Genomic DNA, 57,671 nt, shown 5'->3' on the forward strand with positions numbered 1-57,671 from the left:
GGCTCAAGTTCAACCACCTCGACCATCACGGTCAGCCCGGCACCACCGCCCGTTGCGCCCACATTGGACGCACCCTCCGTCGTCAACATTGCCAACGTCGATGCCGTGCCCGTCTCCGGCACCGCCAGGGCCAGGCCCGCGGGCACCGTGAGTGTCACAGCGTCCGACAGCGCGGGCAATGCCGTGAGCGGAACGGCCACGGCCAGCTCGACCGGAGCCTGGTCCCTTCCGACACTCAACCTGACGAGCCTCAACGACGGCACCGTGACCCTGACCGCAACCGCAACCGATACGGCGGGCAACGTCAGCCCGGCGACGACGGCAACGGTCCCCAAGGACACCGTGCCCCCCGCCGCGCCCACGCTGGACGCACCCTCCGTCGTCAACATTGCCAACGTCGATGCCGTGCCCGTCTCCGGCACCGCCGGGGACGCGGGCACCGTGAGTGTCACAGCGTCCGACAGCGCGGGCCATGCCGTGAGCGGAACGGCCACGGCCAGCTCGACCGGAGCCTGGTCCCTTCCGACACTCAACCTGACGAGCCTCAACGACGGCACCGTGACCCTGACCGCAACCGCAACCGATACGGCGGGCAACGTCAGCCCGGCGACGACGGCAACGGTCCCCAAGGACACCGTGCCCCCCGCCGCGCCCACGCTGGACGCACCCTCCGTCGTCAACGTGGCCAACGTCGATGCAGTGCCCGTCTCCGGCACCGCCATGGCCGCGGACACCGTGAGTGTCACAGCGTCCGACAGCGCGGGCCATACCGTGAGCGGAACGGCCACGGCCAGCTCGACGGGAGCCTGGTCCCTTCCGACACTCAACCTCTCGAGCCTCAACGACGGCACCGTGACCCTGACCGCAACCGCAACCGCAACCGATACGGCGGGCAACGTCAGCCCGGCGACGACGGCAACCGTCCCCAAGGACACCGCGCCCCCCGCCGCGCCGACACTGACGGCGCCCGCCACAGTCACCGCCGCGACCGTCACGTCCGTGACGGTCAGCGGCGGCGCCGAGGCCGGCACGACCGTCACGCTCAACGTCACGGACGCCAATGCCGTTCACACCGTCACAGCGACCGCGACCGCGGACGGAATCGGGTATTGGTCCATAACGCCACTGAACCTGACGAGCCTGAGCGACGGCCAGCTCACATACACCGCAACCGCGACCGATACGGCGGGCAACGTCAGCCCGGCGACGACGGCAACCGTCCCCAAGGACACCGCGCCCCCCGCCGCGCCGACACTGACGGCCCCCGCCACAGTCACCGCCGCGACCGTCACGTCCGTGACGGTCAGCGGCAGCGCCGAGGCCGACGCGACCGTCACGCTCAACATCACGGACCCCGACGCCGTTCAAACCGTCACAGCGACCGCGACCGCGGACGGAACCGGGTACTGGTCCATAACGCCACTGAACCTGACGAGCCTGAGCGACGGCCAGCTCACATACACCGCAACCGCGACCGACACGGCCGGCAACATCAGCGCGTCCGCAGCGCAGACCGGAACGAAGAAGACGACCGCAACGGCACCGCAGTTCACGGGCGTGCCGTCCCAGATCACGGGCGACACGGTGACCGCCGTGCCATTCGCGGGGACCTCCGATCCGGGGGCAGCCGTGGCGCTCACGGCCACCGATTCGGGGAATCAAAGCCTAACGGCCACGGCAACCGCGAACGGCTCGGGAAACTGGTCCGCGACGATGAACCTAAGCACCCTCAACTCGGGCATGGTCACGTTCTCGGCCCAAGCCACCGACACTTACGGCAACATCAGCACGGTGACGACGGCGACCAGCCGCATCGGCCCGAGGGTCGTGTCCGTCACGCTCCAGAACGGCGGAACCGCCGGCAAAGCGGACACCAACGACAAGGTCGTGGTCGCGTTCAACGAGCCGATGAGCCCGAGCTCGTTCTGCAACACCTGGACGAGCACCACGGGGCCGTGGACCCAGAGTAGCAACAGCGTCAGCGTGCTGATCAGCCGCAACACCTCCGCCCCCAACGACACTCTGACCCTCTCGACGGGTTGCACGACCAACAACTTCGGCACCGTCAACCTCGGCGCCCACTACACCACCAGCACCGGCGGAAACCTCACCTTCAAGGGCACCAGCACCCTCCCACGGTCCTCCGTCTCGCTGAGTGCGGACGGCAAGACCCTCACGATCACCCTCGGAGCCCTCAAGAGCGGCACCCGGGCCACCGGCGTCCCCGCCGGCACCCCCACCTACCAGGGGACAACGAGCGGGCAATTGGGCATCGCGACGGACACGAGCGGAGTCCCGCTCGGACGCAATCCCTCCGGCTCCGGGACGGCGTCGCGCTTCTGATCCTCGAATCGCGCGGTTCGATGGTGCGGATGCACATGATGGATACCCGGCAGTACCGGGACGAGCAGCTCGCCGGGGACGGCTGGAAGAAGAACGTGGCGGAACGTCTCGCCGAGGACCGCAACCAGGCGCCCGGAGATCGACGACGTCTCCATGGACGGGTGGGACGGCTACGCCGCGTCCCGCCGCCGCATCAGCCAGGCTGGGTGGACGCGAACGTCCGTAACGCCGTGGTCCTCACCGGCGACGTGCACCGCAACTGGGCCAACGACATCAAGGTGGACTACAAGGACCCCGCCTCCCCCCGTGGTCGGCTCAGAACTGGTGTGCACGTCCATCACTCCCACCGGCAACGGCTCGGGCTCCACCAAGGACCCGACCATGGCCTGGAACCCGCACCTGAAGTTCTACAACGACAACCGCGGCTACGTGAACACCCGCATTACGAAAGAGGCGATGACCGCGGACTTCCGGGTGCTGGACTACGTCACGACGCCGGGGTCCCCCGTCAGCACGAAAGCCTCCTTCGCGATCCAGGGCGGGGTGCCTGGGTCTGGTGGGTGGTTGAGCTGTCGGGTTGGACGAAGTATTCGGCCGAATCGAGGAGTGCCGTCATGGCGTCGTCCCCGCCGAGACCTAGCCATTGAACCTACAACACCAGGTGTGTGAGTCAGCGTCCCAGACCAAGAAAGACGGCCAACGACTGCTCGACTGCGACCATGGTCTTGGCATCCACTCGCCCCATTCGCTGGCCAACGTTGGCGCGACGCACCGTGGTCAGCTTGTCCACCATGATCTGACTTACGCGCTCCAGGCCAGTGAGTTGGCCGGGTTCAACCGTCAGCCTCAGCAGTGGGGCGTCCGTCAGTTGCGATGTTAAGGGCAGGAGGGTGATCGACTTTGACGCCGCAAACAGGTCATCCTGGATGATCAGTGCTGGCCCTGGTTTTTGCGCATATGTTCCGCCTGAGACCGTCCACAGCTCGCCTCGATTCACTCCGGCCAGTCTTCCGAAATTTGCTCAACGAAATCCTGGTCGTCACCGGCGCGGTCTGCGGCGGCAACTGCCATGGCTTGCCGGCGCGCTTCACGCTTGAATTCCTCCGTGCGTGCGTCCGGCACCCACATTTGAATCTGTCGGAAGCCACGCTCGCGCATGGCGAGCCTGTGGCGTGCAACGCGATCCCGTCCGCTCTAATCAAAAGTACAACGGCCCTGACGACAGTCGCGGCTGCGTCCTTGAGCCCGTCGAAACCCGGCGGTTGGGCTGTCAATCCCCTGCCGGAGACAACGGCAGCCTCGAGCTTTAGAATGACTATTCACAAGTAGGCGCGCGCATCAAGCTCCTGCTCCGTGATTGATCATGAATGGGATGGCTACTCATGAGCAACAGCGCATCTGAGTCCGGTCGCGACCCACGACCTGTCCCGCCGCGGATGCCTGCCAACCCGCCCAGGATCGGAGCAGCGGAGGGATCTCCAACGCCCGCAAATGAACCCCTGGCCAGCCCCTCCGTTCAGTTGGCCGGCAGGGACGACGCGGTTGCGGTACCGCTCGACAACTATGGCGAGTTCATCGGCCGGTTGAAATCAGCGGCCGCCAAGCTCACTCCCCGTCGGGATGCCCTGAGCGCGGCCCTGGACGCCGCCGGACTCCTCTTAGACCAGAACAACGCAGGCGTCGAGTTTTGGGGTCAGCGACGCACTCGAGTCCGTCAGCTCCTCAACCTCCAAGCCGCAAAGCAGCAGGCCCGGACCTACCGGAGCCTCAGCGAACTCCATGAGGTTGCCCTGAAGATGGAGCAGATGTTCAGCAATCGCGCGCAGCGGCTCCAGCAGGTGTGCAGCGGGATCCGGGCGCGCCGGGACCACATCAACGCGGCGCTTGTTGAACTGGACAAGAGCACGGTCAAATTAGCGTCATCGAGAAGGATCGCCCAGGAGCGGGAGAATCTCAGCAAAATCGCCGCGGACCTGTCGGTCTCCGCCGACAATCTCAGCTTCGGCGTCCCCGACCCCGGCCTTCGTGACAGCCTCCGTGAGGCCCGGGAGGCCATTATTCTTGCCGAGGCCCTGCTGGAGGTGAAAGGGAACTGATCATGAAGAACCCACAAACTAAGCACCGGGTCGTCTGCAGTTTCACTGACAAGGAGTGGACTGGGAGGCCAGACGATGGAGCGGGTGCTTTATTCGGCAAGTTATCGGTTGTGGGACTCGCCCTGTGCTTCCTCCTGATGCTCCTGATTCCTGGCCTGAGGGACGTGTCCGCCGTGGTGTTGTTCGTGGCTATGTTTGCAACCACTTTCACGGCACTGAGCATCCTCGCAAGGAGTTCTCGAGAGCGGGCATTTCTCCAGGGGGTGACCGCGTCTGTGAACGAAGTACTCCACGAACTCTCCGTCGACAGCGCTGCCCAACTCGGGGCTGACGATTTGCGCTTGCTGCTCGTCACTGGCAAAACCAGGCCGCTGTCTGTGAACGGGGTAGCTGGTCTGGAGCTCAAAGTCATTCGGAATACTTCACCGAAGCCCTCGAAGCATGCAAAACCCATCATGAAACCGATCACCACCACATACGTCGTTCTGGCAGCCACGCCGCCCGATTACGGAGTGGAAAGCTTCGACCGTCTGCTCGAGGCAGTCACCGCAGACCCTGGCGCTTCCCCTCGGAGCTGAGCCTCACCCAACCCTGCATCACGTCATATGAGCATTACTGGCCTCGACAGGCGAACGCCTTTGACATGATCCATGATGCGGCCGGCCCGGGTGAGCCGGCCCTAGCGCTTCCGCAAGACGCGGTACGCGACCCCCGAACAATGACTACCGGACGGCCTTGTCAGCGTTCACGCGGCCATATTTCCAGTACGTTCCGGTGCCAGAAATAGCATCCGCCGTCAATTCGACCTTGTCCCGGACCACCGCACTGGTAGCGCCAGTGTTCCTGCTCCACACAAGGGCGGCAGTGGCAGCGACGATCCGTGAGGACATCGAGGTGCCGTTGCCGACGTCGTAACCCCGTGACCGGTTGTACTGGCCCTCAAGGACGAACTTGTGGTTGGGGAACGTCGAGTAGACGTTGACTCCGGGTGCTGCGATGTCCACCCAGCTGGTGCCGTAGGTGGAGAACGATGCTTTGGCGTCAAAGTTGTCGGTAGCGGCCACGGCGATGACGTTGGGGTATGCGCACGGGTAGATCTTGGTCTGGTTACCGCCGTTGCCTGCCGGCCACGTGGGTGCCGTGGCCGTAGTTGTCGTCCCCGGTTTCCCCGTTGGTGAAGTTGGCCCGCGCAACAACTTTCGTGTTGATGTCGGGGTTGTCGTTTGCCACGCCTGAGTCGAGCACGGCAACTTTGATGCCAGTCCCCGGCGTGGTGCTCCACGCTTCCACGGCGTCCACATCGGCGTCCGGCTTCCACGCGGCGATGGTCAGCGTGCCGGCGGTGTTCGTGAAGGACTGGCCAACATTGTGCAGTGCGTACTGGCGCTGGAAATACTGGTCATCCGTAGCAGGAGTAACCACCTCGTCCGGCTCGGCGTACTCAACGGCGGGGTTCCGGCTGAGCGCCTCGATGAGCTTCAGTTCCTTGCCCTCGGGAACCCTGATCAGGTGGGCGCCGGTGCTGCCGATTCCGGGGCCCTCAGTGAGACCGTGCCCGCGCAGCACACCCTCGGCCGCACCGGTGTCGCGGAACTTGACCAGGATCTGCCCCGTAATCTGGGACGGCTCCGCTGCGGCGGCGCCCGGGGCCGCCAGGGTGGTATTTTCTTCTATCGTCAGGCGGAACCTGAGCTGTGGTTGTGTCCGAAGGGGGCCACCGTCCCGGCGCACATCGGCCGGGCTGACGCCATGCACCGCCCGGAAGGCCCGGTTGAATGCTTCGGTGGAGCCATAGCCGAAGCGCACTGCAGTCCCCAAAAGGTCGCGGCCACCTATGACATCGGCCGCGGCGACGGTCATGCGGCGCCGCCGGATGTACTCGGACAACGGCATGCCAGCCAGTGACGAGAACATCCGGCGGACGTGATACTCCGTCGTGCCGAGGCCGCTTGTCAGGCCAGCGACATCGATCTCCTCAGTGAGGTGCTCCTCGACGTAACCGAGGACTTGGTTCAGAACTGCGATCACGGTTTCCCCTTCCGCATCAAGCCTCGCTCTTCGGCTCAACCTCTCACCCAACTATTGCGGTTCGATCCGATCGCGCTCCGCTTCGCCGCGGAGAACAGCCACGACAACCGTCACGACGGCGCCTCCCAGGAGAGTGGATTGCCAAACCGCCATCGTTAGATGGGCCGGTGAACTCATGACGCTGAGTGTTCAGCATGGATCAGGTGTCAGTCGCGCGGCGGCTATGTACTTCCTAGGTCCCGCGAACGTCCAGATCATGGACCGGAGGGGCAGGAATTGTCACTGCTACACTCTGCTCATGATCGGGCTTCCCTTCGCGGGAGACGGGCTGGTGCACGCCGGCCTGTTAGGGCTGGGAATCCTCGCAGCCTTGCTGTTCTACGCCTATGAAAAGCGCCGGCGCGGCCTGTCCGACCCACGGTTGTGGCCCATTGCCGGTTTCGCTGTCGCCTTCGGGGCGATCGGTTCAAGGGTCCTCACGTGGGATGTTTCCCGGCAGGTCTCCTTGGCGGACTGGTGGGGCAACGGCGACCGCAGCATCCTCGCGGGCCTTGTGGGCGCGTGGTTCGGCGTTCATTTGGGTAAACGGCTGACAGGTTACCGCGAGTCCACCGGGGATTTGCTTGCGCCCGCGGTCGCCTTGGCGCTGGTCATCGGGCGGGTGGGCTGTCTTCTCACGGAACTGCCCGGCACCCCGACTGGCGGTGCGTGGGGGATATCGCTCACGCACGGGCAGGCTGCGATGTTGGGCGGACTTCCCGGTGTAGGGCTCCATCCGTCCTTTGCCTATGAAATCGTGTTCCATGTTGCAGCATTCGCGCTCATGTGGCGTTATCGGGACCGCCTGCCTGGTCCTGGCGACCTCTTCATCTGCTACGTGACTTCCTACGCCTTGTTCCGGTTCGGAGTCGAGTTCGTCCGCGGCAACGAGGTGCTCTGGCTGGGGATGAGCCGGCCCCAATGGTTCCTCCTCATGATTCTCCCCCTGCTGTCCTGGCGGATGCTGCGGGTTTTCGGGAAACCACTCCGCCCGAAGTTGGAAAGAGTGGCATGAGCAAGGACACCCCACTGCCCCAAAAAGAAGAGGAGGAGCCCCCTGAACCAGCGCTCGGCCCCATGGGGTTCGGAATCCTGTTGGGGACTACTGCCCTTTATGCCCTCTATCTCGGGGTACCGATAGTTTTCGGTGGACCGTACAACATGCGTTTACTGACCGGGCCGTCCGCCTTCGTTCCCATCGCCGGCTATCTGGCGATAGCGATTATATTGGCGGTCTGGCCGCCCACATCCCGGTGGGGTGCGGGGCTGCTGATTGGTCTGGGGATCTTCACCCTGCTCGGCGGCGGGGTCTGCGTCGGAGCCCTCGCACAGATGGGAGGCTGAGATGAACCCGTCGCCGTTCTCTTCCCGGCAGGCGCTGCCCGGCCCCGGCCAGCCGCTGCGCGGGGACCGGATCCACCAGTACGTCACAGCGTTCTGTCCCCGCTGCCACGAGACGAACCCGCCGCTCGCGCAGGTGCGGCGCCTCTCCGGCGTACTGCTGGTCCGTGATGACCGCGTCTGGCTTGAACGCGGCTGCCCCGACCACGGCCTCGTCAGCACGTTATACGACGAGTCACCGGAAATTCTGCGTTACCTGGAGAAGTGGCAGGCGCCGACCAAGCAACACATCCCGGATCAGGCCGGCAACTACCGCCAGATACCGGAGGCCTACGCCTACGGGCTGCCCGCCATGCAGACCCAGCACACGTGCATCCTCCTGCAGGACATCATCGAGCACTGCAACCTGCGCTGCCCCACCTGCTTCACCGCCTCCGGCCCCCAGCTGCAGGGAGTGGCGCCGCTCAGCGAGGTACTCGAGAATATCGACACCCGGCTTGCCCGCGAAAACGGACGGCTGGACGTACTGATGCTCTCCGGCGGCGAGCCGACACTTTATCCCCAGCTCGCCGAACTCCTGGATGAACTCGTTGCTCGGCCGATCGTCCGGATCATGGTGAACAGCAACGGCATGCTCATGGCCACCGACGACGAACTGCTCGCACTGCTCGCCAGTCACCGGGACCGCGTAGAGGTGTACCTCCAATACGACGGCCCGTCCAAAGAAGCATCCATCCACCACCGAGGCGGAGACCTGACCCGGTTCAAAGACATGGCCATCGCGCGCCTGTCCGAGGCAGGTGTTTTCACCACCCTGACGATGACAGCGACACTCGGCGTCAACGACGGTGAGGTAGGCGCCGTCGTCATGAGGGCTTTGGAAACCCCGTTCGTGGGTGGGGTTGCGCTTCAGCCGGTGTTCGGTTCCGGACGCGGCCACGGCATCGACCCCACGGACAGGCTCACCCACACAGGCGTGCTGGAACGGCTCGCCGAGCAAACCGGAGGGGTGGTCTCATGGCACGACCTGACAGCACTCCCGTGCTCACATCCGCACTGCGCGTCCGTGGGCTACATGCTGAAGGACGACTCAGGGGTCTGGCGTTCGCTGACAGCCCTCATCGGGCACGATCAGCTGCTCGCCTGGCTGGAACTCAATCCTGACAGCATCGCCAACCGCATCGCCGACAGCGCCATCCCGCTCGAGCTGCGAAGCCTCATGAAGTCATCCCTGCTGGACCTGCTGAGCGAGCAGTCATCGCTGTCCCACCCGCGGACAATGGACCTTTGGAAGAACATCTGCACCCAGTGCGACCTCGGCATCGGCACGCTCACCACGCTGGCTGCCGGCAAGCTTCCAGGGCAGCAACAGCGGCTGCGCAGGCTGCTCGCCGAACGGATCACGCGCATCATGGTCAAACCCTTCATGGACATCTCCACCATGATCGAGGAACGGCTCACACAATGCTGCGTCCACGTGGGCACAAAGAGCGACGCCGGCGATCACCAGTGCGCTCCGTTCTGTGCTGTCCAGGCGTGGCCAGCCCTGGCCAGGCAACGAATAAGCACAGCAACAGGCCGGGAGCTTCTCCCAGTCCGCCAGGTCTGAGTCAGCGATAGGGAGGAATGATGAGTTCCGCTTCTGACGCCCGTCGCATCGCAGCCGGGCCATTGCCGTCGCAGCTGGTGCACTCCAAGCACGCAGGCCGGCACGGACACAGTCCTGACCCTGAAACGGATCCGCAGTCCCCTCCGGCCTTCGATCCGCTGCGGCTCTGCATCTTCGCGACCGTTGCCCTGCTCGGCTGGGCAGCCGGTCCGGTGGCACTGGCCGTGTTCGCTGCAGTCGGATTCGCAGGCTATTGGAAAGCGCGACGGAGGGGCCTGACGAAGTCGAAGTGCTACCTCCGCGATACGAGGCTGGTCTTGGCGTACCTGGGCATCCTGTTAGCGGCTGGGTTGTGGGGGATGTACTCGCTGGCAGCCCAACTGTTCGGCTTCTAAACCAGCAGCAGTGTGTTCGCCTCCCGGGCGGCACCCGACAGTGTCTCAGTTTTGTTTTATGGTTTCGAGGGCGACGCGGCCGCGGGCGACTTTTTGAGGATTGAGTCTGCGATCGCAGTCCAGAGCCTGGATGGAGGACTTCGCGTCCATGCACAGCACGATCGCGTTCTCCGGAGGGCCTCTGCGATCGGCTCCCGTGGACACCTCGTCAGGCGGAACCTACAATGAGCCATGCCCATGACCGGCCGAGCTGTCTCTGTTGTGGTACTACTCGCCGTCGAGGCAGTACTGGCACTGCTGGCTGTGCTGGTCCACAGCGGTTTCATGGCGGTGTACGGCCGTGTTGCCGATACCGCGTTCGAAGGACTCACCTGGGGGTTGACGGCAGGTCCTTCCGGAATGGCGCTCGGTCTGGTCGCGGTGGTTGCCGTGGTCGGTTTGGTCCTCTCGCCACGACTGTGGATGCGACTGACGGCCGTGGCCATCCCAGTCCTGATGCTGCTCGTGATGCTCGCTGTCACCCCCTTGGCCCTTGGGCAGAAGATCGGCAAGTACGACTCCTCTCCTCAGTGCGTGATCGAGGGTACGGATGAGCCCATGGCCAGTGCAGACCGCGAGTCCCAGCGGGCGTTCGATTCCATCGAACACATTGGCCTTTACAGCGGTGGCGGCATAAGTGGTGTGGGCGGCTGTGCCCGCTGGTTTGTGCTCTCGGGAGACGTCGATGTGTTGCAGCACTATCGTGCAGCGCTGCCAGCGGCGGGCTGGGAAGTGGTCGAGGATGACGGGCGCCACCTGCGGGCCCAGCGTGACGGCCTGGCGTTCCAGGTGATGCCCTGCCCTGGCGGCGGTGCCGTCTGGGCCGGAAACGAGGGCGACCCCGCATATGGACAAGGAACGGCTGTACAGTCGGGTACTGACATTTGTGCACACCACTTCTGAAAACGAACAGGGTGGCGCGAAGGCCGAAGGGTGCGACCGGCTACCGCCCCATCCGACCTGCCAGCCCAAGCAGTGCCATGGCAACGGACAGCGCAAGCCCTGAAGATATCAGCGGGGTGGTCTCCCGGTCCGGGTGCCGGAACGACTCCCGCGTGATCCGCTCCCACGAGATGCCCAGGATGTAGAGGGCGCCCAGCAAGCCGACCGCCCGCCTGACCCACGGCCGCGGCCTGGCGATCAGCAGGGCGGTCCCTGCAGCATGGACCGCCAGCGTGTGCCACGGCGCTGACAGCCCGCTGCCCATGCCCCACATGTCGCGCGCCACGTCTTCGGGCTTGCCCCGGCCAATGGGCGCGTCGTAAGGGATCCCGTCCCGGATGGCTTTCCGCGCTCCGATGAGCTGGAGGATAAGCTCCATCAGCGAGACTGAGGCCAGGACTTTCATGATCGATCCTTCCAGGGACACGGCCGGGACGAAGAGCGTACCGCCGCCGGCAGGAACCGGGCAATGGTTTCCCGCTGACGACGTCGGTACGCACCCAGGTGCGCGCCGCCGTCGTCCTCTCCGTTCCAGTCAGAACACCGACGCCGTACTCATCCGTGGTGTCCGGACCAGAACGCCAGCGGACGACGGCGGGCGCGTGCCCCCCGTCGTCCGCCCACTTTCCCGAAGGGTTGTTGCGCCCATGGCCAGACGGGGGTTCAGGAGTGACAGCATTCGTCGTGCCCCTCCGGTCGCCGAGGCCCCCGCGCCGGTAGCTGGCAGCCTCCCCAAATACGATGCCCTCCGTGCAGAACTCATTGCAGCACTGGAAGCGAAGATGCCGGACATCAGCTGGACCGTGGACAGGCCAGCCACCCTGGCCACGCTCCAGAACGGCAGATGCATGCACTACCTGCAGACCATGCAGAGCAGCGCCGACGTGGTGGAGCCATCCAACCGAGAAGTCCCTGCTGCTGGCGGACAGCAGCAAGTTCGAGCACCACGCGAAATACCGCGTCCTCGCCCTGGAGGAGCTTGACGTCATCATCAGCGACGCCCGCCTCGACGAGACCGCTGCCCGGAAGATTCGGGGGCTGGGCATTGAGGTTGTGCGGGCGATTCTGAAGCCTGACTGACTCCAAAGTTAAAGGTTCAACCTTATATGGCTATTGATCCCAAAACACTAGATACCAATCATGCTTGTCATATTGAGGTTGCGTCTTGTCGTAACACATAAAAAGCTTTTGCGTCTGTCATATTTGAGCCATGACTACACCAGAGTTCCCTGGGGCGGGCTCACAGCAGACTTCGCCCATCCACCCACCTGTCGCGCAGTCGGCTTACGAGGCGTCAACGCAGACCCTCCCGCCGCAGCCGACGAAGGCAAAGAAGCCTTTGAACGTCGTCGGCCTCATCGCCCTCATCACAGCAGTGCTCGGCTTCATCTTCGCTTGTATGCCCGGCGCCCTCATCGTTGGCTGGATACTGCTGCCGATCGCATTCGTTCTGGCTCTCGTCTCCCTGTTCCAAAGGGACAAGCCCAAGGGGATGGGCATCACTGCCTTGATCCTGTCTATCGTTGGAACAATTGTCGGGGTCGTCGTGTTCTTTGCCGTCGTCGGGTCGTCCATCGACAACGCTCTCGGCAGCGGCGACACCAAAGTCGTAGCACCGTCCGGCGATGCAGGTGCCACTAACGGTGCGGCAGCGGAAGCTCCCGCTGCCAAGACCGGGACCCGCGAGACCCCACACCCGCTCGGCTCGGTCATTGAATCTAAGGACTGGCGCGTTGTGGTCAACTCGGTCTCCCTCGCCGCCACGGACGCTGTTATCGCTGCCAACCAATTCAATGAACCGCCTACCGCGGGTTCGGAGTACATCCTCGTGAACTACTCCACTACCTACATCGGCGATGACCCTAACGGGCAGATGCCTGCCTTCGTGTCACTCGAATACGTGACAGCAGACGGCAGGACCGTGAACAGTTTCGCCAAGTCCGTCATTGAACCGGAGCCCATCGACACCACAAGCACGCTCTACAAGAACGCCACAGCAACAGGCAATGAGGCTTTCGAAGTGCCGTCGGCGACGGCTGGCCAAGGCGTTCTCGCCGTCAGGCCGGGCATGCTCGGTGACAAGGTATTCGTAGCAGTCAAATAACACTCAGGGAAAGTCCGCGAAGCCCCCGGCAGATATGCCGGGGGCTTCGCTGTGCCGTGCGCCGGAGCCGTGGCGGTGCAACTCCTCCGCATTACCTCAACCACACAGCACCCCTACGGATGCACCAGCACCTTCACCGCCGTCTCCTTGTGGTTGATCAGAGTGTCGAAGCCCTGCTCAACCAGGTTCTCCAGCGCGATCCTGCCGGTGATGAACGGCTTGCGGTCCACCTTGCCCTCCTGCACCAGTTTGATGGCCGCAGCATGGTCCCGGACGTAGGCGATGGTGCCGCGCAGGTCGATCTCCTTCAGCACCAGCTTCTGCATGTCCACCGTGGCCGGCGCGCCCCAGATGGACACATTGACCACCACGCCCGCCGGCCGGACGGCGTCGAGCATGGTGTCCAGCACTGCGTTCACGCCCGCGCATTCGAAGGCGACGTCCGCCCCGGTACCGCCGGTGAGTTCCAGTACCCGCGCCGGGACATCCTCCATGCTGGGGTCCAGCACATGGTCCGCCACGCCGCTGGAAACCGCCTTCTCCTTACGGGCCAGCGTCAGCTCGCTGACGATCGTGGTCACCCCCATGCCTTTGAGGACGGCCGCGGTGAGCAGCCCGATCGGACCCGAGCCGCCCACCAAGGCCACGTCGCCCGCCTTCACGCCGCTGCGCGCCACCGCATGGTGCGTCACGGACAGCGGCTCGATCAGGGCCGCCTCATCCAGCGGGATGTCCCCGATGGGATGTACCCACCGGGCGTCCACCACGATCTTCTCGCTCAGGCCTCCCCCGCCGCCGGAGAGCCCGATGAACCCCATCTTGCGGCACAGGTGGTAGTTGCCCGCCTGGCAGGAATCGCATTCGTCGCAGACAAAGTAGGGTTCGACGACGACGTTGTCGCCCTTCGCGAGGCCCGTCACCCCTTCGCCGACTTCAGACACTGTCCCGGAGAACTCGTGCCCCAGAGTCACCGGAGCCTCCTCCCCCGAGAGCGGGTGGGCGTGACCCGGCGCGGGGACAAAGATGGGCCCTTCGAGGTACTCGTGCAGGTCGGTTCCGCAGATGCCGCACCAGGCGACGTCGATCTTGACGGCCCCGGCGCGGAGCTCCGGCTCCGGCACATCCTCGATCCGGATGTCCTTCCTGCCGTGAAAACGTGCTGCTTTCATGATGGTCCTCCCAATTGAAGCGGATAAGAATCAGCGTGTGTGATGGGTGGGCTGCAGTTCGTAAACCGGCGTCTCCAGTCCTTGCATCCGGGCCTTGAGCTGCAGGGCCAAGTAGGAGGAGTAGTGCCGGCTCTGGTGCAGGTTGCCGCCGTGGATCCAGAGGTTGGGCACGTTGGTGGGCTTCCACATGTTGCGCAGCTCCCCTTCCCAGGGGCCCGGGTCCTTCGGGGTGTCCGAGCCGTACCCCCAACATTTTCCTACTTTGTCAGCGATTTCGGGAGAGACCAGGTCCGCCAGCCAGCCGTTCATGGAGCCGTAGCCGGTGGCGTAGACAATCAGGTCGGCCTCCAGCTCGGTGCCATCACCAAGGACCACGGCGTTGCCAGTGATCTTCGAAACATCCCCCGAGCGAAGCTGCACCCGGCCGTCGATGATCAGCTGGGAGGCGCCGACGTCGATGTAGTAGCCGGAGCCGCGCCGCAGGTACTTCACGAACAGCCCGGACCCGTCCACGCCGAAGTCCAGGTCGAACCCGGTGGCCTCCAGCTGGGAGTAGAAATCAGCATCCCGGGCAGCCATCTCCTGATACACGGGAACCTGCGCCTCGGGCAGGATCCGCAGCGGCAGCGACGCGAACAGCAGGTCGGCCTTCTCCGTGGTCACCCCGTTCGCCAAAGCCTTCTCGGAGTACAAATCCCCCAGCGCCAAATCCATCAGCGACTCGCTCCGGGCGATGTGGGTGGAGGACCGCTGCACCATGGTGACGTGGGCGCCGTGCTCTCACAAGTCCGCACAGATATCGTGCGCGGAGTTGTTGGAGCCGATCACCACGGCCTTCTTACCGCTCCAGTCTCCGCCGCCCGGGTGCTGCGAGGAATGGCGCTGCTCCCCCAGGAAGGACCCCGCGCCGTCGAACGCTGGAATGTTCGGGTAGCCGGAGACACCCAGCGCGAACACGAGCTGCTTGGGCCGCAGGTCACCGGCGACCCGTCGCGGACTACGCTGACCACCCATTCCTGGGTGCCGTCGTCGTACTCGGCGCCCACGCACTCGGTGCCGCCCTAGTAGTTCAGCTCCATGATCCGGGTGTAGTGCTCCAGCCAGTCGCCGATCTTGTCCTTGGCGGCGAAGACGGGCCAGTCGTCCGGGAACTTCAGGTAAGGCATGTGGTCGTACCAGACGGGGTCGTGCAGGTGCAGGGACTTGTAGCGGTTCCGCCAGGAGTCGCCCGGCTTCTGGTTCTTCTCGATGACGAGGGTGGGGACGCCCAGGCGCCGCAGCCGTGCCGCGAGGCCGATGCCGCCCTGCCCGCCGCCGATGATGACCGTGTAGGGCTGCTCCTCGTAGCCGAGCCGGGCCTCGCGCTCCTCCTTCTGTTCCAGCCAGGAGCGCCGGCCCTTGATGATTTCGTGCGCCACGCTCTTCTCGCGGCGCGGGCCTTTCTTCTCCTCGAAGCCCTTCAGCTCCTGCATGGTGGTGAGCAGCGTCCAGCATTTGCCGTTCCGCAGCCGGAGGTGGCCGTAGCCGCGGGCGGCGCCGGTTTCGAAGGTGATCCAGGCTTCTGTGGTGCCGGCATCGCCCGTTGCGTCCTCGGCCAACGTCCAGTTGGCGGGCTGCACGTGGTCCAGCGTGGCCTCGAGCATCTGCCGGATGTCCGCCTTGCCTTCCAGCGTTTTCAGGTTCCAGGTGAACGCCACGAAGTCGCGCCAGTAGCTGTCGTCCTCGAAAAGCTCCAGCGCGGCGTCCACGTCGCGCCGCTGCAGGGCGGTATCCACTTCCGTCAGCCAGGCCTGCGCGGCTGCGGTGGGTGTTTCGGTCATGTCCACTCCTTTGTGTCTGATGGTCCGTGTGTCTGTTGGTCCCGGCGGCTCCGTCCGCGGGAATCCCCTGCGATATGCTGGGACGGGCGTGAGCTGCATCACTATTGGAACGCAGTGGGGGTTTCAACCGCGTTACACGGGCACTGCCGGCAAGGACGCCGCCGGTGAGGAGGACGCTGTTTTGGACTACGGCCTGAGGTTTTCGAACCCGGCGAAGTACTCGCGCGCCCTGCGCCGCGCCCACGAACTGGTCATCTCCGGCGTCCCGCGCCCGGAGATCCCTAGCAACCTGGCGGATTCGTGGCGCCGTTCCATGGCCCTGGGCATCAGCCCGGACCAGCACAGCCCGCGGCACCTGCACGACGTTTCCGACGTCCTGGAGCTCCGGCGGGAGCACCGGCTGCAGTAGGTCATGCCGGCGCTTCATGACCAACTGGCCGACGATTCCACTTCCGGCCGGCACCTGCTGGTGCCCACCGACGCCCGCGGCGAGATCCTGTGGCGGGTGGGCAGCCCGGAGGTACTCCGGCGGGCGGACCGGCTGGAGTTCTCCGAAGGGGCAGACTGGTCCGAGGCCGGGATCGGCATCAACGCCATCGGCGAAGCACTGGTCACCGGCCGGCCGGTGCAGCTGTTCTCCGCCGAGCACCTGGTCCGCACCCACCATGAGTGGGCCTGCACGGCGGCGCCCATCACGGACCCGGCCACGGGCCGGCTGCTGGGCGTGCTCGACGTCTCCGTACCGCTGGACACCCTCAGCGCGGACACCCTGCGCATGGTGGGCTGCGCGGTCAGGGTGGCGGAGGCTCTTTTGGGAACGCCCGACGGCGGGAGGCCAGCGGGTGCCCCAACGCCCGCCCGGCGGCAGGTGCAGCGCACCATTGAACGGCCGACGGCGGGGGTTGAGTCGCTCGAACTGCTCGGCGACCAGCCTGCCGCCGTCTTCCGGGACGGCACCCGGGTGCCGCTGACGCTGCGCCGCGCGGAGATCCTGGCACTGCTGGATTCACGCGTTCAGGGCTGGAGTGCCGAGGAGCTGGCCTATGAGCTGTATGGCGATGCGGGCACGCCGCAGGCCATCCGCACCGAGATGTTCCGGGTCCGCTCCATGCTGGGCGATGCCGTGGAGTCTAACCCCTACCGCTTTGCTGCAGGCCTGGCCGGACGTTCGGATTCGGGGCGGGTGCTGCTGCTGCTGCGCGAGGGGCGGGTGGCCGACGCGCTGGCCGCCTACCTCGCTCCCCTGCTCAGCCCCTCCGGGACTCTGGCGGTCCAGCTGCTCCGGGACCAACTTGGACTTCGCCGTCGGATCGGCCGTGCGAGCCAGCGCCAATGCTGGGCTTCTGGTCCGATGGCTCTCCACCAACACGGGCTCCGCGGATACTGAAGCAGTTGAGGAACTGGGACGGCTAGTGGGACGCAGGGATGCGCAGTATTTGGCGTTCCGGGCGGGCCTGAGCGACACGGGAAGGGACCTGTTGGGTTAGCCCGGCGTCGGATCAGGGGTCAAGCCGCTTGCGCAGGAGGCAGAACTCGTTGCCTTCAGGGTCAGCCAGGACGTGCCACTGCGTGCTGCCTGTTGCCCGAGGTCGGCCGGGCGGGCGCCAAGGGGAAGCAAGCGTTCCAGCTCCGCGTCCTGGTCCCGGTCGACATATCCGAGGACCCCGCTCCAGAACCCTGCGAGGAGTTCCGGATCGGAGCAGTTGAGGACCAGGTCGCTGATACGAGAGACCATGAACGCCAGTGTACGGCGAGGCCTACTCGGCGATGTCCTCTGCCCAGAGGTCCGGGTTGTCGAACTGAAATGTGCGCATCATGTCGACGGAACGCTGATCATCCAGGACCACCACCTCAACTCCGCGTGTCCGCAGGAGCTCCAGCTCTCCGTCGAAGGTGCGTGCTTCACCCACCACCACGCGGGGAATTTTGAACTGGACGATGGTTCCCGCGCACATGGCGCACGGGGCGAGGGTGGTGTAGAGCGTGGTGTCCTGGTAACTCTTCTGCCGGCCGGCGGCGCGGAGCGCCGACATTTCTCCGTGGGCAATCGGATCGGCGTTTTGGACCCGTTCGTTGTGCCCGCTGGCAATGACCACGCCGTCCCGGGCGAGCGCAGCCCCGATGGGGATGCCGCCCTCTGCCAGGCTCTTCTGGGCGGCGGTGCGGTCCAGTTCCGGCGCGGCGGATGCGTGCTGCTCGTGGGTCATGGCGCCATTGTCCCACGTACTGCTTCCAGGACCTTGTCGATCCGCCGCACTGAAGGATGGAGGGTCAACGGCGGTACTTGCCTCCCGGCGATGTCTACCGCAATTGGGCCAGCGTCAAAGGTAAGTGCGACAGTTCACAGCCCTTTACTGATGAGACCACGCATAAGGGCTGCTCCCACCTCGATTCGATCCTCTGTGTCAACTTGGCGGTCACCAACTGCAGTCTGGGCGACGGGAAGGATGCCATTGTCACTAATGCCGAACTCCAAGAGTGCTTCTTTGTAAACGGGCCCGTATTCGCCCTCCGCTGGCTCCGAGAGCCGGTATCCATCGGCGAAGCACTGAATTCCCGTGCCGCTTGCTGTGAGCGTCAAGAACCGTGGGTTCCATTCGTAGCCGATGAACCATGGATTCTCGACTTCTGTTGGCTCACCAAGGTGGCGCCAAATTGTGAGCAGGTAGGGATCGCGGTAGCGACTGTTCATCTGAGTCATTCTGCCTCGGAGATTGCAGAGAGAGTACCCAAGTTCCCCACCTTCAGCGAAATAGATCCCTGAACCTCCTGACCGCATGTCTGGATATTTCACCATGTAGTAACGCCAGTCAAATTCCATTGTCGCTTCACGCTGGACTAACCAGTCTCTCTGCATTTCTTTCAAAGTCTCGGCGAGGGGTGACGGACGGTAAGTGATGTTGTCAAGAAAATCAGCAAGCACTCGACTCGTTGGCGCAAGTCCTTTTCGTGTCGCCCCGGTGAGCAGTAGACGCCACGGGTCTCGGTATCCCCTGTCGGACGTCACGAATTGGAATGACCGCGAGTTCTGCGGGTCGCGGCCACGCGCCCGCTCATACTCACCAATGGTCAGCAACGCGCCTGCCGCGTCACTCCATAGATCGTCGGACCTGATTAGCTCGCGAAATGCTTCTGCGCGCTGTTCAAACTTCGCAGCGTCAAGCTCGAACGCGTTCAAAGATCCGCGCAGGAGTGGGTGATCCTCCAATTCGTCGAGCGCATCTTCGATCGCCGGGCTCGCTGCGCGAAACAATTGCTTGGCTCGCTCGTCATCGATCTGAGGCAAGCTGAAGCCGTTGCCTGGTTTGGGCAGCTCGCCAGCGAGGATAAGGCCTTTGGTGTCGGCGATCAGGCGAGGCATTCGCTCTGCACGCATCTCGACCGTTGATCCTTCGATGAGATTTCGAAGCACTCGCATGCGACGAGGAAAGTCCTCGGTGCCGTGGGTAATGTTAAGCAGCACCGCTAGGAGTATCAGCGTCTGACCAAAGGTGAATTGCCGACTGCCGCCACTTCTCAATCCGTAAGACTTGCAGCAGGAAGCAAAGAGGTTAACATCGGTACCGCGGAAAAAGAGTGGAACTTTGCGCTCAGACTCGTTCAGCTCGGAATTTCCCTCAAAGAGCTGATCGAAGGTCGCCGGAATGTCACGATCGACCCAGGCGTCGAATGCCGAGAATAGGAATTCGAGGTGCTCGGCACTGCTTGGGTTTGCGTCCCCGAAGATGCGTTCGGTCCTTTTTACGAGCGTCAACCCGGAGATCGACGGGAGGATGGGATCACTCCATTCGCATACCTCGGTGACGAACTCGACGTATCGGAGAAACTCGTCATCGACGAGATCGTCGTCGCCCCGGAAGTGCCAAAAGACGTCTACCCAGTCAACGTCCACCTTTTGCGCGAAATCTGACGCGCGCGGTGACGACTCGATGATCTTCTCAAAGTGAGCCTTGAAGTTCTCAAAGTCCGTGAGGGGTTTACCACGCGAGTTCATCTTGATGTAGAGGTCCTCGGCCGACCCCATGTCGGGCACGGGCAGAAGGTGGAACCACACGGCCGGTTCTGCGGTGTTGGCGAGGCGCTCCCAAGCGACGACGGCGTTCACTTCGGCAAACTGTCTGTGTATCGCATCCAGCATCACGAGCATGGCCTGGATCGTGGGGTCGTGACGCCAAACGAACAGGTACCAAGGCTGGTCGATGATCCACGCAGACAGCTTCTCGACGTCGGGTGGCGGTGTCGTAGCAACCAGACGTTCACAAAATCGTCGCGCACTCTGCCGCGTGGCGTAAGAGAAACGAGTCCACGGCTCAGTGCCATCAAGCACCCCGGCACGAGCGGCGATGTACCAGTGAAGGAGAAAAAGTGTCGTAAGTCGCTGCTGCCCGTCGAGTGGTTGGAGCGTTCCCTCGTCGATCTCACCGTAGATGAAGTCGAGGCTCACACGCTGCGGGTTCGGCCCAGCGAGAGCATCATGGAGTACGTCTAGGAACGTTTCGCGGATCTCATCCACTTTGACCCCGCGACGGCCTTGAGCGTAGTCACGCTGGATGAGCGGGATTTCGATTCTCTGAACCGGCTCTCCTGCCGCCGCGTCCGAACTAAATGCGCTGATGAATGATTCGATACGACTCACTGGTTCTCTTCCCTTCCTGGTTCAAACGACGCCGGCGGAATCGCCCAGCAGGTAGGGGCCGATTTCTCGCTCGATAGCTGTGAAATATGCCTCGCGATCCTGCAGGCTCCAGTAATGCACCTGCTGGGCGCGCTCACCGGTGTAGTACTTTAGGAACACGTTTCGCGTGCACACCGGAATGTAAGATCCCCCGCGGTCACGCTTGAGAACTTCAAGTCGTTTGACCTCGAACCAAGAGTTACTGAGTGCGCTGTTGTCACGGCTGTCGAGAAGCGCCAGGTTCGCGATCGAGTGGACATCGCTCTCCGCGGTGCCACCCCCATCCGGCAAAAAGTATGGGGCCAGCTCGAGTTCGAGTTCGAGGAACTTTTCTTCGGTGAGGTCCGGCAGCGCTTCGTCGATACGCTCCTCGAGGGCAAGCCGGACGGCCTGCTGTATGTTCGGCAAGCTCGATAGCGCATCACGGTGCAGTCGCAACCATTCGAGCCACTGCTGGACGGTTCGGAGCTCTTCTGCGTTCTGCGCGTGAATGTGTTCCAGCGACCATTGACCGGTCGCATGCGCGCGGAAGGAGTATCGCTCAGTGGAGTTCGTGAGCTTCCGGACGGTTTCTACGTTCATAAGGAGCAGCGCAGCTGAGAGCCGCTGCCGCTCATACGGCGACTCATAGGACAGCTCGCGGAGCGTCTCCCCGGATAGCCGCAGGCGACTCCGTATCTGGATATTCAGCTTGGCGTCGAATTCTGACTTCTTGGCGCCCTGGGCAAGAAGAAGGATGTCCACGAACCGACTTTCGGTCGCCACGAGGTAACCGATCTTGTGGAACAAGTTTCGATCCTCAAACCAGCCGAGAACAAGTGAGTGGAGATCCACCACTCTGTTCCAGAACTCGTCTGCATCGTCCACAATCTGTTGGCGCAATGTTTCGAACGTGTGGAATGGCGGTCGTTCGTGTCCCCTCGGACCGCCTGCGAGAGTGTCAAGCAGGAGGCTGATGTGGGTTGCCTCCGGCTGTGGGTTTCCAGTGAGGAAGGCCCACAGCTCAGGGGTTCGCAGATCGCGTTCGATGACGTCCCACTCGGCGGCCATAGCTTGGGCACGATCTGTTCGGGCTACTAGATCCTGGCTGCGGGACAGCACGAGAGCTTTTACCAATTCGGCATCCGTTAGGGGGATCTTGCCCACGTTGAGACGGGTAAAAAGGTCCGTCGAGCTTACGTAGTCGGGCGCTTCATACCAGATCACCTTTACCCGTTCGGAGAGGGCTTTGTAGAGATTGATCGCAGCAAGTGTCTTACCGGGCCCCTGCCCCTCGAACCACTCCTCGATACACTTCCAGGCCTCGAAGATGTGGAAGAAGTCGATGTTCTTCGTCGCCCCATCGGCACTTGGAGCTCGAAGAAATTCGGCGCTGCGGGGGCGAGTGTCGTATTCGAGCGTATAGAGCGCTTCAGCGGATGGCAGGGCAGTTTGCTTGATGAATTGGAGTATGAGGAAGAGGGTTGTGAGTCGCTGCTGGCCGTCAACCAGCTCCCACCGATCCTCGCCCAGTCGCTTGACCACGATCGGCTGGAGGTAATATGTTGCACCCTCGCTCGCCTGAATGTCCTCGAGCAAACGTTGAACTTCCGGTCGGCCCCAGCGGTAACCACGCTGATAGCCGGGAACTACGAAGTCCCCTGAAATCGAGCCGACTACGCGGCCCTCGAATGCCCCAGTGTGGGCCGACGTCTGTGCCATGCCCCCATACTATGGGCGACGCCGGTCACGACACGCGTCTGACGTGCCAAAAGTCCGCTGACCGACTATTCAGCGCTCAAAGTCTCCTCGGATTATTCGGTGCCCAGCACAGCCCGCGGCACCTGCACGACGCCGCCGACGTCCTGGAACTTCGGCGGGAGCACCGGCTGCAGCAGGTCATGCCGGCGCTTCATGACCTGCTGGCCGACGATTCCAGTTCCGGCCGGCACCTGCTGGTGCTCACCGACGCCCGCGGCGAAATCCTGTGGCGGGTGGGCAGCCCGGACGTGCTGCGGCAGGCGGATGGGCTGGAGTTCTCCGAAGGGCGGGCTGGTCCGAGACCGGCTTCGGCATCAACGCCATCGGCGAGGCGCTGGTCACCGGCCGGCCGGTGCAGCTGTTCTCCGCCGAGCACCTGGTCCGCCCCCACCAGGAGTGGGCCTGCATGGCGGCGCCCATCACGGACCCGGCCACGGGCCGGTTGCTGGGCGTGCTCGACGTCTCCGGACCGCTCAACACCCTCAGCGCGGACACCCTGCGCATGGTGCGCTGCGCGGTCCGGGTGGCGGAAACGCTGCTGGGAACGCCCGACGGTGGCGAGGCGGTGGGGTTCCCAATCCAGCCGGTTCACCGGGTTCCTCCGTCGAAGTAGTTACCACTCAGGACATAGCAGCCATTGTCACTCTCCGGCTCATGCGGCGAGGAGGGGGCGATGCGGGCTTCTACCCTGCGAACTCAAAGTCGATGGTGATTTGGGAATCGACGCTTGCGATGATTCCGGAGTAGAACGCCTTGGCCTGCTCCTTCAGTGCTGCTTCGTTTTGGGTGATGTACTGCTGCTTGTTGTCGTCGCTCAGAATGTTATTCATCATTCGAGTTTGAACGGCTGGCGGTGTCATCCAGCTGAGCGCATTGTTGCTCTCGAGCGCGTCCTCGAACTCGGGATCGTCAAAGCCGATGCCAATGAATTGAGGGACAGTCAGCCGAAACGACTCGGGGCCGGTGCGTTCGATCTTCACCCGTGACCCATCGATGCCTAATTTTGCGTCGAACTTGTACTGGATCAGCGTGGTCTTCTCGCTCGCGGGTACGGCCACGCCGAAAATCTCTCCATTGCTTTCATTCCTGGCGACACCTTCGATGTGAAGGCTGAGCAAGGCGACCTCTTGCACGCGCGTGACAGCCTGAACCACCTGCGAATCGCGTTCGTTCGAGCTGCTGCTGAACAGCGAACCGAGAGCGAGAGCGTTGAGTCCACCGGATGCGAATGCGGTGCCCGTTCCCGCGACAACCAGCACGATGAGCAGCAGGAAAGGCCACAGTAGAACCCGTGCTTTGAAAAAGCTCATGACGATTCAGTCTCCAGTTTTCGTTCGACGTCGAAACGCCCTCGGAATTCAGCGGTGCGGAACGGCCACAATCAGATCGTCGCGTCAAGTCCCCTCGAAACCATATACGCAAGTAGGAACTGGCCGATTATGGCGCGCCCTACCGATCCCGCAATTTGCAGCTGCGAGCCGATGCACCGACCGCAAAGAAGTCGATGTCCACCAAGACTCAACTCGCTAGCGCATTACGCCTTGTTGACTCTCCTCAACCTCCAGAATGCTCTCTGCGGGATCTTCGATCAGGTCCGGTTCCAAGCCGTTCTCGGACAAATACTTCATTGCCCTTTCGATGGTCTCAAGCTTCTTCTTAAGCTCTTTCAGACCTTGGGCAGAATCGTCGGAGAACTCATCCAGTCGTTCGTATTCCCGGCGGAACGCAATCTCGTTCGCAGACAGAATGCGCCACAATGTGTAGTCGAGTTCAAGGTTCTGGCGTTTCCGCAGGATCGCTGCAGCCAAACGGCGCTGGATCACTGCTTCGACGGTTTCGGCTGTGGTGCCCGGGCTGGCGAGGCTAAACGCAATGCCTCCACCACCGGCACCAACAAGCGTTCCGGCGGTCAGGAGCCCACCGATCATTCCGCCCGGGCCAAATCCAGCTAGGGCACTCGTGATAACTGCCGCGCCCACCACCCCTGGCGCGGCAGCGAGGGCAAGACCGCCGGTCGCCACTACCAGGGCGACGGCACCAGCACCCAGCGCGCCCCATTTTTTCCAGTTGACCATGAGTGCCCCACTGAGTACGTCTTGGGCTAACTTTGCAGCTTCAAAGACGTGGGTACCGTACTGAGTCCCTAGTCCCATCTCCGCGGTGAGTTCCTGCATGGCGCCGAGCCACCTATCGCGGTCGACATTGAGTTCAAATGGTCGGATGACATTTTCGGACGCAAGAACGGTCAGGAGGGTTACTGCGTCTTCCTTAGTCAGGTGGCGGCTCGGCAGTGGTTCAGGCACAATGGCGTCCGGGTCGGATGGGTCGAAGACCAACCTTGCAATTTGCGACGGCAGCGGCCTTCCCGCCTCCCTGTTCCGTTGGCGGATCTCGTTCACGGCAGTAGCCTGCACCTGTCGCAAGGCGCCGGCAAACCGGGCTGCCTGCTCGCCTTCAAGCCGTGACTTCAGCAAATAGGCATAGCGCAAAGCCACCAACGCCGTGACTTCAGATGCGTCCAGTTGAATGTCCACACCGTGATCCACGCTGACGATTTCGGTGGATCTCGATCCGAAGAGCGCAAACCCTACGGCTTCGGCGACGGCATCATGGGAGAGGTATGCCTCCGCATTGTGGACGTGGTGGTTGAATCCGGTGCCAATCCGGAAGTCCAGCATCCAGTTGTACACCGAAGACAGGCCCCTGTGGGCCGCTACTGGATCCAACACGTTCCAGAAGTTGGCCCACCAGTTCAAGTTAGCAGGAGGCTCCTGCATACTCTCGCGTAGTTTGTCGACGTCGAAGCTGCCGCTGGCGAGTGGACTGCCGATGGTGACCATGCCAACCACCTCAAGCCCTGCTGGCAACCGCTGAAGAAGGTCCGCTGCGATCACGGACCCCAAGCTGTGGCCGACAATCACGATCTGGCCGGATGCGGGTACCGTATTCAGGATCAGTTGGAGAACCTGTGCCCGGACATCAGGGTTGCCGAGATACTTTCGTACCTGCCCGAAGCCCGGAAGGCGGGCCGACCCGTTGACCACGAATTCAGCGCCGCCCCAACCATTGCCTTGTTGGTGTCGTCCCAGCCGGAATTCGAGTGCGGCCGTGCGTCGCTCAAAATCCCGGCGATTCTGCCGGACTTTATCCCTGGCCGGCTGCTTGACCGTTACTCGGGGAAGCGAAAAGGATTCATCGCTGCCCCTAAGTGCATGAGCGTACCGGGGTGCAATTACGCGTTCGGGGTCTACGCCTGGATATCCCAGTCGGGACAACGCTGCGCTGAGTCCGGTCAGCCAAGCGCCGTCCCTATTTCCGTCGCCGACGCCGTGCAGAAAGAGCAGGAAGGGTTCTTGGGACATTGGAGCTCCGATCGAATGTTGGTGCGCGATTGTAGGGGTGCTGCGGACCAGCGGCGGCAGGGATTATGTCTATGCGTTTTGGACAACGGAGCCAGTGGGGTGAACCAGCTTTCGCTGAAGCGCCCCACTTAGCAAACTATTGCGTGGTCTCGTAGGACCCGTCGGGCTTCCGAGTGCAGTAGCCCTTCTTTGCGGCTCTGAGCAGGCTTCGCTGGAGCGCGGTCTGGATGTCTGCGCCTCGCCTTGCCCATCCAAATACATTGCGTACCGCGACGAGCAGTTCATCTTCTGTGATGACGATCGCATCAGCCACCACGAGCCGCACTGCCTCATCGAACTCCTCCGGAGGAACTGCACCGGCCTTCCGCAAATCAGCGGTGCCGGTTGGGCGTCGGACATTGACCGCATCTGCGCCGTCGACCCGGATGAAGCCTTCCTTGTCCAGCTTTACCTTCATGCCGCTGACTTTGGCGAGAGACAAGGCACGTTCGACGTTCGCCCTAGCACGTGATCCGATTCCTCCCGTTTCCCAATGTTCACGCAGCCTGGCGTGGAATGTATCGATGTGAAGCGGAGCCTCGACGCTCACCACGTGGCCTGCGTACTGAATGAGGTCAGTAAGAGCGTCTGCATCCCCCGGCTGATACCAGTAGCGATGGGCTGGTCGAGACGCCGCCGCGTACGGAACGGTCCACGCCGGCGGCGCCGAAAGATCGATCTCCTCGTATTCCAGAGGCTCCGGCACCCCCGCGGGGCCGGAGATGGCCGGGACGACGTTCTTACCGCGAAGGGCCGCATCCAAAGCGTCTTTAAGAGCCGCCTCCTGCGCAGCGCGGTCCCGGTACCAGCTGAGGCCCCAAATTCGGTGGATTTCCCACCCCAAACCACGCAGTACAGACTCCCTGAGCCGGTCACGGTCGCGTGCGCTTTTCGCAGAGTGGTAAGCCGCCCCATCGCATTCAATGCCGAGCATGAACGCTCCTTCTTTGTCAGGATGGCGCACCCCGATATCAATTCTGTATCCCGCCGCTCCGACTTGAGAGACTGCATTGAATCCCCAGGATTGGATGACCCGCAGGACCTCTTCTTCGAACGGGCTGTCAGCGTCGCCGGCAGTTCCGTAAATATCAGAGGCCAAAGCAACACGGCCTCTGGCTGCGAAGTCGAGATAGTTCTTCAGGTGCCGGTTGCCTTCGGAAGTTCCATCAGTCATGTCCCCGGCATGGAACGAGCTGACAACCTCCACGCGACGGCGGGCACGGGTGATTGCAACGTTGAGTCGCCGTTCCCCGCCCTTTCGCGTTAGGGGACCAAAGTTCATGGTCAGCTTGCCCAGCTCGTCCGGGCCGTATCCAACGCTGAAAATAATGATGTCGCGTTCGTCGCCCTGAACGGACTCGATGTTCTTGACGAAGAATCCGCGCAGGCGATCGTGATCTTCCATAAGGCCGGCCAGCAGCGGCTCAAACTCCGCGCGGCGTTCGAGCGCTTCGGAAACGGCTTCTGCCTGTTGACTGGAGAAAGTCACGACGCCAAGGGAGAGGTCCGAGTTGAGACGCCTGTGTTCAAGGACGCGGTCAACGACGCGCTCCGCCTCAATCGGGTTCCGGCTGCCCGCACCGCGTTGATAGATGCCAGCCACGAACTCGTGGTGTACGCCAAGGTCGTGGGCTTCCTGCGTAGCTCCAGGAAAAGTGTTGAGCTTGCCTTCATAGATCCGATAGTTCGAATACGTGATGAGGTCTTCGTGCAGACTCCTGTAGTGCCAGGAAAGTGGCAGCGAAACCATAGCGCCGGATGCCTTACAGAGATCCAGGACGCTGTCAAAATTGTCGGGTTCATCCTCGTCGTCGGTTTCGACGTCCGCTGACGAGAAGAACGACGTCGGCGGAAGCTGCTTCTGGTCTCCCGCGACTATCAGCTGCTTGCCACGGTATATGCAGTTCACAGAGTCAGCAGGCATTACCTGCGACGCTTCGTCGAAGATCACGACGTCGAATTCCAGGGTGGGAGGCAAGTACTGCGAGACTGACAGAGGGCTCATCATGAAACATGGTTTGAGCGCTTGAACGATCGAACCGGTTTCTTCCAGCAAACGCCTAATCGGCTTGTGTCGTGATTTCTTGTTAGCCTCGTGAGCAATCACAGCAGCCGGGCCCGCGCTGCTACGTGGACGCCTGGCGACGCAGGCTTCCACGATCGCGGTGTGGGCGTTGCTTATCAGCCGCGAATCCAGGTCTTTGAACTGTTCAACCAAACTCTCCCTGCCAGAGGCACGGTGTTCGGAGAGTCTGCCGTCTTCTTCGATCACTCGCTCTGCCCAAGGTTCAAGCGCCGCCCTCTCCACGGCGGGTACGACGTGAAATGAGGGGGCCCGTGAGTCCCGGAGCGATGCCAAGGTTTCGGAAAGGCCGCCCGCGCTGAGCGTGGAAAAGAGCTTCTTGTATTCAAACCAAATGTCGACCTCGGAAGATATGTCTGCCCCCAGCTCCGTCAGGATCTCTTCGGCATTTTCGAGGTCCAGGTCCAGCTCTGCCTTCAGCTCGCTCGAGCGCCGAGGTTCGAAGGCGACGACAAGCCTGTCCCTGGCGTCAAGCCAATTGGTGTGATTTGCCGCAAGGTCAACTTCAGAGGCTTGGAATTCCTCTACGAATCGGACCGCTTCGTCGTCGATGGGACCTCCCACGACCTTGCGCACGTCCACTATCCATGCGTAATCTGCGCGTAGTGTCGCCCAGTCTGTGCCCCGAGCCCGGTAACGCGGGCCTAATGCCTCCGAATTGGCCGACGCAGACTCAGCCGTGGCGTCCTCCATTTGCACCAGGTCACTGATGTGGCCCAGCGCAGTGTTCGCTGCGGCAAGCGTTGCGATCTCCCCAACCACGTCTGACAAGCGAGCACGTAAGGGCTTCGCGGCAGCCAGGTTTTCAATCGCCTCACTAAGGCCTTCGTGAAGCGAACCCAACGGAATGTCACCAATGGATTCACGGAAATTCTCGTTGAAAAGAGCACCTGTTTCGGCGGCAAAGCGCTCCACTCGGTGGGCGACATCCCGCGCGAGCGGAATCAGATCCTCATCGGGAGTGCTGGAACGGCTGAGCTGACGGGCCAGCGCAGAGGGACCAACGTCGTCGCCGGCCAGTTCAATGGCGGACCTGGCAACTTCGAGGGCCTGCGCGATTCGAGTGAAGTCCGTTGCGACACCTTGGTAGTAGCTGCCAAGGCGAGGACCGTATTCCGGTTCACTGGCTGAGAGGTTTTCCTGTGCGGTCTGCCAGGCCAATGCGTCCCCGAGCATCGCAATGACGTCTTTGTTGACAACGCCAGCCACGGTGACCGCACGGAGAGTCTTCTTGTCCAAGCGGGCTTGCTTGCTCCAAGCTTTCAACCCTCGATGTTGAGTTTCGAAGCGAACCTTCAGCCCATTGATGTCCAGCGACAGGATGTCAGGACTGTACACCGACTCCATCGCCGTCTGGCGCTCACGCACGATCGTAGAGAGCTGCCCAAGAACGCGTGCACTTTCATCCAAGGCGCCTTGCACACTCGGGTTGATCCAATGAGATTCGGGCAAACTTCCGCCCTGGCTCAGCTCCGCAAGGGAGGCAAGGGCACGGCATTTGTTTTGCGTGAGAGTCGCGGGTTCCAGATCGAAGAGACGACCCAGCTCCCGGGCCTTTTCCATAAGCGTCCAAATTTGATCCGCCGCCGCCTCAGCACTGTGCTCAATGCTGTCAATCTGACCGAACGTGAGCTGGTTGAGTGGGCGACTGAAGAACTTCGAATCCCTTTGGAGGAATACCTGGAGTGCTGGCTGAAGATCTTTATCGTTCCTGTCCCACCGGTCGGCACACGCTTGGCGCACCTGATCTTCCTTAGCGTTGTACAAGTTCTCGTCTGCTTGAAGCTGTTCCATTCTGGTCAGCAGCGGACCTAATTTTGCGGTTGAGTACCAGGCGCGGGGCACGGGGCGCCGGTCCCGGAGCAAAGACGTGAGAAGTGTTCTGGCTTGAACCCCGACGACGTCCAACCTAATTGACCAAAAAGGCACCTGTGCATCAAAGAGGCGGACTGTTCGAAGTAGTCGTTCGGTGGCCTGGGACAGCTTGGTTACGGCGTTATCAAGGTCTTTTACCTGGGACTGGCTTAGTCCCTCACCAGCGAGACCGCGCCAGGCAAAGGATTCACCTTCTTCAGCCGGGCGCCAAACCTTCGACAGAGAGGCCGCGGCCATCTGAAGTTCCGCCAAATCATCAGCAGACAGCCCGCCCAGTACTTTTGGGTCGCCTGCCGGATACGCGTCAAACTCCGTCAGTTGAGAGAGCCTGCCCAGGACTTCGTGAAGGCTCCTTCCGAGCGGCCTGCGTATTTCGTTCATGGCATTGGCGTGGTCGGTCAGGCGTTTCCGGCTCTTAGCAAGCTGGGACCGGTCTGTGTCCGAGAACGAACTCTTCGCAAGCGGCTTGCGAGTCAGTTCTTCATGCAGGGTTTGAACTACTTGCTTACGGGTGGCCTTGTGGCTGTGCAGTTCGAGAAGAAAAGGGTCCAGTTGCCTATGGGTCAATCGATCACGCACTACATCTAGAGCAGCAGCCTTCTCGCTGACGAAGAGTACCGTCTTCCCCGTCGCCATGAGCTCAGCAATGATGTTGGCGATGGTCTGGCTCTTTCCGGTACCAGGGGGCCCGTCCATGATAAAGCTTTGACCCTCGCGTGCCGCCAGCACGCATTTCCTCTGGCTGCCATCCGCATCGAGAATGCTATGGAGCTTCTCAGGCGCCAGATGGGAATCGAGATCCTCATCTGCTACAGGGTCAAAGGAAAAATCCGACGCATGCGGGGCCTCCGGGCCGAGAGCCATCAACTGAACCATGCCATTGGCGACAATTTTCGCCTCATTCTGCTCAAGGTCACGGTACATAGCTTCCTTGTGAAAACTGAAGATGGACATCACGACGCGTTCATCGACTGTCCACTCCGGTTTGTCCGAGACCGCTCGGCGAACGCCAGAAAGGACTTTCGAAACGTTGAGGTCGTCAACCTCAAACTCCGGCAGCTCGACGGCAAAGTCCCTGCTGAGCTTGAGCCCGAGGGCTGTATTCAGTGCAGGCTCGTCTTCCGTTCTGCGCAGCACATACTGCTGGCCTTCCTTGACGAGCCTGACGGGCATCAGAAGCAAAGGGCTCGAGATCCTCTTGGAGTCGGCAGAATCTACCCAGTTGAGCATGCCGTAGCCCAGATACAGGGTCCAGACGCCTCGGTCGGCGTATTCCTGTTCTGAACGTTGATGAAGGCGCTTGGACGTACTGAGGATTTGGGCGGGCGTCTTGGCTGCAATCCTCAGAGTTCGAGGTCCCCTTGTGGGCAGGCCCATCCCCGCGGCGGACTCGTCTTCGTCTCGCTCGACCGGCTCACTGCTTTCGAGGATCACGTCGCCGTCGTTGACAATGGCTTCGACGTCCAAGCAACCAGGTTCAACTATTTCAAAAGTCCCACTCTTGGGATGTTGAAAGTAGACGAGCCGCTGACGCCTGTCTATTGACAGCAAGTCGTCGCGCCACCGCTGCATCTGTAACGCGAGCTTCTTGTCCAAGACGCCTTTGCCTGTCGACACCACTCCCCCTGCCTTCCGAACCGGTCGGAATGTCTGTTCATTACCTACGCTGCCGGAACCGGAACGCTTTGATCTTCAATGAAGAGTATCTGGGCCGCGGATCCATTCGGCCATTAAGTCGAGGTGGCCGCAGCTGATGAACCAAAACGAATGCTGAATCAAGTCAAGCCGTCACCGAGCTTCATTCGTGCCAGTTCTTCCAAGACGGCAGGAATCAGCTTGGCTGGCACGTTTTCGCTCAGTTGGGCGGAGAAGAACTTCGCCCAGTGAACGGCCATGGCCTGCTGCATGCCATCGAGAGCGGCCATTCCGTTCTGAAGCGACGTGTTTTCCGCGATGACCCCACTGGCAATCGTGTCCGGAGACTGAACCGGATCAGCGTCGACCGGCTCATCGGTCGGGGAACCTTCCTGCCCCACCGGCTCGGACTCCTCTGCGCCAGTTTGTGGGTCGTGGATACCAGTCGAGGCAACTGGCGATGCGACGCGCTGCTTGTCGTCGGCTTCAGGTGCGTCAGGACTTTGCTCGTCACCCCCGCCGAGTATTGTCGGCAGTGATCCCCACGGGTAAACAATGTCAAGATGGGTAGTGGTCCGCGTCAACGCGATGTACAGCATGCGCTCACCATGCGGCATTTCGAGAATGGTCGCCGGATCCACCACTATCACGGCATCAAACTCGAGTCCCTTGGCATCTTCTGGGGTAACCAAGTTTATGGCGGTCGAGAGTTCGCCCTCTGTCGATTCGCTCCACTGAAGATCGTCAGCCTGGAAAGCTTCACGAATGACTGGCCAAAGCTGGACGGGGGCTACCACCCCCACAAAGCGACCTCGACCGCTGTGGGTAAACACAGTGCGGGCTACTTCCTCCGCAAGCCCTTCGGCCGGAACACCAGCAAACCGAGGCGGATACTCCACATCTCGCAAAATTCGCGGCGGCGTCACGGACGGCGCCGCCGACTGCAAGATCGGCAGCGCCACATCAAAAACCTGCTTGGGGACGCGGTAGCCATGCTCGAGTTCTGCAAATTGCAAGGTCACGTGAACGGGTACCTCGTGCCCAAGGATGGTGGCAACGTCCTCCCAGGAGTCGCGCGAATAGGGCCCCGTCGATTGTGCGATGTCGCCAACCACAGTCATGGAGCCGTTCTTCGAACGACGGCGGACCGCTCTAAGCTGCATCTTGGATAGATCCTGCGCCTCGTCCACGACTATGTGCCCATATGTCCGGGGCGCGTCCCTCATTGCAGCATGCGCCTCGTCCAGAAGTGCCAAGTCAGCCATGGTCCATGGCTCATCCGAGACCTTCTCGGCCTGCTGGCGATAGAGCGCCCCCATCTCGTCAGGTGCCAGGAGGCCCTCGGCTGCCCTCTTCATCCTTTCCTTCGACCCAAGAAGGTCCCGGAGGAACTGTTGGGGCGTGATCTGTGGCCAGATCTTCTCAACTTCCGCGTCGAGTGCCCTGAGATCCAGAAACTGTTCCGGAGACACTTGGCGGATGTTGCCCAGCTGCGGGGCGCTCAGTTCAACCAGTCTTTGCCTAAACCTGCGGCGACCATCAGCAAACGAATCAAATTGAAGACTCTCCAACACTTCCGCAATGCTCTCAGCGGATACTGATACCGTCAGCACAGTGTTCCGTCGCTGAATTCTGATGTCGGCGGATGGCACGCGGATTCGTTGTCTCAGTGCGCGTTGGAGGACTTGACTCATTCGACCCGATCCCTTGACCGACGCCACGGCTGGATCGTCCTTGCCTGTCAGCTGGACGTCATTGGACAGCAGGTTCTGAAGCGCTTGCTGCACCACGTCGTCGTCTCCCAGATCCGGCAACACGCGGCGGATATAGCGGGTGAAGGTCGGGTTCGGGCCCACGACCAAGACGTCTTCTGGCGGCAATTCTTCCTGGTAGTTGAACAGCAACCAAGACACGCGGTGGAGAGCTACGGCGGTCTTGCCTGTTCCTGGACCGCCCTGAATGATGAGCAGCTGGTCTTTCTCGGCTCTAACCAGTTTGTCCTGGGCAGCTTGGATCGTCTTGACGATATCCGTCATTTCCGATCCGCGCTTGCGGCTCAAGGACTGGAGCAGAGCGTCGCCTGTGTAGCTGTGGTCATCAAGTTCGCTAACAGCCTCGGCCAACACTTTGTAGACGATGTCCTCGAAACTGGTGATTTTGTTCGAGGGTGCATCAAAGATTCGTTTTCTCCGGAGCCCCATTGGATCGTGCACCGATGCCTGGTTGGCTACGGCAGCAGCTGGTGCCTGCCAGTTCACGACCAGGAGATTCTTTTCCTCGTCAAAGATGGCAACCTTGCCGATATAGAGCTTGGTGTCGTCCTCGTAGTCGATCCGGGTAAGCGCTACGGGATCATCGGGAGAGGCAACCTTGCGTTTTTCCATCGCGTTCTTGTAGGCGCGACGCTCGACGGCGGTCCCGGCGGAGGCACCAGCCATGGACCAAGCGGTGTGCTGGCTGTCTCGATGCTGCTTCGCGAGATCGAAAAATGTCTGCTCACGCTGCAGTTCAGCCGTCTTCGAGAGAGTTCCGACGCCGGTGTCTACACTCACTATTGCCCCCATTTTGTTGCCGTTTCAGGCCGTATCTATCTCAGTCGTAATAATGTAGCCGGGACCACCGACATTTCCGGAATGCCCTCGCCTGATTGTCGGGATTCACCAACCGAGGAACCGGAAATCACTAGGCATTTAGGCACTAACCCCCAACAGCTCCGACGGCTTCCCGCTCCACGAGACCACGAGTTCGTCCCGTGCTCTCGTCGCAGCTACGTACAACAGTGACCGCTCCTGCAACAGGGCATCGGATTTCTCGGCGTCGCCGAGGTCCTTGAGCGCCCATGGCAGAGGCATATTCGCCTCCCCCACTCCGAAGAGAATGATCTTGGAAAACTCCATGCCCTTCGCCCGGTGCATGGTCATCACAACCGGCTCGCCAGGATGGGCCTCCTTGTCACCGGAGACTTTCTGGGCAGAGACTCCACGCTCAAGCAGTCCGCTGACGACGAAGTCCACCTGCTTGCCCGAGCGCACGAGTACGCCGATGGTTTCCGGCGCGAAGTCCGGATCGGTGGTCCATGCCTTAATCCAGCCAGCGGCGTTATCGAGCTCCTTCGAGAGCGATTCCTTGCCTTCGAGCTGGGGGTACGGTCCGCTTCTGGCGGACCGGTAGTCCGCGGATTCCTCTGCAGTGTCCTCAATGTCAGTGTACGGAATACCGGAGAGGAGCCCGACGGCGAAAGCGAGGTTTTGGGCTGTTGTCCGGTAATTGAGCGTTAGACGCCGCGAGCGCCCCACGATCTGGATGCCGAACCGGCTGAGGGGAACCTTCTGCCCATAGATCCGCTGGTGGGAGTCCTCCGCAATGAACAGGTCGTTGGCGCCCGGCGCCACCAGTGCGCGGAGCAGGAGCCAGTGGCCAGCGTGAAAATCCTGGGCTTCATCAACGATGACGTGGTCGAAGGGGCGGTCCCCTCCCCCGGCGGCCCGATGCTTAAGGACCGCAGCGGCCAGCGCCGCGAGTTCGGGGTAGCTCACGGCTCCCTTGCTCCGGCAGATCCGCCGATATGCCTCAATGACTTTCCAGACTTCGATGCGCTTCATCCGGTTCAAGGGCGTGCCGCGACCAGCTCTCGGAACGGTCAGGTATCCGTCCCTGTCTGTCACAGAATTGGCAAGGACGATGGACAGGTACTCCTGGCTAAGGAATGTCGGGTTCGCGAGCGCGGGCTCGAGCTTGTGCTCCACTTGGTCAAGTGCCTCACCCCATTCCTTGTCGTTGGACCTGCTCGTCGCCGCGGCATCGGGAGTCCCGAGCACCGTACTAAAGGCCCCGGTTTGTTCCTCAGGCGTCGCCTTTGACCAGACCTGGGCGGCGACGGAGTCGATGCCGGCAACAGTCACGGGGGCCTCGCCGAGTTTGTCGCCCTGCATCAGCCCGGGATCCAGACGCCCCACATTTTGTGCAAGGCTATCGGCCAGTGTCTTGGTAAAGGTGGTCAGAAGGATGCGCGATTCCGGGTGCTCTTCCGCCAGGTGCTTGGCGCGGTGGATCGCCACCACCGTCTTACCCGTACCCGCCCCGCCGGACAGCCGGAAGGCTCCGTTGCGGTCCTTCACGGCATACTGCTCCTGGGCCGGGTGCAGAAAGACCAGCCAATCCTGGAAGCTTTCGTTGTTGATGACGTACTCGAGGTCTTCGGACCCCTTGGCGTAGGTGAACTCGAGCTTCGAGGCAGGGTGCTTAAGCGCCTCGGCAAGCTTTTCATCCTCGGACTTCGTGGGGTCATCGAGGTAGTCGCCAATCCCCAGGCCTTCTTTGACGTCCGGGAGGGACTTTCCAGCCTCTAGGTCAATGAGGGCTAGCCCCTGCCATTCGGGGACTGTTTCGTCAGTGACCACCTGTTCAAACGCTTCCACAGAAGCTGCACCGATCGCAGCTGCGCCGGTACGTTCGGGAATGCCCAGCTCCTCGAGGAGGTACGACGGCGTGTACCCGGCTTTTTGGAGCCCGTTCTCATAGGCGGGACCTGTTGCTGCCGGGGCAACAACAGCGGCCGGTGGCGGGGTCGCTGACCCTTCTGCCGGTGCGCTGATGAGTTCAGCAATACCGCTGACCGGGTTGACGGTCAGGATGCTTGTCTGCGCCTTCTTGATTGCCTCGTCGTGGTTGAAGGTGCCCGCATAAACGTAATGCGGTTCGGTCCCGGCGTTGAGCTTGAACAGCACGGCCCGGAACTGCTGATCAACGCGGCCTGTCCTCGCCCTGGAATCCTTGTAGGTTTTCATCGGCTCGATGTGGAGGCCCGGCGCAGTGTCGTCTTCCTGAAGCTTGTAGAGGAAGTCCAGGACCTTGCCCTTGAGCGATCCGTCGACCTTGTTGGCCCCCTTCATCAGGGTTACCGATGCCATCAGTCGTTCTCCTTCAATTTCAGTGCTTCCAAAATTTGTTCCGCATCGCCCGGCACCAAAGTCCAGCCGTCATACTCGCCCGCTCCGTGGAGAACGACAGCAAGTTTGTGCTCCGGCCAGGCGATGTCCAGCGGCGTCCCGTCCTGGAGCTCATACCCGAGTTCGGGCAGGGGGAACCCCTCAATTTCTGCCAGCACTGCCAACAGTTCACGCTCGGTGTGTGTCGCAATGTCCAGGAGGTCCTGCCATTCGGGCCGGAGGTGGGTGCCCAGGGCTCCCGGTTCCACAAGGACCGGGACCGAGGGCATAGCGAGACTAACCGCGCCGATGGCCGGGGCTGTCCGCCTGAATCCGAGCAGGTTGCTGAGACGCAGCCATTCGTGCCATAGAGTCTTATACCCGGGCAGCGCCACTGCTTCGTCCCGTCCATCGAGAACCAGCACGACGTCGGCGCTCACCATGAGCGGCGATGTCAGGTTTGCAGCGCAGCGGAGAGGACCGTCCGCGTACATCCATGCGCGCCCCACTCCCAGCTCGGGCGCCGCAAGAGGGTCATCCAGGGTGGCCTGCAAGAAGTCCGGAAGTCCCACAACGGAACCCTTGAACGTGGTGCACTTGCCCAGCATGAGCATGGGGATGGCGTCGGACAGGTCCGCCCATGCGTCCCTGTTTGGCTCCCGGATCCATTGCCACAACTGGCTCATGGCGTCGGACTTGACGGCGGCAAGCAGCGCGGGCCGGAGCGGCGTCGTCCCGTTTTGCACGATGCTCGCCGCCTTGTCAGTGAACCACTGCGGGATCGACTGCCCGTCGCCGGAGAAGGCATCGATGTCCTCCCACGTGATGGCCCACGGAACCACACCAACGGCCCGAAGGGCCTCCCGCTTGGCCGCATCGTCGGCCACGCGGTTGTGCTCAGGGGACGCGTGAAAAACGTAGCCGTCGGTGTAGATCGCGATCTTAGGGATGTTCGGGTCCGCCGTCGAGAGGACGAAGTCAGGTCGCGTGCCGTAAATGTCGACCTGGGGTTCGAGCCACCAGATGTGTTTGGCGCCCGGAAGGCGGAACTCCACCTTGTCGGCGCGAAGACCGGGGGTGACCTTAACATTGGCACCGACAGCGGAAAGCCTGTCCACGAGTGCCTTGCGGAACTTGACCTCGAGGTGTGATTCCAGGGCCGGCGCCGGCGGCGGAACCTTGGTCACGGTCCAGCCGTCGAAGGTGGGATCATCGTCGTCCGGAACCCCGTCGTGCCCGGCCAGGATGCTGCGCAGGAGACGCTCCGCCGTCACGCGGGCCACCTTGTCGACGTGCCAGGGGGACGCGAAAGGAAGGAGGCAGCGGTGGCAGGCGAGGCGCTCCTCGTCGCGGCATTCGCAGTTCCGCACCACGTCCCATGCGGCCCGCAGCAGGTTCCATACCTTCTTCGGTTCGGCGAATTCGGCGAGGTAGCCCGTGCCGCCCGGGACTTTGTCGTGCAGGAGCAGAGAGACGGCGGTGCCGCCGTCGGCAGGTTCGTTGATCGGCACGGCGGCGATGTGGTCGGGGGATCCGCCAATCACTTCGCGGAGGCCAAGGAGTAACGCCGCGGTCAAGCTGGGGAGGGCAAAATCATCGCCCATAACGCGACCGGCAGGGAGGCGGAGGGCAACCCCCTGTGTCGCGAGGACACGTGCGAGGGCCACCTCTGCCACGTGTTCGTCACTGGATTTACGGTATTTGCACCAGAAACGGTGTTCATCGGGGTTGTTCGCACGCCCGGCGGAGTCGAGCTTGCCGCAGTACGAACAGACCCGGAACAGCGGCGCCTTGGACTCGTTGCCGGCGATGATCCGCGGCGCGGCATTGGCGGAGGAACGTCCCAGGTTGAGCCACCGTAGCTGTACCCGGTTCGCGTACTTGGCGCCGAATTCGAAGTCCTCGAGGAACCATTCCTGGGTGACGTGCTCAGGGTCGATGTCCGCTGCAAGCATCGTGTTAAAGCGTTCTTTGACGCGCTGGTCGCTGCGGTCGCCGATGGCCACCTCGTCGCGGCGCACCTCCGCTGAGACGTTCTTCATGACCACAACATCGAATTGCTGGCTGACATCGGCGATTCCGCTGAGATGGCACCGGCCGCATGCCTTGACCGGACCTGCAGTGTCCAGGTCCACGTGCATCCACCCGCACTCCGGGCACGCCTGCCAGCGCTGGATGTGGCTCTGCTGCGGGCCGAGGTCCACGGCGTCGATCTTCACCTCGAGGCCACGGGAGTAGAACGTCGCCCCGGGGGCAAGCTCATTGATCGCGATGGCCGCCCCGCGCTGGAGCGAGATGGTTTCGGTGACGTAGTCCTGGGTCTCCACCTCCTGCCAGGTCACACCGATGTCGAGGTTCACCGAGTCGTCGAGGAGCGTGTAGTTCGGCAGCAGGCCGTACTTCTCGAGTACGGAGATCCAGTACTCGTCGCGCAGGGCGAAGAGTTGTTTACGCAGCATGCGCTGGGTGGCCTCGGCGGATTTAGGGGCACGCTTGTCCTCGTCCGTGGCCGCGTTGGACTCGGCCATCGCCTTGAGCTCAGGCATCGCCTTCTCTATGTCGTCGATGCGGGCCTTCAGCTCGTCGCAGTCGTCGGCCCACAGCCTGGCGGCCCGGACCACGTGCTCGGCGAGTTCGCTCGACCCGTCAGCACCGGGGGCAGCCCACTCCCGGAGCCTCGCGGCGCTGGCGGGAGCGAGAAGATCCCCGAACTGCCCGAGGAACTCACCGACATATTCCTCCGCGTTGGAGTGCGCTGTCTCGATGAGGTCGCCCAGGAAGGATCCCGGTCCGTCCCCGGCGAGTGCGCCGGCGGCCTTGCGCGGATGGGGACGGCCGGCGTCGCGCGCGAACCTGTCCACCAGGTGGGCGAGGTACTGCCTTTGCAGGATCTCCTCTGCGTCGAGAAAGGTGGCAGGCGGGCGGACTTGCCCGTTGATCACAGATAACGGGTCGTGGAGCTTGGGCAGGTGCTCTCCGCGGCCGCGCGCGTAGGCGAGGACGAGTGAGTTCCCGGTGAGGCGGCCGGCGCGTCCTACCCGCTGCAGGTAGGACGATACGGACGTGGGGAGGGAAGCGAGCATAACGCAGGAGAGGTCACCGATGTCGATGCCCATCTCGAGGGTGGGGGTTGCGACGAGGACGTTGGGCGCCTGGGGCGTTTGTACCGAGGCTTTGAACTCGTTCTCAACGCGCACCCGGTCCTCGTCGGGCAGGAGGGAGGTGTGCTCCTTGGCCACCACGCGCTTGGGCTCGCGTGCTCCGTAAAGCTTGAGGTAGAAGTTCTCCTCCTCCGGCTGCCGGGCGAGCCGCCCGGGGCACCGGACATACAGGCAGTGGGCACCGTCGAGCTGGTCCACCACGGTTGCTGAACCTGGCGTGACCGCCCGGCACACGGAGCATGCGAGGAAGTGTCGGCCGGTCCCGAGGTCCTCGCCTGTGGGTGCCCGCAGGAGGATCCTGTCGGTGGGAAGTGCAAAGATCGTGGCGCCGTCCTTGGCCTGCACGGTCTCGAGTACGCACTGGCCGGCGAGCTGCCCGAAGAGGGCCTTGGCCACGAAGGTGGCGTCCGCTTTGGGGATGTTGAGGCACAGCGCGGTCCAGCGCGTGTACCAGCTCTGGGCCTGGGCTATCGGGTCCATGTAGCCGGAGTCGCCGCCGCCGAGCCGCGGAAAGGCGGGTTTGGACCGGCCGGCAGGGAAGGCGGGCATACCCTCGCCGCGTCGTCGGCCGCCCCACACCTTCCAGCGCTGGGCTTTCTCCCCTGCCTCGACCACGTAGTCGTTGAGCCACTGGTGGCGGATGCCGCCCTGAGTGCGGACGCGTTCGACGACGCCGCGCACCCAGGCCAGCAGCGCTCCGTCGTCGGTGAGCTGGTCCTCGAGGCCGAGGGTGCCGGGAGTCGCGTCGAGCGCGGCGCGGGCGGCGGAGAGCATCGCGTGGGGCGATCCGGCGTCGGTCTCGGCGACGATGCTGCCGGTGAGCTCGAGGGTGCGGCCGAGGCGGGACTGGAGCCCGAATTCGAGTGAGGCGTCGAAAAGGACGCGCTTGGCGGCGTTACGGGATGCGCGGAGCCGTTCCTGGGCGCTAGCCTCAGGATCCCAGAAGGCGCGGAACTGCGGCCGGTCGGCGTAGTCGGGGGCGATGAGCTGGTACCTGCGGATGGGCGTGGCGGCGTCCGCGATCGCCGTGTCAACCAGCTGCTTGAGCGTGGCAGCTCCCCCGTCCGCTGCAGCAACCTCGAGCGCGTGACGGAAGGCCGAACGCAGGGTGAGGATGTGCGAGCGGGCCTGGACGAAGCCGGCGCGGTGGGCGGCGTCCTGGACACTGTCAGTGAAGACGAGGGCCTTCTTTTCACCCGAGTCGAGGCCGTCGGCACCGAAGAGGTTGGAAATGCTCACGGAGAGCATGGTGGCGACGGCGCTGCCCAGGAAGCGGAGGCCATCCCCCGTCTGGCAGGCGGGGCAGACCTCGCGCTTGGAGTCGTCGTCGGCTTCCTGGCCGCGAAGCATGAGGACGGGGACGATGCGGCCTTCGTGCGCCTCGGCGGTGTCCTCGGCGGGCGGCTCGTGAAGGACGGCGCGGTTGACGGTGTCGAGCCAGACGAGACTGTCCGCGATCTCGCCCGTCTCGGCTCGGAGGGCATCCTCGTTGGGGGCATGAACGAGGGCGCGGAAGCGGGGGTTCCCTGTGGCCTGCTCGCGGCGGATCTTCGAATCGTCGTTCTCGAGGTCCGTTCCGGTGGGGCCGAGGACGGCGCCCCAGCCGGAGCGGCCGCAGTGCCGGCAATAGACCGCCGGGAGGTAGAGGCTCCTGTCGGTGTGGGGGCCGTCGTCCCCCCAGCGGTAGCGGTGTTCACCGTCCACGGACTTGTCGAGGCGGGAGAGCTCACGGACCCAGAGGTGGGTCTCAACGGAGATGGCGTCGCGGTTGGGTTCGGGGACCGCGCGGACGTGGCTGAATAGGGCCAGGAAATAGGCCATGAACTTGGTGTGCCGCTCTTCGAGCGTCGCACGGCGGCGGGGCCCGCCTGAGGTGTTGAATTCGCCGAGGACTCGCTCGGCGAGGTCGGTGAGGACGACGGCGTCACTCGCCTCTTTGAGCACTGCCCGGGTGAGCGGATGCCGGCGGACGGCGTCGAGGAGATCCGCTGGCTGTCTGCCAAAGAGGAGCTGGGAGACGTGTTCAACGATGACGGTGTTGGGGTCGTCGGCTCCCGCGCCGAGAACCGTCTCGATGGCCTTGCCGGCGTCCTCGATGCCCTCGGCAACGCGGGCGATCTCAGCCTCGGGATCCCCGTCCCAGGCCACACACCATGTATCGATACAGAGGCGGGATTCGGTGATGACCGATTCGTCAGGGAAGGTCTCTCCGAAAACGGTCTTGGCGAATCGGAGCATGGGCTCGGCCTCGCCCTTCACGCCGAGCGTCGCCGACGTCGCGACGGGTGTGATGCGGCCTAGCGGGCGCGCCCGGTCCTCCTCGCTGGGTCCGTGGGGGATGGTGCTGAGGTCCTCCGGCCAGTGGCTCTTCACCGCGAGGCCGAGGCGGCGCAGCAGCAAGGCAACGTCGGTGCCCTGGGCGCCGTCGTAGGTGTGGAACTCATCGAGGACCACGTACTGCAGGGAGGTGGCGGACTGCTCCCAGACTGACGCGTCCTCGCTGCGGAGCAGGAGCATGTCCAGCATCTTGTAGTTGGTCAGGAGGATGTCCGGTGCTTCGCTGCGGAAGATCTCACGGGTGTTGATGAGCCCGGCGGCGGAAACCTTCGTGTGCTTCTGGCCGTCCTTCTGACCCGTGTAGATGCCGGCCGTGATGCCGCCGAGTTCAGGGTTCTCGGTGAGCAGGCTGGCGAGGCGTTGCGCCTGGTCGTTGGCGAGGGCGTTCATGGGGTAGAGGATGAGCGCCTTCATCCCGGTAATGCCGGCGGCTTTGGCCCGGAGGACGTGGTCGATGATCGGGTAGAGAAAGGACTCTGTCTTGCCGGAACCTGTGCCGGTAGTGACCAGGGTCGGTTCCGGCCGCCGGAATGAGCTGCCCACGGTGGTTGGGCCTGCCGAGACACCTGGCTTTGACGTCAGTCTCTGAAAAGCCAGCGCCTGATGGCCGTACGGTGCTAATCCCTTGTACCAGTCGAGGCTATCCCGCCACCCGCCGGCAGCAGGTTCGAAGGGCAGCCTGAGCCGCACGAACGGCCCCTTGAAGATCCCGTCCTGCGAGTCCTCAAGGAATCCCTGCAGGCCGTTACGCGCATCCCGATCTGTGAGGGCGAACGTCGTGGACAGGTAGTCGATCAGCCCAACCTGGAGATCCTCGACCTGATGCGTTGGGAGGAGGACTGCCATCAGCCCTTCTCCGCCAAGAGGTTCTCAAAGTGGGCGTAGGCCTTGCGCATATCCTCTTCACGGTCGTACGAGACGAACGGCGGCTCGAAGACATACTGGGTACCACTTTGAGGATGAATCCAAGTCCTCTCACTCTCCGGCATCTCGGGATTATCCATCAAAGCCTTGACGAGATGAGCCGGAACTTTTCTTCCGTTCACGTCGTATCGATCCGAATTTTCGTACGCCATCAGAACCGAGAATTGAGTCCTATAGATCGCACAAAGATCGTCGATCTCAATGCCAAATTCCAAGGCGGTCAGAACGTCTATGTCAATCATGGCTTGACGGCGATCACGGGCGACACGGATGGCCACGCTTGGGTTCCATTCCCCCAGCCCCAAAGATTCCCAAAGTTCCGCATAGGCAGCTGTTAGCGAAATAAGCCCAGCGAATCGCGGAACGATCAGATCGCTCACGCGTGGATGCTCAATCCTCGGAAGCTGATTAAGCTGCGTCGCGCTTATCTCCGAGCCGGCGGTCACCTTTACAAGAAAATCGACCACTAGCGAAGACAGACTAGCCGCGGTTATGAGCAATGTAGCTGTGTCGTTACGACTCGAAGGCGATGCAGTGCGGACGGCATGAACGTGAGCCGGGCCGGGAGGGATGATGGTCGCGCACATCGTGCGAACGCTGGCGGTTGCAGCCATAGATCGCCATGCAATGCGGTAGTAGTCTCTGGAACTACTTTCGACTCCAGTCGCCGCATCCCGCCATCTCGGGTAGGCCAAATCATAAGAGCCCCTGTCGGAAGAGGCGGTGAAATAAGTTCTGGGAAGAAAGTCTTCAGACAACGCTTCGAGATCGACGTCATCCCAGTCATTGTTACTACGAACTATTTCTCTAGGCTGTTTTGAGAATGGGTTTGCCACGGTGAAGTGGGGTCCTTGGAGAATAACGGAGGACCAGTCTTTCGGAATACTTACGTCGATATCGAATAAGCCCTTTTTACGATCTGCCGTCTCATGCCAGCCACTCGAGTATTGCAGTCCAAGATCACGCACTCGGGACCGCAAGCTGAGATTCTCTAGTACTCTGAAGCTGGCTTTATTGACCGGATACGCTAGGCGAGCTTGCGCTGGAGCGACATCTCCACCGTCTAAAAGTTCAGCCCATACCCTCAGCACCGACTCGTCCACGCGCAGTACGCGCTCAGAATGAGGTCGGATATCCCATTCGCCATCGACAGTCTTGAGGGCGGGCGCCGCACCGCTACTGTCATGGATAAGAGATCGGGTAGCAGTCTCCGGCGTGTATAGGCTTGCGGCCATGATAAATGCCGGATTTCGTCGCATATGTCCATAAACATGGACACCAAATTCGATTTGGTCAGTCAAGTCTTCAAAAATTTTGAGCTTATTTCTAAAGTGCCAATAGCGCCGCAGATGCTGATAAGCCTTCGAGCGCAATGGTGCAGCTTTTCTTTCGGTGAAGTGCGTTCCGGGGTGAAGAAGAGCAACAACCCCCGAGGGAGACATAGAGCGCCAAGCCCGGTCCATAAAAACGCGATACAGGTCAGGCTGTAGTCCCACTAACAAGGGAAATAAGGTCACATCACCCAGAAACTCAGACAGCTGCGGGGTAACAATAGCAGTGTCGATGTAGTACTCCTGCATACCTTGCAGCGCTAGCGTGCTGGCGCGTTTCTGACGAATTTGAGCCTGGGTGGGCTTCTCCGCGAGTTGCCACCATGGGTCACCTTCAGCGAGCAGAGCTGGCTCGTCGGAACGCGGTCGAACCCACGGAGGATTACCAACCTGCACGTCGAATCCGCCCCTTCCGAAGACCGGGGCGAAATCCAATTCCCAGTGGAAGAAGCCGTTGTCGAGGGCCAGCCGCCTGCAAATCTCTAACCACCTGTGGTCGGACAGAACTGCCGCAACGTCGCGAACGTTTGAAAGCGCGGCGTCGAAAGATTCGAGTGTCTCAAGTTCGGCCCATGACGCTTGGGACATGGCGGTAGTCTGTCCAGCTGTATGCCCGTACTTTCGCACTTCAGGACCAGCTCCTGCTGGTGTACCGAGGATGCCTTCCAAAGCCGAGAGCCACTCGTCCATGCTGGGTGGCTCGCTCCCGGATGTCGCACGCTGAGTCAACGGCCAGAACCACAAGGCGTTCCAGGCATCCATTACGAGGCGGATACGACGGTAGGAGCTGTTGGGATCGGCTAAGAAGCTTTCGATTTCGGTTCGTGAAACAGCCTGGTTTGCAGTGGGACCAACTGCCAGTTTGCCGAAATAGTCGATATCTCGACGAGAGCGGATCTCGGCGATCTCGAGCCTGCGAAACGTTAGTTTCCAGAGAGCCTCGACCCGTCGGGAAAGGTTGAGCAAGCGGTCGACCTGCGGCTTCGTTGGCTTCGCGCGCAGGGACTTGCGCCACGCACCGAGGGCCTTCTGCGCGTCGCCGGCGAGGTCCTTGACCTCCTTGGCGTCCGAAGCTGCGCCCCACCCCTGAGCGGGGAGGAGGAAGTGGTGGACCCGCCCGACCACGGCCGGATCGTCGTGGTCCGTTTTCAGCCCGGCGGCCAGTCCGCTGAGGGGGGCGTCCTGCGGCGTCGAGGTGAGCCAGGATTTGTCTCTGACCTGCGCGGAAGAGTATGTCGCGCGGCGGGACCCAATGAGCGAGTTGCCGCGGCGAAGCCGGAGGCCGAACCACGGCGCTTGCAGGCCCGCCACCATGGTGTCCAGCCACAGGGACACCTCGGCGAGCTCCACCGCCGTCGCGTTGAGGTCCACGCCGTGCACCTGGTGCAGGGCGATCTGCGCCTTCACCTTCTGCAGCTCGAGCGGGTACTCGTCGGCGGGGATACGGACGTCGAGCTCCTTCTGCTTCCGTTCGAGATACTCCGCAGCAAGCTGGCGCACGGCTTCTATGGCGAACGCGCCGGAACCCAGGGCGGGCTCGCAGACGGTGAGCGTGAGGATGTCGTCCGCAGGTGTCGTCGCACCGTCCTGGTCGAGCAGCTCTTCGAGCGCCTGGGAGACGACAAACTTGGTCAATACTTCCGGCGTGTAGTACGAGGCCGACTGCTGGCGTTCGCGCCCCGCAAGCCGGAAGACGAAGGTGCCCTTCTCGTGAAGGACGGCCTTGGGCTGTCCGGTGATCTCGTCCTGCGTCATGACGAAATGCTTGGCATCGATCTCCGCGGAGCGAGTCACGGGAACAACCCATGAGCCCTTGGACGAGTCGCCGTCCTTGGCGACCTCGTGGAGGTCCTCCTGCGCAATGAACCCCGTGTAAGACATGAGGCCTTCATACACCGCGCCAAGCTGGTTGACGCCGAGTTCTGCATAGGAGATGAAGCCGCGGTCCTTGCCGCGGGCCTCCTTGCTCAGCAGGAGGTGCTCGAGGACCTTCTGGAGCGGGGCGTTGCCGAGCTTGACCCCGTCGATGTCCGCCGTTCGGGACGGCGAAAAGAGGTCAGCTTCGAGGTTCTCGAAGGTGAGCGCGTCGTCCGCCTGCGTGGGCCGGTGGCCCGTGTTCACCAGGGTGAAGAGGAGGTTGAGGGAGTCGTAAAGATGGGTACCGCGCTTGGCCTTTTCCGAGGTGATCGGGTTGAGAACGAGCTCGCGGATTCGGTCCAGGCCGTAGCCCTGGTCGTACTGCTCGTCGCCCACCGGGATGACGCCCATCTCCGGGGACGCCTCCGCGTAGAGGAGAAACAAGATCCGGTACAAGAAGCGAAGGGACTGCTTGGCGAGCGACTGGCCATCGACGTCGTCGTTCGGCAGCCCGGCTGCGGTCCGGCGGGTGAGAACGTCGTTGGCGATGATTTCGATGGAGAGCCGGATGCCCTCGCGGAGGTCCTTCGAGACGCCCACGGTGTGCTTGACCGAGGACTCGATGACGCCGTTCCACCAAATCTGTTCGCTCGCGTCCGGGTGGAGCGAGTCCTGCCCGAAGACGGCGAGGAAGCGGTCCAGCTCGCCTCCGCGCTTGGTGTCGTTGCGTTCGACGGCGAGCAGGGCGTCCGCTGCGAGGTACCGGCCTTCGGGCCATCGCTCACGCTCTGTGAGAACAAGCCAGCGGCCGGCCATGAGAACGATGAACTGCGGCGGCTCATCGGTCTGGTAGAGCTCGGAGATGAGCTTGCTGGCCGAGTAGTTCGCTTCCTTGTCGTCCACGAGAGGGTTCTGGAGGAGGTCGCCGCGGTCCTTGGCGAGGGCGTCTTCGAGGGAGTCGGCAGGCTGGGCTTCAACGAAGAGGACGTCGTTGTTCGGGGTGGACCAGACGTCATGGGCGAGGAGCTCGGCACCGCTGCGCTCTGCCTTAAACGTGGTGCTCGGGCCATGGAATCCGAGCGCCTGACGAAGGTCCCGGTAGATGCGTGAGGCGTGGCCGGGTTCCTCGGCGAGGGTGCCGAGGTCGATCTGGAGCTGACCGCGGGCCCTCCGGAAGCGATCCAGCGGAGACTCGTGTCCCTCTTTGGACGTATCGTCCCATTGCTTTCGGAGCTTGAGCACCTCGGATTGGAAGGACTCGCCGGCTTTGGTGGTGTCCGTGGTGAAGAAGTGCTCGCTGACGAAGTCCTCGCCGACGACGAACGAATCGAACGAGGGCATCTCAGTGCTCTCCTTCCGCAGGGGTGTTGAGGGGCACAACGACAAGCAGCGGCCGCACGAGGCGGCGGTCCGGGGCAAGTGAGGAGACGATCTCCTGTTCCTGCTCAACGCGTGCTTTGTTCTCTTTTAGGCGCCGCGTACTCATGCCGGGGAGCTGTGCCTGTCCGTGAACTTCGCTCCATGCGTCCGCTCGGCCGTGCCATTCAACCAGCCGATGGTCGGCGGCCTGGGCGGCGGCCTCGAACGTGATATCGAGCGAGCCGGTGGTGTTCTTGACGGCGCGGGCGATGTAAGGCTGGTACGCCCCGGCGTCAGCGACTGGTCCGGTGTTGATCGACTTTTCGGTGAGCCCGATCCCACGGAGGTACTCGGCGAGGCTCCCGATCTGTTCGGGGATGCACAGCTTGCCGCCCTGAGTCGCGAAGAACGCCTGCGAGATGACCTGTCCGCGGCGGTTCATCAGTGTGCCCATGAGGAGGATGCTCGGCTCCTCGACGTCGGCGCGGACCACAGGAACCTCGTTGCCGGCCATGGACGCGAGGGCGCGATCGCTGGCCCATTCGAGGACGGGGTGCAGCGGGCCGAGGAAGTGGGCCTCGGGCCACGTCGTGGCCTTCTCACCCTTCGCGGGGATGGCCTTCTTGGCGGCGTCGAGCTCGGTCTGGCCCTTGTCCAGGGTTGTGGCCAGTTTGAGCTTTTCCGTGACCTTGCGGTCGGCGAGGTAGCCCTGCGGCAGGTGCGCGAGCCGCTGCTGGAGGTCGCGGGGCGGCTCGAGTTCCGCGATCTGGTGGTGCGCATGGACCCTCCAGCTCACCCCTCCCCCGGCCCCGTTAGCGGGTGGCTCCTCGGGGTTGACGAAGGCCTCGTGGAGGGCGTCGTCGAGGTAGTCCAGCTCGCTCGAATAGAGCCCTACGCCGGCGTCCGTCGGCACCCGGGGCGAGCCGCCGCCGGCGTCGGCGGTGAGCTGCTCGAAGAAGCTGTCGAAATCGCCGAAGGCGCCATCGTCAGTGTGGGCCGGGTCGAGGACATTCTCGACGGTGCGCACGACCTGCTCCTCCGTCTGCTTGCCCGCGAGGACGGCAAGGATCGCTTTTTGTTCTGCGTCTACGCTGTGCAGACCCATGAGAGAAGCGACATCATTCAGGGCGCCGTGGGCCACGTGCTCGCGTTCCATGAGGCGGGTGATGACCTTGAGATCTCCGGCGAACTTCTCGTGGTCCGGGTGCAGGAGGAGCGTGGTGATCTGGGGGTTCTTCTTCTGGCCGTACCGGTCGATGCGGCCGTTCCGCTGTTCGATGCGGATGAGCGACCACGGGATATCGAAGTGGATGAGGTGATGGCACTGGCTGTGGAGGTTCACACCTTCGGAGGCGACATCGCCTGTGACAAGCACACGGATGGGTGAGGCCTCCTGCTTGAAGCTTTCGACAATCTCCTGCTGCTCCACGTCGCTGAGACCGCCGTGGAGGATGCGGACATTCTCCGGCTTGAGGCCGAGGTCCTTGGGCAAGTGCCGCTCGAGCCACATGAGCGTGGGGACCCGCTCAGCAAAAACGACGGCGCGCATGCCCGACTTGGGACCGACCCCGATTGTCTTCAGGTACTGGGCGAGCTCCTGGTACTTGGCCGAGGGCTTCTTGAGGGACTCCTCGGTGAGGGCCCTAAGGTACTCAAGGGCTTCGTGCTCCCGGTGTTCCGCTGGCAGCTTCCGGTCCGCGACCTTGCGGAGGCGCTCCTTGACTGTTTCGAGAAGCGCCGCCGGGCTTGAGAGGAAGGCTTTGGCGAGTGTCCACGGGAAGAGTGCGCTGTTGGCGCCGGAGTAGGGGCTGGAACCGATTTGGGGATAGAGCCAGGAATCTGCGATTTCCTGGGCGACGGCGTTCTCGGCAGGACTTGCCGCGATCAGGCGATTGTCCGGTTCGAGGCGTTCCATCCAGTTGGCGCCCACCTCAGCGGCTACCTCGGGACTGTGACGGTGACGGCGGATGATGAGGCGCTGAATGTCGTTTCCGTCGAAGGTGCCGTCCGGGCGAATGGCGGTGGGGTCGAGGAGACGGATCAGTTCGGCGAAAGACTCTTGCTTGCCGTTGTGTGGGGTTGCGGACGCCAGGATCAGGGCCTCGGCGTTGGGAGCAAGGATCCTCGCGAGCTCATTGTTGAGCGTTCCTGCGTTGGTGAGGTTGTGGGATTCGTCGATGACGACGGCGTCCCAGTGGATCTTTTGCAGGTGCGCTTTGTATCGGGCTGACTTGAGCGTGTCGATCGAGATGATGGCGCGCTTGAAATAGGTGAACGGGTTGCGCGTCGCCGGGAGGGTCTGGCGGACCTTCTGGATGCCGGCCGAGTCCAGGCGGACGAACGGGAGCGCGAAGCGGCACCAGAGCTCGTGCTGCATCTGCTCGAGGACATGCCGGGGCGTGACGACCAGGACGCGTTCCGCCCTTCCGCGCCGGGACAGCTCGCTCAGGATCATGCCGATTTCAAGCGTCTTGCCTAGCCCGACCGCGTCCGCGATGAGGATTCTGGGGCGGACGTTCTGGGGGTCTAACGCGCGAGCGACGGCGATGCGCTGGTACTCGAGTTTGTCAGCGAGCATGCGGGTGGAGACAGTGAGCCCCTCATGGTCTTGAGGGATGGGTGTCTTACGGAGCGTGGACTCCAGCCAAAGGCGTGCACGACGGTAGTTGGGGCTCACATCCGCAACTGGGATTGCTTGGGCGGGGTCGACCACTTCGATGTCGTCGATGCTGTGGTAGAAGGCAGCGGTGGTGTCCCGAACCAGCTCGCTAAGTCCACGGACCCTGATGAGGAGGCCGTCGCCGGTTTCCTCAGCTCCAGTAACCAGCCATTCTTCGTCTCGAACGTGAACAACTGAACCGGGTGCGACGTTGAGCTCGATTTTCTCGTTTACTGCAGCTGACACTGTTCCTTGCTTTCTTCTGTCCCCAAAGCTGCCGGATAGCGCATAGGCAGCAGTGACCCGAGGGTCAAGAGACATCTAATCACTCAAAGGTGCAAAGCGAGCAATATTGGCCTCTGAGAAGCGTACTTTTTGCTGGCCGGCCACAGGTAATTGCATCCACCGCCCAGCCATCAAGATCTCGCCCATGTTCTACAGATCCGAACCAACGGAGGATCTTAGGGTTGGCGCTCCAGTGACGGTCTGACCCGCCGTCGCCGAGTCAGTCGTTGTATGAGCGGGCAGACCTGGACGCCGCTCGCCCAGAGCGATGGATTTCCTCACGATTTGGCGCTGCTTCCGGCAGTCGCGAATTGTAGGCCCGCGAGGAGACCGACTGTCAGGGGCACAGACGTTTTCGCGTCTCACGGCTAATCTAATGAACGGACCTGGAGTGCTGTCTCTGTTGCAGGCCACTGGAACAGAGACAGGGGACCGTGGCAACATTCTTCGGACGATTCTCGGAGTCGGAACTCCGAACGGCTAGGTCAAGAGCCATCGATGAAGCGGTCAGCCAGCCTGGGTCGGAGCGGGCTGAGACGAAAGTACGGCTTCGGCTCCGCGAAGAAGTTCGGCGCAGTCACTGCTGGGCACCATTTCGACAGCAAGGCCTTGTCGGCTGCCGTGGCAGCGCATCTGATACCGCCGCTGGCACTTACGTCGGATAGTTCATCAGGCGGGGTAGCCACGACCGGGATACTCGATGGTTGTGACATACCTTGGATCGATACCGACCGTCTGAAAAACGGGGACAGAAGTGGCCAAGACAACCCTGACGCTGCGGGCGCGGACTCTTCGGCTCACGTCACCCGGAACTATTGGTGGGCCAGCCAGGGAGAAAACTACTCGACCGTCATTCAACAGGGCTCGCTTTGGGCTCCACACTTCCGCGCCGACGGGCAGCCCGGACACGATGACTGGCAGGCGTTACACCGCATGATGCCTGGTGACGTGGTCTTTCATTACGCCGCTCAGCAGTTCAAGGCGATTTCCTTGGTCGTAGCAGCGGGAGTGGAATCGGATCGTCCGCCAGGGTACGACGGATATCCTCATGGCACGCTGGTACTTGTTCAGCCCTGCGTCGTCGATATGGAAGTGCGTCTGGACGTCCTCAAGACGGTCTTTCCGCCGGGTGTTGGCCCCATGAACAGGACTGGGAACCCTGGCAGGGTCTACGTAGCCACGATCCCGCCTGAGGTAGGCGGCCCTGACGAACTATCTCAGTGCCGGATCTCTGGGGATGCAGTCTCTCGCACAAACTCGATCAACGGGTGAGCCAGACACCGGCCAGCAGCTTGACATTGAGACCACTGACATCGCTGGGTCGATGTTCCGACGCGCGGAACAGCGCTACCTTAGGGAAGCCCTGCTGGCCCGCTATGGCAATCAATGCGCTATTTGCGGGCGGTTTCTTCCCAAGAACCTGCTGATCGCAGCGCACATCAAGCTTCGTTCGCAATCGAGCCACCGAGATCGTCTCGATTTTGCAGCGGCGGCCATGCTCGCCTGTTCCCTGGGGTGTGATGCACTGTTCGAACGCGGATATCTCACTGTCGACGACGGCGGCCTGGTGCGGACTACTCCTACGGATGACCCCGAGTTGCTGCGCGTGCTGGACAAACTTGGGGGTTCCCGCTGTCTGGCATTTTCAGAGGCAACCAAGAAAAATTTCGAGTTTCATCGTCAAAGCCATAACAACGGCACCAGAGCGCGACGGTAATCGGTCTCCGTCGCGCGCGGGCGTGCACGACGGAGACCGATACCAACTTTCCGGACCGGTCGACCGGGCCGCATCGACTACTGCGCCACGGCAGCAGCTGTGGCGTAGACGTCAGCGGGCATCGGCCGGTGGAGCTTCCATGTGATAGCAATCGGCCTCTCGCCTGCGTGCTGTACATAGTCCACCTGCCCGAGGCACGTGTACGGAACGGTCAGCCCGGTCTCGTCGTCCGCAGTATCCCGCGTAAAGATTAGGATCTTCGAGCCGTGCGAGGCCCGGTCCAGGTACCGTCGGCCAGTTGGGCTTCCGGGTGACGTTGCGTTCTGCGATTCCCAATGGAACAGCTCCGGGCTGATGGCATAGTCCTTGTACATAGTCGTCACCGAGTGCTTCTTGTCATCCTTGTTGAGAGTGACAAAGAAGGCATCGGTAGACGTAGCCGGACACCAAGCAACGCCCTCGCGGTGCTGCACGTTCTTACCCAGCTCCAGCGATCCATATTGCAGGGCCGCCAGGACCTCTTCGCGCCGGTAGGTCGCGTGCGAAAGCAGTGGAACGTGCTGCAGCCCCGCACCGAGCCCTCTGGCGGCGTGCTTGGACGCGGCCACGCCAAGTTTCACGATCTGGCGTATCTCGCTGCAGACAAACTGGTAGCCGCGCAGGTAGTCCAGTCCGGCGTCGTAGGTCTTGAAACCGCCGCCGTCATCCCACAGCGTGTAGAACAGCATCCGGGCGAAAGTCTGCTCGCGCATTCCGAGATCCGCGTAGCGGGGCGCATCGGGGCCGACCAGCATCGAGTAAGCCTCGGCGCGTTCCGGATCGTCCACGTGGATGAGCGCAGCCATTCGGCCCAGGAGCTTCCTCTCATCGGCATCTGAGAGCTCCTGGATCCTCCCGCTGAGAACCGCCTCCAGAGGCGAGAACCCCTCGATCAGCCCCGCTTGGCGGAGGTAGCCGGTCCACGAATCCCTGGTCGAACGGTAGATCGACTTCACATCGTTCCCGGAGTGCTCCAGATAGGCCTCCAGCTCAGTCTCCGCATACGAGGCGATGTCCCGGACCAGCTGCGCCCTGTTGAACCGCAGCTGCGCCTTGATGTTATCCAGCACCACCTTCTGCGCCACCCGGTCTAGCACGATCTGCGAACCGGACGGCAGATACGGGAACTCGTCCTCGACAGCCCTCTCCAGTTCCTTGCGCCCGTAGCCGGTCAGCGCCCGGTACCGCAGATCAAAGCGGAACTCCCGGCGCTGCTGGCCGATGAAGTCCATGACTGTCAGCACCGCCTTGCCCTCGGCACGGCGCAGCCCCCGCCCCAGCTGCTGGAGAAAAATTGTGGCGCTCTGCGTGGGCCGCAGCAGCAGGATCGTGTCCACCTGCGGCAGGTCCAGCCCTTCATTGAAGAGGTCGACGGCGAAGATACAGTTGATATCCCGCCGTCGGAGGCGTTCCAGCGCCGCTGCGCGGTCGGCGTCGTCGGTGCTCCCGTCGACGGCAACGGAGGCGATGCCGGCACGGTTGAACACCTCTGCCATGTAGTGGGCGTGCTGGACCGAGACGCAGAAGCCAATGGCCCGCATCTGGTCGGTGCTTGTGACCTTGTCGCGGAGTTCGCGGATCACCTTGGCAGCGCGGGCGTCGTTGCCGGTGTAGAGGTTGCTGAGCTGGGCTGCGTCGTAATTGCCGCGCTTCCATTCGAGCTGGCTCAGGTCGACGTCGTCAGACACACCGAAGTAGTGGAACGGCACCAGCAGGTCAGCGTCCAGGGCGTCCCACAGCCTGAGCTCACTGGCGGTGCGCCCGTCGAAGAACTGTTTGGCGACGTCGACCCCGTCGCCGCGTTCCGGCGTCGCAGTAAGTCCGAGAAGCTGACGCGGCTGCAGGTGATCCAGCAGGCGTCGGTACGTGGGCGCCATGGCGTGGTGGAATTCATCGATGACGACGACGTCGAAAAAGTCCGGCTCCAGCTGTTCGATGCCGAGCGATGACAACGACTGGACGGAAGCGAAAATATGCTTCCACTCTCTCGGCTTGTGGTCCCCCACGTAGAGTTCGCCGAAGGCGCCGTCCTGCATGACATCCCGGTAAGTGCCCATGGCCTGCTTCAGGATTTCCTGCCGGTGGGCAACGAAGAGCAGCTTCAGATCGCGGCCTGCGGCCTCACAAAGGCGTTTGTAGTCCAAGGCCGCGATCACTGTCTTCCCGGTGCCCGTGGCGGCGACCAAGAGGTTGTGGTTGAAGCCTTTGAGCCGCTCTGCTTCCAGCTCTTCGAGCATCTCCTCCTGGTGGAGGTACGGCTGGACTTCGAGCCCGGTGGCTGCGTCCGGTGCTGCCGTGCGCCGGCCGCCGTTGCGCTCCAGCGCGGCGTCCAGCTTTTCGCCGTCGCGTTCAGGATCATAACTTTGGAAGGCACGCTGCTCCCAGTAGCTGTCAAAAGTGACCTCGAACTTTTGCAGCAGCGTGGGCGTCCCGATGGAGCTGAGCCTGACGTTCCATTCCAGGCCATCGAGGAGGGCGGCCTGGCTGAGGTTGGAGCTGCCGACGTACGCGGTGTCGAAGCCGGAGTTGCGGCGGAACAGCCAGGCTTTGGCGTGGAGGCGAGTGGCCTGAGATTCGTAGTTGATCTTCACTTCGGCGCCGTAGCGGTTGACGAGCTCGTCGATGGCGCGCCGTTCCGTGGCGCCCATGTAGGTAGTGGTGATGACGCGGAGTTTGGCGCCGCGCTCCTTGAACTGCTCGAGGGCCGGCTCGAGCAGGCGGAGGCCGGTCCAGCGGACGAAGGCGCAGAGAAGATCGACAGTATCTGCCGACTCAATCTCGGCACGGAGCTCCGCGGCGAGGTTAGGTTCGTCCTTGCTGTTGGTGAGCAGGGCCGAATCACTCAGCTTCGTGGTGGGACGGCGGAGCTGTCGGCGCTTGAGCGCGTCCGGGCGGTATAGTGCCCGCAGTTGAGTGGGGCCGTCCGCGATTCGGTCCATGGATTCTAGCTCGTCGAGGAGTTTGTTTGCGAGAGCTACACGTTCCGTTGGTCTGGCTGCAGTGAGCGCTTTAAGGACTGCCTCGGCGATGTGGCGGGACAGAATCTCCGGGGCGTCTTCGTCGTCTATTTCAGCGAAGAATGGCTGTAGTTCTCTGACATTATTCAGCCGGTTGTCCAGCAGGTCCGTGTTGAGAATCTCGTACAAACCCTCGGGCAACCGCTCCCCCGTCACTTCCCCAATGAAATTAGTCACTGCGCCAGCATAATTGGTGCTGCGAGATACAACGCAAGGAAGAGGTACACAAAATGAGCAAGGACCACATCTTGCATCCATTGCCCACCTGTCCCTCCGGCCGAATAGCACGAACCAGTGCACCTCCGCCTCCAGTTCTTTGAGGCGTGGAACTACGCCAGTGATGCGAGCCACTCGCTGCATGTGGCTACCGCGACGGATCCTAAGGGCGTCCCTAAGGCTGTATTCTCGGGTTGCGAGATAAAGATTTGAAAGGTGTGAGAGTGCTTCCCTGGATCCAAGGATTGCGACCTATAGAGGAGCAAGACGCCAGTCGCATGTCTTGGATGGAACTCTTCTATAGGCGGTTCGTCGGCCAACTGAATGGCGTTCCTGCCGCCCCAAAGACGGAGCAAGCGGAGGTTCTACTCGATGGGGGACGTCGGCAAACCTACTACTACGTGGGACGTTGCATGCCGGAATACGGGGCACTTTGTGTGGCTCATGATGGACCAACCGCACCCGACCAGCCCACGCGTACCTGCGCCTTTGATACGGGGGGAATGGTACATGGAAAAATTCGCTTGACGCGCAACCTTTCTACAGCTGAGAAAGTGTCCGTCGTTGAGTCCTATTCCTATCAAGGGAACAAATATGAGAGTCCCTTCGAAATGTGGGCTGTGGGGTCTTTCCGCTCGGTGACCAACTACGTTCGGGGCGAACGTCCTTCGCTCAGTCTGGTGCCGGAGATCGAGTTGAGATCGAATGAACCGTTCGCATGGACTTGGGAAGGGCGCCACCGCGCAACTGATCGGAAAGAGCCACTTCTGACACCTATAAAGGTGTATATGCGCAGGGGGCATCCGCGGCTATACAAGGAGTGGCTTCGCCAATCGAGGTTGCTAGATGCCAGGGAGACCGTAGTCCACCTCAGGCAACTTGCACTTGTATTGGAAGAGACGCCAGACCCGGCTGGACAGATGATGCGTTTCCTTGAGAGTAGAGTGACACCATGAACAGCGGTACTTCCGGTTTCGAATTGGTCGGGTTTGTCGCGGACCTCGTCGGCAACGAGGGTCACTTCATTACGGCTGAGGCAGTCATCAAATTCGACGAGGAAGTTTACGTCGCACCGACTTCCTCTGAATGGAGAACACATGACCTCAGGCGTGTCGGTGCCGATCAACGCGACTTTATCTACTGGTTCCCACAAACAAGCTCGATTTTTATTGATGAGGGACAGTCGATTTGGTTGGCTGGTCCTCAATTTGTAAGTAAACTGGCGCAAGCATCTCCTCTCAAGCTTGGAGAATTCCGAAGCCAATTTTTGGCATGGGCAGGCTTTCGAAAGTATCGCTGGACGATCGGAACCGACGCTGGGTTTCAGAGCCTTAATCTAAGACTCGCACGATCAATAGAGCAACTACTACACCAGATTCTGTTCGACTCCAGTGCATCTTCCTTCGGAAACGCTGACATCTTGTACGATCTTTTTAGTGTTCTAGATGTTCCGGGGCGACCCGAGTTCGAACTCACTAAGGCACTTTACTTTGATGAAAAACGCGACGAATACTCCAAGACGTTTGTAATCGAAAATGCTATTCTTGATGGGATTTTTCGAAACCATTGGGCATTTACATTGAAGTTGCGTGCCATGAAAGCCCGTCTGCGGCGTGCGCGATTGCGTGATACTAAGAAAACTAACCCACACCCGCTCAAACAAGGTTTGCTCGCGATAACCAGAAGTCATGAGGAAGTTACGGCAGCGACTGTAGTTTTTGATCGCATTCGTCTGGATATAAGCAAGAGTTTAGCGGCAGGACTTCCTTCTCACGGGAATTATGCGAACGCAAAAGTCAAGATTTTGGCTGCCGCCATGGAAATCGAGACACTTGATCACTCTAATTCTATTCTTGAAGTCGGAACATATCTGCAGATCAAAAATGGTTGGACCGTAAATCGGAATATGTTGATCCGTGACGCCGACATGTGGAAACCAATGACGAAGACAAGAGGCGACTATGGCTCGCAATAGAGACGACGAGCATCCCGAACCGACTGAGGACCAGGGCATCGGAGAACAAAAGCATGGCCGAGGAGATCCGGAACTTGAAAGAGTTGTCGAACAATACGAATTAGAAAACAATGATTACGATCTGTATTCGAAATCTGACGACTACGCGCAGCGACTTGAGGCTTTACACGCCGCATACGCAGCGGCGAATGAGTTCAGTCAGGGTGACTTCGTGCAGTGGAAGCCCCATATGCGAAACCGCCGGTTTCCGTTTTACGGCCGTCCGGCCGTGGTTGTCGAAGTCCTGGATTCCCCTCTATCACAGACTGCAGATGGGGAGCTTTTGGATGAGCCAGCAAATATACGGCTCGGAGTGCTGCATCCTGACGAAGAGTTCACTGTTCATCTCTTCAACAGCAATCGATTCACAACCTGGACTGGAGCTAAGGCCCCCGATTAGTTCCAAATTTTGAACAGTATGGGACCTTGCAACTTGGGCCTGCCGATGTGCGATCTTCCCGCGCATCGGCAGGCCACCACCAAATCGCGCACC

At 62.0% G+C, this 57,671-nt stretch carries 35 protein-coding genes and 4 pseudogenes; 18 read left to right on the forward strand and 21 right to left on the reverse strand.

All coding sequences use genetic code 11. The features are described 5' to 3' along the window. The 3 genes and pseudogenes from ACX80V_RS17815 to ACX80V_RS17825 form a co-directional block, all read left to right on the forward strand. The coding region (locus ACX80V_RS17815; protein ID WP_485844261.1) for a beta strand repeat-containing protein at window positions 1-2,343 on the forward strand (2,343 nt) is incomplete at its 5' end. Window positions 2,344-2,381: 38 nt separating this feature from the next. Further along, window positions 2,382-2,603: pseudogene (locus tag ACX80V_RS17820) on the forward strand (alkaline phosphatase D family protein); the annotation flags it as partial. Beyond that, the gene (locus ACX80V_RS17825; protein WP_485844353.1) at window positions 2,497-3,012 is read left to right on the forward strand and encodes an alkaline phosphatase D family protein; all 516 of its coding nucleotides are present in this window, start codon (window positions 2,497-2,499) and stop codon (window positions 3,010-3,012) included. The pseudogene ACX80V_RS17820 and the gene ACX80V_RS17825, both read left to right, overlap by 107 nt. 1 nt (window position 3,013) lies before the next feature. Here the strand turns inward: ACX80V_RS17825 and ACX80V_RS17830 are convergent, their stop codons facing one another. Continuing rightward, complete coding sequence (locus ACX80V_RS17830) at window positions 3,014-3,340, reverse strand: type II toxin-antitoxin system PemK/MazF family toxin (protein WP_485844262.1); 327 nt, start codon at window positions 3,338-3,340, stop codon at window positions 3,014-3,016. Further along, window positions 3,337-3,519, reverse strand: a pseudogene (locus tag ACX80V_RS17835) (antitoxin MazE-like protein); the annotation flags it as partial. The pseudogene ACX80V_RS17835 and the gene ACX80V_RS17830, both read right to left, overlap by 4 nt. A gap of 206 nt (window positions 3,520-3,725) precedes the next feature. On the opposite strand from ACX80V_RS17835, the gene ACX80V_RS17840 reads away from it, so the two are divergent. Together ACX80V_RS17840 and ACX80V_RS17845 are read left to right on the forward strand one after the other, a co-directional pair. Beyond that, window positions 3,726-4,439 (forward strand): hypothetical protein, encoded by a 714-nt coding sequence (locus ACX80V_RS17840; RefSeq protein WP_485844263.1) that lies wholly within the window; start codon window positions 3,726-3,728, stop codon window positions 4,437-4,439. A gap of 2 nt (window positions 4,440-4,441) precedes the next feature. After that, window positions 4,442-5,017, forward strand: coding sequence for a hypothetical protein (locus tag ACX80V_RS17845; RefSeq protein ID WP_485844264.1), 576 nt, complete (start codon window positions 4,442-4,444; stop codon window positions 5,015-5,017). 144 nt (window positions 5,018-5,161) lie between these two features. Here ACX80V_RS17845 and ACX80V_RS17850 read toward each other — a convergent pair whose 3' ends face one another. Together ACX80V_RS17850 and ACX80V_RS17855 are read right to left on the reverse strand one after the other, a co-directional pair. Beyond that, window positions 5,162-5,503, reverse strand: coding sequence for a S8 family serine peptidase (locus tag ACX80V_RS17850; RefSeq protein ID WP_485844265.1), 342 nt, complete (start codon window positions 5,501-5,503; stop codon window positions 5,162-5,164). Window positions 5,504-5,546: 43 nt separating this feature from the next. Then, window positions 5,547-6,467: a helix-turn-helix domain-containing protein gene (locus ACX80V_RS17855; RefSeq protein ID WP_485844266.1), complete on the reverse strand. Its 921-nt coding sequence runs from the start codon at window positions 6,465-6,467 to the stop codon at window positions 5,547-5,549. 298 nt (window positions 6,468-6,765) lie between these two features. On the opposite strand from ACX80V_RS17855, the gene ACX80V_RS17860 reads away from it, so the two are divergent. The 5 genes from ACX80V_RS17860 to ACX80V_RS17880 all read left to right on the forward strand — a co-directional run bounded on the left by ACX80V_RS17860 (window position 6,766) and on the right by ACX80V_RS17880 (window position 10,793). After that, window positions 6,766-7,521, forward strand: coding sequence for a prolipoprotein diacylglyceryl transferase (locus ACX80V_RS17860; RefSeq protein ID WP_485844267.1), 756 nt, complete (start codon window positions 6,766-6,768; stop codon window positions 7,519-7,521). Further along, on the forward strand, window positions 7,518-7,850 hold the full coding sequence (locus ACX80V_RS17865; protein ID WP_485844268.1) for a hypothetical protein: 333 nt from the start codon (window positions 7,518-7,520) through the stop codon (window positions 7,848-7,850). The genes ACX80V_RS17860 and ACX80V_RS17865 overlap by 4 nt, the downstream gene beginning before the upstream one ends. A gap of 1 nt (window position 7,851) precedes the next feature. Beyond that, window positions 7,852-9,456 (forward strand): radical SAM protein, encoded by a 1,605-nt coding sequence (locus ACX80V_RS17870; protein WP_485844269.1) that lies wholly within the window; start codon window positions 7,852-7,854, stop codon window positions 9,454-9,456. Window positions 9,457-9,476: 20 nt separating this feature from the next. Next, a complete protein-coding gene (locus tag ACX80V_RS17875; protein ID WP_485844270.1) occupies window positions 9,477-9,851 on the forward strand; it encodes a hypothetical protein in 375 nt (124 codons plus the stop codon). Between the two features lie 237 nt (window positions 9,852-10,088). Then, window positions 10,089-10,793, forward strand: coding sequence for a hypothetical protein (locus ACX80V_RS17880; protein ID WP_485844271.1), 705 nt, complete (start codon window positions 10,089-10,091; stop codon window positions 10,791-10,793). A 40-nt stretch (window positions 10,794-10,833) separates the two neighbouring features. Here the strand turns inward: ACX80V_RS17880 and ACX80V_RS17885 are convergent, their stop codons facing one another. Further along, complete coding sequence (locus ACX80V_RS17885; protein WP_485844272.1) at window positions 10,834-11,238, reverse strand: hypothetical protein; 405 nt, start codon at window positions 11,236-11,238, stop codon at window positions 10,834-10,836. 804 nt (window positions 11,239-12,042) lie between these two features. Here ACX80V_RS17885 and ACX80V_RS17890 point away from each other — a divergent pair. Further along, on the forward strand, window positions 12,043-12,936 hold the full coding sequence (locus ACX80V_RS17890) for a hypothetical protein (protein WP_485844273.1): 894 nt from the start codon (window positions 12,043-12,045) through the stop codon (window positions 12,934-12,936). 113 nt (window positions 12,937-13,049) lie between these two features. Here ACX80V_RS17890 and ACX80V_RS17895 read toward each other — a convergent pair whose 3' ends face one another. Beyond that, the gene (locus ACX80V_RS17895) at window positions 13,050-14,105 is read right to left on the reverse strand and encodes a 2,3-butanediol dehydrogenase (RefSeq protein WP_485844274.1); all 1,056 of its coding nucleotides are present in this window, start codon (window positions 14,103-14,105) and stop codon (window positions 13,050-13,052) included. Between the two features lie 30 nt (window positions 14,106-14,135). Continuing rightward, window positions 14,136-15,925, reverse strand: a pseudogene (locus tag ACX80V_RS17900) (NAD(P)/FAD-dependent oxidoreductase). Between the two features lie 88 nt (window positions 15,926-16,013). Here ACX80V_RS17900 and ACX80V_RS17905 point away from each other — a divergent pair. Both ACX80V_RS17905 and ACX80V_RS17910 read left to right on the forward strand, forming a co-directional pair. After that, window positions 16,014-16,334, forward strand: a complete 321-nt coding sequence (locus ACX80V_RS17905; RefSeq protein WP_485844275.1) for a hypothetical protein — start codon at window positions 16,014-16,016, stop codon at window positions 16,332-16,334. A gap of 3 nt (window positions 16,335-16,337) precedes the next feature. Next, on the forward strand, window positions 16,338-17,312 hold the full coding sequence (locus tag ACX80V_RS17910) for a GAF domain-containing protein (RefSeq protein ID WP_485844276.1): 975 nt from the start codon (window positions 16,338-16,340) through the stop codon (window positions 17,310-17,312). A gap of 112 nt (window positions 17,313-17,424) precedes the next feature. Here ACX80V_RS17910 and ACX80V_RS17915 read toward each other — a convergent pair. From ACX80V_RS17915 to ACX80V_RS17935, 5 genes and pseudogenes are all read right to left on the reverse strand, one after another. Continuing rightward, a pseudogene (locus ACX80V_RS17915) lies at window positions 17,425-17,660 on the reverse strand (VOC family protein). Between the two features lie 22 nt (window positions 17,661-17,682). Further along, the gene (locus tag ACX80V_RS17920) at window positions 17,683-18,132 is read right to left on the reverse strand and encodes a nucleoside deaminase (RefSeq protein WP_485844277.1); all 450 of its coding nucleotides are present in this window, start codon (window positions 18,130-18,132) and stop codon (window positions 17,683-17,685) included. Window positions 18,133-18,266: 134 nt separating this feature from the next. Beyond that, window positions 18,267-20,561: a DUF262 domain-containing protein gene (locus tag ACX80V_RS17925; protein WP_485844278.1), complete on the reverse strand. Its 2,295-nt coding sequence runs from the start codon at window positions 20,559-20,561 to the stop codon at window positions 18,267-18,269. Window positions 20,562-20,582: 21 nt separating this feature from the next. Then, a complete protein-coding gene (locus ACX80V_RS17930; protein WP_485844279.1) occupies window positions 20,583-22,301 on the reverse strand; it encodes a DUF262 domain-containing protein in 1,719 nt (572 codons plus the stop codon). A gap of 92 nt (window positions 22,302-22,393) precedes the next feature. Continuing rightward, window positions 22,394-22,531, reverse strand: coding sequence for a hypothetical protein (locus ACX80V_RS17935; protein WP_485844280.1), 138 nt, complete (start codon window positions 22,529-22,531; stop codon window positions 22,394-22,396). Between the two features lie 35 nt (window positions 22,532-22,566). Here ACX80V_RS17935 and ACX80V_RS17940 point away from each other — a divergent pair, with 35 nt between their 5' ends. Beyond that, the gene (locus ACX80V_RS17940; RefSeq protein ID WP_485844281.1) at window positions 22,567-22,953 is read left to right on the forward strand and encodes a GAF domain-containing protein; all 387 of its coding nucleotides are present in this window, start codon (window positions 22,567-22,569) and stop codon (window positions 22,951-22,953) included. 70 nt (window positions 22,954-23,023) lie between these two features. Here ACX80V_RS17940 and ACX80V_RS17945 read toward each other — a convergent pair whose 3' ends face one another. From ACX80V_RS17945 to ACX80V_RS17980, 8 genes are all read right to left on the reverse strand, one after another. Then, the gene (locus ACX80V_RS17945; protein WP_485844282.1) at window positions 23,024-23,650 is read right to left on the reverse strand and encodes a hypothetical protein; all 627 of its coding nucleotides are present in this window, start codon (window positions 23,648-23,650) and stop codon (window positions 23,024-23,026) included. Window positions 23,651-23,866: 216 nt separating this feature from the next. Continuing rightward, window positions 23,867-25,702 carry a hypothetical protein gene (locus tag ACX80V_RS17950; protein WP_485844283.1) on the reverse strand — a complete coding sequence of 612 codons (1,836 nt, stop codon included), beginning with the start codon at window positions 25,700-25,702 and terminating at the stop codon, window positions 23,867-23,869. Between the two features lie 136 nt (window positions 25,703-25,838). Then, window positions 25,839-31,295, reverse strand: coding sequence for a PDDEXK-like endonuclease domain-containing protein (locus tag ACX80V_RS17955; RefSeq protein WP_485844284.1), 5,457 nt, complete (start codon window positions 31,293-31,295; stop codon window positions 25,839-25,841). Window positions 31,296-31,474: 179 nt separating this feature from the next. Then, on the reverse strand, window positions 31,475-33,886 hold the full coding sequence (locus ACX80V_RS17960) for a HelD family protein (protein WP_485844285.1): 2,412 nt from the start codon (window positions 33,884-33,886) through the stop codon (window positions 31,475-31,477). 138 nt (window positions 33,887-34,024) lie between these two features. Then, on the reverse strand, window positions 34,025-36,244 hold the full coding sequence (locus tag ACX80V_RS17965; protein ID WP_485844286.1) for a UvrD-helicase domain-containing protein: 2,220 nt from the start codon (window positions 36,242-36,244) through the stop codon (window positions 34,025-34,027). After that, window positions 36,244-42,606: a DEAD/DEAH box helicase gene (locus ACX80V_RS17970; protein ID WP_485844287.1), complete on the reverse strand. Its 6,363-nt coding sequence runs from the start codon at window positions 42,604-42,606 to the stop codon at window positions 36,244-36,246. Before ACX80V_RS17970 ends, ACX80V_RS17965 begins: the two co-directional genes overlap by 1 nt. Continuing rightward, window positions 42,606-47,213, reverse strand: a complete 4,608-nt coding sequence (locus tag ACX80V_RS17975) for an Eco57I restriction-modification methylase domain-containing protein (protein ID WP_485844288.1) — start codon at window positions 47,211-47,213, stop codon at window positions 42,606-42,608. The genes ACX80V_RS17970 and ACX80V_RS17975 overlap by 1 nt, the downstream gene beginning before the upstream one ends. Before the next feature lies 1 nt (window position 47,214). Then, window positions 47,215-50,136 (reverse strand): helicase-related protein, encoded by a 2,922-nt coding sequence (locus tag ACX80V_RS17980; protein ID WP_485844289.1) that lies wholly within the window; start codon window positions 50,134-50,136, stop codon window positions 47,215-47,217. 537 nt (window positions 50,137-50,673) lie between these two features. Between ACX80V_RS17980 and ACX80V_RS17985 the strand changes: the two genes are divergently transcribed. Then, entirely contained in the window at window positions 50,674-51,447 is a 774-nt protein-coding gene (locus ACX80V_RS17985) for a ScoMcrA-related endonuclease (protein WP_485844290.1), read from the forward strand. Further along, a complete protein-coding gene (locus tag ACX80V_RS17990) occupies window positions 51,413-51,892 on the forward strand; it encodes a hypothetical protein (RefSeq protein WP_485844291.1) in 480 nt (159 codons plus the stop codon). Before ACX80V_RS17985 ends, ACX80V_RS17990 begins: the two co-directional genes overlap by 35 nt. A gap of 77 nt (window positions 51,893-51,969) precedes the next feature. On the opposite strand, the gene ACX80V_RS17995 is transcribed toward ACX80V_RS17990, so the two are convergent. Then, a complete protein-coding gene (locus tag ACX80V_RS17995) occupies window positions 51,970-55,089 on the reverse strand; it encodes a DEAD/DEAH box helicase (RefSeq protein ID WP_485844354.1) in 3,120 nt (1,039 codons plus the stop codon). A 1,027-nt stretch (window positions 55,090-56,116) separates the two neighbouring features. Between ACX80V_RS17995 and ACX80V_RS18000 the strand changes: the two genes are divergently transcribed. Then, on the forward strand, window positions 56,117-57,139 hold the full coding sequence (locus tag ACX80V_RS18000) for a hypothetical protein (RefSeq protein ID WP_485844292.1): 1,023 nt from the start codon (window positions 56,117-56,119) through the stop codon (window positions 57,137-57,139). After that, window positions 57,126-57,578 carry a hypothetical protein gene (locus ACX80V_RS18005; RefSeq protein WP_485844293.1) on the forward strand — a complete coding sequence of 151 codons (453 nt, stop codon included), beginning with the start codon at window positions 57,126-57,128 and terminating at the stop codon, window positions 57,576-57,578. The genes ACX80V_RS18000 and ACX80V_RS18005 overlap by 14 nt, the downstream gene beginning before the upstream one ends. The last annotated feature ends 93 nt before the right edge of the window (window positions 57,579-57,671 follow it).

The organism is Pseudarthrobacter arbutini, assembly GCF_054510915.1.

Excerpts from the sequence above, each read along its gene's own strand:
- ACX80V_RS17825 (WP_485844353.1), top strand. The coding sequence starts at position 2,497 with ATGGACGGGTGGGACGGCTACGCCGCGTCCCGCCGCCGCATCAGCCAG.
- ACX80V_RS17840 (WP_485844263.1), top strand. The coding sequence starts at position 3,726 with ATGAGCAACAGCGCATCTGAGTCCGGTCGCGACCCACGACCTGTCCCG.
- ACX80V_RS17845 (WP_485844264.1), top strand. The coding sequence starts at position 4,442 with ATGAAGAACCCACAAACTAAGCACCGGGTCGTCTGCAGTTTCACTGAC.
- ACX80V_RS17860 (WP_485844267.1), top strand. The coding sequence starts at position 6,766 with ATGATCGGGCTTCCCTTCGCGGGAGACGGGCTGGTGCACGCCGGCCTG.
- ACX80V_RS17865 (WP_485844268.1), top strand. The coding sequence starts at position 7,518 with ATGAGCAAGGACACCCCACTGCCCCAAAAAGAAGAGGAGGAGCCCCCT.
- ACX80V_RS17870 (WP_485844269.1), top strand. The coding sequence starts at position 7,852 with ATGAACCCGTCGCCGTTCTCTTCCCGGCAGGCGCTGCCCGGCCCCGGC.
- ACX80V_RS17875 (WP_485844270.1), top strand. The coding sequence starts at position 9,477 with ATGAGTTCCGCTTCTGACGCCCGTCGCATCGCAGCCGGGCCATTGCCG.
- ACX80V_RS17880 (WP_485844271.1), top strand. The coding sequence starts at position 10,089 with ATGACCGGCCGAGCTGTCTCTGTTGTGGTACTACTCGCCGTCGAGGCA.
- ACX80V_RS17885 (WP_485844272.1), bottom strand. The coding sequence starts at position 11,238 with ATGAAAGTCCTGGCCTCAGTCTCGCTGATGGAGCTTATCCTCCAGCTC.
- ACX80V_RS17890 (WP_485844273.1), top strand. The coding sequence starts at position 12,043 with ATGACTACACCAGAGTTCCCTGGGGCGGGCTCACAGCAGACTTCGCCC.
- ACX80V_RS17895 (WP_485844274.1), bottom strand. The coding sequence starts at position 14,105 with ATGAAAGCAGCACGTTTTCACGGCAGGAAGGACATCCGGATCGAGGAT.
- ACX80V_RS17910 (WP_485844276.1), top strand. The coding sequence starts at position 16,338 with ATGCCGGCGCTTCATGACCAACTGGCCGACGATTCCACTTCCGGCCGG.
- ACX80V_RS17920 (WP_485844277.1), bottom strand. The coding sequence starts at position 18,132 with ATGACCCACGAGCAGCACGCATCCGCCGCGCCGGAACTGGACCGCACC.
- ACX80V_RS17930 (WP_485844279.1), bottom strand. The coding sequence starts at position 22,301 with ATGGCACAGACGTCGGCCCACACTGGGGCATTCGAGGGCCGCGTAGTC.
- ACX80V_RS17945 (WP_485844282.1), bottom strand. The coding sequence starts at position 23,650 with ATGAGCTTTTTCAAAGCACGGGTTCTACTGTGGCCTTTCCTGCTGCTC.
- ACX80V_RS17950 (WP_485844283.1), bottom strand. The coding sequence starts at position 25,702 with ATGTCCCAAGAACCCTTCCTGCTCTTTCTGCACGGCGTCGGCGACGGA.
- ACX80V_RS17965 (WP_485844286.1), bottom strand. The coding sequence starts at position 36,244 with ATGGCATCGGTAACCCTGATGAAGGGGGCCAACAAGGTCGACGGATCG.
- ACX80V_RS17970 (WP_485844287.1), bottom strand. The coding sequence starts at position 42,606 with ATGGCAGTCCTCCTCCCAACGCATCAGGTCGAGGATCTCCAGGTTGGG.
- ACX80V_RS17975 (WP_485844288.1), bottom strand. The coding sequence starts at position 47,213 with ATGCCCTCGTTCGATTCGTTCGTCGTCGGCGAGGACTTCGTCAGCGAG.
- ACX80V_RS17985 (WP_485844290.1), top strand. The coding sequence starts at position 50,674 with ATGAAGCGGTCAGCCAGCCTGGGTCGGAGCGGGCTGAGACGAAAGTAC.
- ACX80V_RS17990 (WP_485844291.1), top strand. The coding sequence starts at position 51,413 with ATGCAGTCTCTCGCACAAACTCGATCAACGGGTGAGCCAGACACCGGC.
- ACX80V_RS18000 (WP_485844292.1), top strand. The coding sequence starts at position 56,117 with ATGAACAGCGGTACTTCCGGTTTCGAATTGGTCGGGTTTGTCGCGGAC.
- ACX80V_RS18005 (WP_485844293.1), top strand. The coding sequence starts at position 57,126 with ATGGCTCGCAATAGAGACGACGAGCATCCCGAACCGACTGAGGACCAG.